Below are 55,134 nucleotides of genomic sequence, written 5' to 3'. Positions count from 1 at the left end.
GCACCGGATTCTGATTCCGGCATTCCGAGGTTCGAATCCTCGTACCCCAGCCAATTTCAAAAGACGCTCGCTTCAGAGGAGCGCTTGTTGAAGTCTCTCCAGGCTGTGATTAAGTCTGACTTCAGCACAAGATAGCCAAAATAAAATTGGGGTATCGCCAAGCGGTAAGGCACCGGATTCTGATTCCGGCATTCCGAGGTTCGAATCCTCGTACCCCAGCCAATAAATAGCAAAAAGCTCGCTTCGGCGAGCTTTTTGCGTTCTGGTATTTCGGCGATACCGGCGGAACTTCCCGACCCGGCCGCATCTACGGCAGCCGGGCCGCTCAACGTTACAACCCCAACGCGTATTTCAACGCCTGACGCTTCAGTCCGCCAGCGCGCTCGGCCGCCATCAGCCCAATATTTCTCAGTATCCGCACCGGTGGCAAATCGTTGCTAAATCCGGCGTAAAACAGATCCATCCCCGACTGCATAATAAAGTTGTCCGCCTGACGGCGCGTCTGGTAGCGCTTGAGCACCGGTAGGCTGGCCCACTCTTCGCCGTGGGCTTTTGCCCTGGCCAGGACATCCAGCAGCGCATCGACATCGCGATAGCCCAGATTGACCCCCTGCCCCGCCAGCGGATGAATGGTGTGCGCAGCATCGCCCACCAGCGCCAGCCCAGGTTTGACATACTGCAATGCATGGCGACGGGTCAACGGAAACGCGCCCGCGCTTAGCGGCGTCATCTCTCCCAGCCGCGCCGGGAAGTGGTGATTAATTTCCTGCTGTAGCTGAGCCATGCTCATGCCCTGCAGCTGGCGAATCCTCGCCGGCGTGTCGTACCACACCAGCGAAGCCCAATGATCGAACAGCGGTAAAAACGCCCGTGGCCCCGCAGGGGTAAACTGCTGCCAGGTACTATCGCGGGGATCCTCCGCGCACTGCACGCTGATCAACATACAGGATTGTTGGTACTGCCAGGCATGGATACCGATTCCTGCTAGCTGCCGCACCTGTGAACTGGCGCCGTCCGCGCCCACCAACAGCCGCGCATCAAGCTGGCTGCCATCGGTCAGCGTGACCGAAGCGTTCGTCTCTGCGCGACGCATCTCCTGAAGCGATGTGCCCACCCGCAGGGAGATGTTCTCGTGGGTCTCCAGCGCCTGCCATAGGGCACGCTGCAGGACGTTATTCTCTACCATATAGCCCAGTTCCGGCAGCTTCAGCTCCGCGGCGTTAAACACCACATGCGCGCTTTCCCACTCCCAGGTCTCGAGCTGGCGATAGGCATGGGCGCGCATGGACCGCACGCTATCCCAGACGCCCAGGCCTCTCAGCAGCCCTACCGATGAGGCGCCGATCGCCGAAATACGCACGTCAGGCGTGGAAGAAGCGTCAAAAGCCGGCGGCGCGTTTTTTTCAATGACCGTCACCGTAAAACCCTGCTGCGCCAGGCCTAGCGCCAGGGCGCCGCCGACCATCCCGCCGCCAACGATAACGACATCTGTTGCATGAATTGTCATGGCTATTATCCTTAAACCCGAATCTCCTCAGTTTACCGGATTTTTATTCGGCTTGCGGTGATTACGGTCGTACTGGTCAGGGCGCGGTCAAAGCATTACAATACGCGCCCTGCAATCCTGGCTTTATATCCGTCACCCTTCACATTGCAGAGCAACATCCGGTGAAGACGCTGACTTTGGGTATACCTAATTAAGCATGAGCAAGTCGATGACAAAAAAACTCCATATTAAAACCTGGGGCTGTCAGATGAACGAATACGATTCATCAAAGATGGCCGATCTGCTGGATGCCACCCACGGGTATCAACTCACCGAAGTGGCGGAAGAAGCGGATGTGCTGCTGCTCAATACCTGCTCAATCCGTGAGAAGGCTCAGGAAAAAGTTTTCCATCAGCTAGGACGCTGGAAGCTGTTAAAAGAGAAGAACCCCAACCTGATCATTGGCGTTGGCGGCTGCGTGGCTTCTCAGGAAGGCGATCATATTCGCCAGCGCGCCCACTATGTCGATATTATTTTTGGGCCGCAGACCCTGCACCGTCTGCCGGAAATGATCAACTCGGTACGAGGCAACCGCAGCCCGGTCGTCGATATCAGCTTCCCGGAAATCGAAAAGTTCGACCGCCTGCCGGAACCGCGCGCCGAAGGCCCAAGCGCCTTTGTTTCCATCATGGAAGGCTGCAATAAGTACTGCACCTACTGCGTGGTGCCTTACACCCGCGGTGAGGAAGTGAGCCGCCCAAGCGACGATATCCTGTTTGAAATCGCCCAGCTTGCGGCTCAGGGCGTACGTGAAGTCAACCTGCTCGGGCAGAACGTGAACGCCTGGCGCGGGGAAAACTACGACGGCACCACCGGTAGCTTTGCCGATCTCCTGCGTCTGGTTGCGGCGATCGACGGTATCGACCGGATCCGCTTTACCACCAGTCACCCCATCGAGTTCACCGACGATATCATCGAGGTTTACCGCGATACGCCGGAGCTGGTCAGCTTCCTGCACCTGCCGGTACAGAGCGGTTCCGACCGCGTGCTGAACCTGATGGGCAGAACCCATACGGCGCTGGAATATAAAGCGATTATCCGTAAACTGCGCGCGGCGCGTCCGGATATTCAGATCAGCTCCGACTTCATCGTTGGCTTCCCTGGCGAAACCACCCAGGATTTCGAGCAGACCATGAAGCTGATTGCCGATGTGAATTTCGACATGAGCTACAGCTTCATCTTCTCCGCGCGTCCGGGAACGCCGGCGGCCGATATGGTCGACGATGTACAGGAAGAGGATAAGAAGCAGCGTCTGTATATTCTGCAGGAGCGCATCAACCAGCAGGCGATGGCCTGGAGCCGCCGTATGCTCGGCACCGTGCAGCGCATTCTGGTGGAAGGTACCTCACGCAAGAGCATCATGGAGCTGTCTGGCCGCACCGAGAATAACCGCGTGGTGAACTTCGAAGGCTCGCCTGAGATGATCGGTAAGTTTGTTGATGTCGAGATCACCGACGTCTGGACAAACTCCCTGCGCGGTAAAGTGGTGCGCACAGAGGACGAAATGGGTCTGCGTATCGCGGAAACCCCGGAGTCGGTGATTGCCCGTACCCGTAAAGAAAACGATTTGGGCGTCGGTATCTACCAGCCATAATCCGTTCAGGCCTGCCGCTCCGGCAGGCCTTGTATTTCCTCTCCTGAACCCAATATCTACAGCGATGCTTGCGCCATATTCCGATGACGTGAATAATTTCCTGACCGGCTACCCTCCGGCTATCAATGTATAAGAGGAACAGTTTGAATACAGACACTCGCGAAATCACCCTTGAGCCCGCGGACAACGCCCGTCTGCTGAGCCTGTGCGGCCCGTTTGATGACAACATTAAACAGCTGGAACGCCGTCTCGGCATCGAGATTAACCGTCGTGACAACCACTTTAAACTGACCGGCCGGCCGATTTGCGTCACCGCAGCGGCGGATATCCTGCGCAGTCTGTACGTTGATACCGCGCCGATGCGCGGCGAAATTCAGGATATTGAACCGGAACAAATTCATCTGGCGATCAAAGAAGCCCGCGTGCTGGAGCAGAGCGCCGAAAGCGTGCCGGATTACGGCAAGGCCGTGAATATCAAAACCAAGCGTGGCGTGATTAAGCCGCGTACGCCGAATCAGGCGCAGTACATCGCCAATATTCTTGACCATGATATTACCTTCGGCGTCGGCCCTGCCGGGACCGGGAAAACCTACCTGGCGGTCGCCGCAGCGGTAGACGCGCTGGAGCGCCAGGAGATCCGCCGTATTCTTCTGACCCGTCCGGCGGTTGAGGCCGGCGAAAAACTGGGCTTCCTGCCCGGCGATCTGAGCCAGAAAGTGGACCCGTACCTGCGGCCGCTGTACGACGCGCTGTTTGAGATGCTCGGCTTCGAGAAAGTTGAAAAGCTGATTGAGCGCAACGTGATTGAAGTCGCGCCGCTAGCCTATATGCGCGGCCGTACGCTGAACGATGCTTTCATCATTCTTGATGAAAGCCAGAACACCACCATCGAACAGATGAAAATGTTCCTGACTCGTATCGGCTTTAACTCTAAGGCGGTCATTACCGGCGACGTCACGCAGATTGACCTGCCGCGCAGCACCAAATCGGGCCTGCGCCACGCAATTGAAGTGCTGGCAGAAGTCGATGAGATTAGCTTCAACTTCTTCCATAGCGAAGACGTGGTGCGCCATCCGGTGGTTGCCCGTATCGTTAACGCCTATGAAGCCTGGGAAGAAGCAGACCAGAAACGTAAAGCAGAGCTGGCCGCCGAGCGCAAACGCGAAGCCCAGGAACAGGAGCATAAATGAGTCAGGTCATTCTCGATTTACAGCTGGCTTGCGAAGATAACAGCGGAATGCCGGATGAAGCCCTGTTTCAGCGCTGGGTCGATAGCGTTATTCCGCAGTTCCAGGAGGAGTCGGAACTCACGATTCGGCTGGTTGATGAAGCGGAAAGCCACGAGCTGAACCTGACCTATCGTGGGAAAGATAAACCGACTAACGTGCTCTCTTTCCCCTTCGAAGCGCCACCCGGCATCGAAATGCCGCTGCTTGGCGATCTGGTCATCTGTCGTCAGGTGGTCGAGCAGGAAGCGCAAGAGCAAGGTAAACCGCTGGAGGCGCACTGGGCGCATATGGTCGTCCACGGTAGCCTGCATCTTTTGGGCTATGACCATATTATTGATGAAGAAGCGGAAGAGATGGAATCCCTCGAAACGGAGATAATGCTTGCTCTGGGCTATGAGGATCCGTACATTGCCGAGAAGGAATAACCTGTTGCCGGCTTTGCCGGCGACTGGCCGCTATGCCGGGCGCTGAGTATACGCGTGACGAGCGACTATTTAACCAACATGAGAACCCATACGACGCCATGAGCGACGACAATTCACACAGTAGCGACACAGTAAACAGCAAAAAGGGATTCTTCTCCCTGTTACTCAGCCAGCTTTTTCACGGGGAACCGAAAAACCGTGATGAACTGCTGGCGCTGATCCGTGATTCCGGGCAAAACGACCTTATCGACGAAGATACGCGCGATATGCTCGAAGGGGTAATGGATATCGCCGACCAGCGCGTCCGCGACATCATGATCCCCCGCTCGCAGATGATTACCCTGAAACGCAACCAGACGCTGGACGAGTGCCTCGATGTGATCATCGAATCCGCCCACTCGCGTTTCCCGGTGATCAGCGAAGACAAAGATCACATCGAAGGGATTCTGATGGCCAAAGATCTGCTGCCGTTTATGCGCAGCGATGCTGAAGCCTTCAGCATGGAAAAAGTGTTGCGCCCGGCGGTTGTCGTGCCCGAAAGCAAGCGGGTTGACCGCATGCTGAAGGAGTTCCGCTCCCAGCGTTATCATATGGCTATCGTTATCGATGAGTTTGGCGGCGTCTCGGGTCTGGTGACCATTGAAGATATCCTTGAGCTGATCGTCGGTGAGATAGAAGACGAATATGACGAAGAAGAAGATATCGATTTCCGTCAGCTGAGCCGCCATACGTGGACGGTACGCGCGCTGGCCTCAATCGAAGACTTCAACGAAGCCTTCAGCACCCACTTCAGCGATGAAGAGGTTGATACCATCGGTGGTCTGGTGATGCAGGCCTTTGGCCATCTGCCCGCCCGCGGCGAGTCTATCGACATTGATGGTTACCAATTCAAGGTCGCAATGGCCGACAGCCGACGTATTATTCAGGTACACGTAAAGCTTCCTGATGATGCCCCGCAGCCGAAGCTGGAAGACTAATCCAACGGGACGATTAACCTAAATGGTATTTGCCTCTCTCATTGAACGCCAGGGCGTACGCCTGCTGCTGGCGCTTTTATTCGGAGCCAGCGGAACGCTGGCTTTTTCACCTTATGACATCTGGCCGGCGGCGATTATTTCGTTAATCGGCCTGCAGGGCTTAACCCTCAACCGCCGTCCAGTGCAAAGCGCCGCGATCGGCTATTTCTGGGGCTTAGGGCTGTTCGGCTCCGGTATTAACTGGGTCTACGTGAGTATCGCGCAGTTCGGCGGTATGCCCGGGCCGGTCAACGTTTTCCTGGTCGTTCTGCTGGCCGCCTATCTCTCTCTGTACACCGGATTATTTGCCGGTATTCTTTCGCGCCTGTGGCCAAAAACCAGCTGGGTACGCGTTGCCATCGCCGCCCCGGTGATATGGCAGGTTACCGAGTTTCTGCGCGGCTGGGTGCTGACCGGCTTTCCGTGGTTACAGTTTGGCTACAGCCAGATCGACGGTCCGCTCAAAGGGCTGGCGCCCGTTATGGGCGTCGAGGCGATTAACTTCCTGCTGATGATCGTCAGCGGTTTGCTGATACTGGCTATCGTGCAGCGCAGCTGGAAGCCGCTGGTCGCTGCCGTCGTGCTGTTCGCCCTGCCCTTCCCGCTGCGCTATATTCAGTGGTATCAGCTGCTGCCGGAGCGCGCGACCACGGTTTCGCTGGTACAGGGAGATATCCCCCAGGCGATGAAATGGGACCAGGATCAGCTACTCAATACCCTGAAAACCTATCTGGATCTCACCCAGCCGCATATGGGCAAATCGCAGCTGATCGTCTGGCCGGAGTCGGCGATACCGGATCTGGAAATTAATCAGCAGCGCTTCCTCAGTATGATGGATGACCTGATGCGGTCGAAAAACAGCTCGCTGATTACCGGCATCGTCGACGCGCGCCTGAACGCACGTAATCGCTACGATACTTACAACACCATTATTACGCTGGGCAAAGATAACCCGTACAGCTACGACTCAAAGAATCGCTACAACAAGAACCATCTGGTGCCGTTTGGCGAGTTCGTGCCGCTGGAATCGATTCTGCGTCCGCTGGCGCCATTCTTTGATCTGCCAATGTCCTCTTTCAGCCGCGGTCCGTACGTACAGCCGCAGCTGGTGGCGCATAACATGCGACTGACGGCGGCTATCTGCTACGAGATCATCCTTGGCGAGCAGGTGCGGGATAACTTCCGCCCGGACACGGATTTTCTGCTAACCATCTCTAACGACGCGTGGTTCGGTAAATCTATCGGCCCGTGGCAGCATTTCCAGATGGCGCGTATGCGCGCGCTGGAGCTGGCCCGTCCGCTACTGCGTAGCACCAATAACGGCATTACCGCGGTCATCGGCCCGCGCGGTGAAATTCAGGCAATGATCCCGCAGTTCACCCGCGCCGTGTTAACCAGCAAAGTGACCCCAACGACAGGACTGACGCCGTACGCTCGTACGGGAAACTGGCCGCTGTGGGCGTTAACTATTCTGTTCGGTTTTGGCGCCCTGCTGATGAGTCTGCGCCAGCGCCGTCAATAATTCCTCCTTTCTCTTCTACCGCGGCGGCTTTCGTCGCCGCGATCATCTCTTCCTTTCGTTGCATATTGGCACGGCCATTGCTTAATAAATTCCCGTAGCAACGCGATCCTGAGGGGTACAACCCGGTTGCACCACCACAGATCATCAGGCAGCGCTATTTTGGTGCAATGGGGGATTTTTGCCTTTAAATGGTGCGGTGCGCCTCGCAAAAACCAACAATATAGCAGCAAAATCTTTACATTAAGCCAAACTAAATGCTAACAAACACATACAAATGCTGCACGCAAAGACGGCAGCCATAAAAAGCACACACATTCACAATGGGTATCAATAGCGTTTAACGACGCTGAGGATAAGGAGTCGGATATGCAATTACGTAAACTGGCCGCAGCGATGCTGGTCATGGGACTGACCGCCGGCGCGGCGCAGGCAGAAGACGCAGCAGCAACCACCGGCCAGAGCACTCTGGATAAAATTGCCAAAAACGGCGTCATCGTCGTTGGTCACCGTGAATCATCCGTTCCATTTTCTTACTATGACAACAAGCAGCAGGTCGTAGGCTACTCCCAGGACTACTCAAATGCGATCGTTGATGCCATCAAGAAAAAGCTGAACAAACCGGATCTGCAGGTGAAGCTGATCCCGGTTACGTCTCAAAACCGTATCCCGCTGCTGCAAAACGGTACCTATGATTTCGAATGCGGTTCCACCACCAACAACCTTGAACGTCAGAAACAGGCGGCCTTCTCCGACACCATTTTCGTTGTCGGTACCCGTCTGCTGGTGAAAAAAGGCGGCGCGATTAAGGACTTTCCGGACCTGAAGGATAAAGCCGTCGTCGTCACCTCCGGAACTACCTCCGAAATTCTGCTGCATAAGCTGAATGACGAGAAAAAAATGAACATGCGCATTATCAGTGCTAAAGATCACGGCGACTCTTTCCGTACCCTGGAAAGCGGACGCGCGGTGGCCTTTATGATGGATGACGCGCTGCTGGCGGGCGAACGGGCGAAGGCGAAGAAGCCGGATAATTGGGAGATCGTCGGCACGGCGCAATCTCAGGAAGCTTACGGCTGTATGCTGCGTAAAGACGATCCGCAGTTCAAAACGCTGGTTGATGAGACGGTAGCCCAGGCGCAGACCTCCGGTGAAGCCGAAAAATGGTTCGACAAGTGGTTTAAAAATCCTATTCCGCCAAAAAACCTGAATATGAATTTTGAACTCTCTGACGAAATGAAAGCGCTGTTCAAATCACCTAACGACAAAGCTCTTAACTAATTAAAAAAACAAGGGGCAGGAACTCCTGCCCTCCCGATTGTTGCTACGGCGCGGACAGACTATACGGCGGCTGGTCGTTCCCCAGCGGCCGCGAATACCGAAACAGGCTGAGCAACAATCTTCGAGGGTAGCGCTGCTACCCTTTTTTTTCCAGGAGTCATGTATGTCAATAGACTGGAACTGGGGGATATTCCTGCAACAGGCCCCGTTCGGCAATACTACCTATTTAGGCTGGCTATGGAGTGGTTTTCAGGTCACCGTTACGCTGTCGGTCACGGCCTGGATTATCGCCTTCTTCGTAGGCTCGCTATTCGGTATTCTCCGTACCGTCCCTAATCGTCTACTCTCGACTATCGGTACCTGTTACGTTGAGCTGTTCCGTAACGTTCCGCTTATCGTGCAGTTTTTCACCTGGTATCTGGTGGTGCCTGAACTGCTGCCGGAAAATATCGGCATGTGGTTTAAGTCCGAGCTGGACCCTAATATTCAGTTTTTCGTTTCTTCGATGCTGTGTCTGGGATTATTTACCGCCGCTCGCGTCTGTGAACAGGTTCGTTCCGGCATCCAGTCCCTGCCGCGCGGCCAGAAAAATGCCGGGCTGGCGATGGGGCTGACGCTTCCGCAAACCTATCGTTACGTGCTGCTGCCCAACGCCTACCGCGTTATCGTGCCGCCAATGACCTCTGAAATGATGAACCTGGTGAAAAACTCGGCCATCGCTTCCACCATTGGACTTGTCGATATGGCCGCGCAGGCGGGTAAGCTGCTGGACTACTCGGCCCATGCCTGGGAATCGTTTACCGCCATCACCCTCGCCTACGTCTTTATCAACGCCGTCATCATGCTGATCATGTACGTGGTCGAACGTAAGGTCCGCCTGCCGGGCAATATGGGGGGTAAATAATGTACGATTTTGACTGGAGTTCTATTATCCCTTCCATGCCATACCTGCTGGCTGGACTGGTCATCACGTTAAAAATCACCGTGACCGCGATTGTTATCGGGATTGTCTGGGGGACGATTCTGGCCGTGATGCGCCTGTCGAGTTTCCTGCCGCTGGCGTGGTTTGCCAAAACTTACGTTAACGTCTTCCGTTCTATTCCGCTGGTAATGGTACTGCTGTGGTTTTATCTGATTGTCCCGGGTTTCCTGCAGAACGTGCTTGGCCTGTCGCCGAAAACCGATATCCGGCTGATTTCGGCGATGATCGCCTTTTCCATGTTTGAAGCGGCTTACTACTCGGAAATCATTCGTGCCGGTATTCAGAGTATCTCCCGCGGCCAGTCCAGCGCTGCGCTGGCGCTGGGCATGACCCACTGGCAATCTATGAAGCTGGTGATCCTGCCGCAGGCGTTTCGCGCCATGGTACCGCTGCTGCTGACTCAGGGCATCGTCCTGTTCCAGGATACCTCACTGGTTTATGTCCTGAGCCTGGCCGACTTTTTCCGCACCGCCTCGACGATTGGCGAACGTGACGGAACCCAGGTGGAGATGGTGCTGTTCGCAGGCGCCGTATATTTTGTTATTAGCCTCAGCGCATCGCTGTTGGTCAGCTGGTTGAAGAAAAGGACTGTGTAATGATTACCCTGAAAAATGTTTCAAAATGGTATGGTCACTTTCAGGTGCTGACCGATTGCTCCACGGAAGTGAAAAAAGGCGAAGTGGTGGTGGTCTGTGGGCCTTCGGGTTCGGGTAAATCAACGCTGATTAAAACCGTCAACGGCCTGGAGCCCATCCAGCAAGGTCAAATCATCGTCGACGGCACCACCGTCAACGATAAAAAGACCAATCTCGCCAAACTGCGCTCGCGGGTCGGGATGGTATTCCAGCATTTCGAGCTGTTCCCGCACTTATCGATTATTGATAACCTCACCCTGGCGCAGGTTAAGGTGCTCAATCGCGATAAAGCAGCTTCTCGAGCAAAAGGGCTAAAGCTGCTGGAACGCGTGGGGCTTTCCGCCCATGCTGAAAAATTCCCCGCTCAGCTCTCGGGCGGCCAACAGCAGCGCGTGGCCATCGCTCGCGCGCTGTGCATGGACCCCATCGCCATGCTGTTTGATGAACCCACTTCCGCGCTTGACCCTGAGATGATTAATGAAGTGCTGGACGTCATGGTTGAACTGGCGAATGAAGGGATGACCATGATGGTGGTTACCCATGAAATGGGCTTTGCTCGTAAGGTCGCCAACCGGGTCATCTTTATGGATGAAGGTAAAATAGTCGAAGACGCCGATAAAGAAGCGTTTTTTGCTAACCCGCAATCAGAACGCGCCAAGGACTTCCTCGCCAAAATTCTGCACTAACTTCTGCGGCGCGCACGATATCACCGTGCGCGCCCACAGCTCTTCCCCTTTCAATCACTTCATCTCAAGGCGTCAGCTTCACAACGTGAAGTAAATATTTCACAAAGAATTCAGGGGCCGGTGAATGGATAAACCGCCACGGCATCGTTAGCATACAGCCTCTCGTAATAATCCCCCCGGAGTATGAATTATTTAAAAATAATATTTCAATCGACTTGCTATACGTCGCTGGCTATTTCCGACCGCGCATAGCTATTAATAATAATCTCACTCAATGAAACAAACGGATATTGCTTCATGTGGACTAATACCAACAGCCTGGCCATTATTTTGTGTTTAAATCTGCTCACCTGTTTTACTGCCCGCGCGGGTATTGAGGCCGCAACGGTAAACCAGGTTGAACAGGATAAAGCCCGTGAAAGCGCATTAATGCCCCATCAGCAGCAATACCAATCCTCTCGTAGCCATGTAAAAACGCAAACTTTAATATTTCCCGAAGAAGCGACCTGCAGATATATCACGCAAGTTGATATTGCCTCCGAGGACAAAGCTAAAACCACCGCCCTCCTCGGAAAGATCGCCTCCCAGGCGATTGGCCATTGTTTAGGTGTGGAAGGAATTCGTCTGCTGACGACCGCTTTGCAAAATGAGCTGATAACGCAAGGGTATATCACTTCCCTGATCGATGTTCCTTCCCAGTCATTAGAAGGCGGCATTCTGAAGATAACGCTTGTTTATGGCAAAACGGGGCATATTGCTTTTGCGCCGAATAGCGCCACGACGAACCTGTGGACCTCGATGCCCACGCATACCGGTAAGATCCTGCGCCTTAGCGATCTTGAACAAGGGATGGCTAACCTGCAACGCCAGCCTGGCGCCAGCGCCCATATGAAACTGCGGCCGGGGGAACATATCGGCGAGAGCGATATTGAAATCGCCCGCGTAACGGATAAACAGTGGCAGGTTGGCGCCTGGCTTGATGATGCCGGTAGCCGCGCCAGCGGGCGCTATCAGGGCGGCGGCGCGCTGTACCTGTACGATTTATCCTCACTGAACGATATTCTGTCCATCTCGGCAGGCGGCGACGTTGAATTCAACCAGCACAACGACGGCAACCATAACGGCAACCTTTACTACTCCGTACCTTTTGGTTACTGGTCATTGAGCATGTACGGCTCCTACAGCCAGTACCGCCAGCTGTTTAAAGGAAGATGGTCAAGCATCGACTATAAAAGTAAAAACCGTTATTACAGCGCGACCCTTAGCCGCCTGCTTTCACACACCCGACAGCAAAAAACGACCGCCGATCTGCGCATAGCGAAAAGCAGTTCACACTACTTTTTAGGCGGCGATGAGCTTTACGTCATGCGCAAACAGAATCCGGTCTGGGAATTAACCCTGCGCCACCAGCGCTATTTTAACAATAAAATTGTCGACGCCAGCGTGGGTATTCAGCGCAGCCTGCCGTGGCTCAGGTCCGTGCCTACGCCAGAGGAAAAAGCCGGTTTATACAGCCGCCATTCGCGCGTCGTGCATGCCGATATTCAGGCATTAATGCAGTTTGCCGCAACCGGCGATAAATTTAGCTGGATGCCGCGTTTCCATGCCCAGTTCAGCCCGGATATATTATCTTCGGACAACCAGTTTAATATCGGCAATCGCTGGACGATTCGCGGTTTTGACGGCGAAAATACGCTATCGGCCAATCAGGGCTGGTACTGGCGTAACGACTTTAGCTGGAATATACCTACTGCCGACCGGCAGTTATATCTTGGCCTCGATTTCGGCAGAATCATCGGCAACGAGCGCGCGCAGCAAGGGAAAAGCCTTTCTGGCGCAGTCGGCGGGATCCGTGGAGAAATAGCATCAACGCAATATGACTTTTTTATCGGCACGCCTATCAGTAAACCTGATGACTTTCATAGCGATGCCATGAATATGGGCTTTTCATTACAGTGGAGGTATTAGTTTTCATCCGCGCATTACTGCTATTTACTGATTCATCTTTTTATATTTAAAGGAATAAATTACATGTTTAAATTCAAGGTTTCATATGTTGCGCTGGCGGCAGCGCTAAGCTCATCCGTTGTTTATGCCGACCCGTCAAGCTATACGCATAGGTCAGGGGCAAATGTTATTGATATTGAAGCGCCTAATGCCGCAGGCGTCTCGCATAACTTATATCGCGAATTCAACGTCGGCCCTAACGGCACTATTTTAAACAACAGCGCCAGCGACGTGAACCACAGCACTCACGGTAGTATCGCTAAGAATAATAATCTGACCAACGGCAGCGCTTCGGTAATTTTGAATGAAGTCACCTCCAATAAAATGAGTAACCTGCAGGGCTTTATCGAAGTTAACGGGCAAAAAGCCGATGTCGTGATCGCCAACCCCAACGGCATCACCTGCTCCGGGTGCAGTTTTATCAACACCAACAACGCAATACTTACCACAGGCCAGGTCAACCTGAGCGATACCGGCGCAATTGAGAGCTATACGGTCACGCAAGGGAAAATCACCATCGGTGATAAAGGTATGAACGCATCCACTAACTATGCCGCCCTGCTTGCGGATGCCATTGCGATTAACGGTACCGTGACCGCCGCCAGTGCAGCCGTCGGCGCGGGCAATTTTACGTATAATAACCAGACCGGGGAAATGAACTCCCTGGGTAAAACAGCAACTGTTATGCAGATGATCTTTCCAGAATACAGCATTGATATCAGCAACCTGGGCGGTATCAAGGCCAATAGTATTAGCATGGTGGGTAATACCTTAGGTCTTGGCGTGCGTAATAAAGGCACTATTACCGCAAATGCCGCGCTCGCCATGACCAGCTATGGTTCTCTGGTTAATGAAGGTTCCATCAACACGAACGGCCTTATGGCTAAAATGGCATCTTTGGGCGATATGAAAAATACAGGTACAATTAATAGTACTGCTTACGTTACGCAGCTCAGTAGTGTGGGCACCCTGACCAATGAAGGCACAATTGCCAGTAGTAAACAGATTGCCATCAGCGCGACCGGCGATCTTGTTAACGCCGGCACGATGAAGGGAACGCAATTGTTATCCGTAGCCAGCGGGGGCAATCTCACCACCCGTAAGGGCTCAAATACCGTTTCCGATGGTCAGTTAGCGGTTTCCGCCAACAATATTGACAACGCGGGTTCAATGCGCGGCAATATAACCTACGTCGAATTCAGCGGCGATAAACTCAAAGTCACCGGTGAGCTCCGGGGTCATTCCACTCTGACCGTACAATCTAAAAAGGATGACAAAGTCAATACAGGAGAAATATATAATTCAGGAAGTATTGTCGGCAATAATGTTACACTTGTCACTGACGGAATTCTGAACCAGGAGGGAACTCTTATTGGGCAAAATTCGCTGACGCTCAATACTAAAGTCATAGATAACACTAATTATATCTACGGTAATTCACTGAATGTAGAGAGTGATTATGTTCGCAACAGAGCAACAATCGATGGCTATAATAACACTATTAGCGCGGCCAACGGCATTCTTAATGAAGGGCAAATCTCTGCGGGCGGAGATTTGACTCTGAAGACGCTAAATCACGCTAATATCACCAACTATAATACCATCAAAGCCAATGGTTCTCTTACCATGACCACAGGGACTGTTAAAAATGGCGGCTACCGCTGCGGCTTTTTAAATCTGGCAACCTGCGGTAAAGGCTCTATTTCCGCTAACAAGCTGGTCCTTAACTCTTATCATAACTATGCCTCTGAAATGGGCGGGCAACAGCAGTATAAATATGCTGAAATAAATACTATTCGTTAAAAAATAAGCGATGCGCTGGTAACGGCGCATCGCCAATAATTAACCACAACAGGCCACGCCTTGCATCAGGCAAAGCCCATCCACCTTTAGCACGCGATCGCCATCGTCACCTCGTGCATCGAGCATCTTATTGCAAACTAATTGGGTCAATAGAATATGCGGTGATACCTGCGATGGGCTGCACGATAATCCGTAGCTGAGTGAAAAAATGTGTAGCAAACCAGTTGAGATAAAAAAGATGAACGACGTATTCTTAAAACGGAAGCCAATATATAACTTATATTGGCTAAAAAATTTACAATTAATCATTTTTAATCGGGCCCGATGCAATAATTATGCACCAGACCCGAGCGATCAGGGCTCGAACGGGCGACGCTGGAACTGATCGTGCCCGCATTTTGGACAACGCGGCAGCACGTCCGGCGTATAAACCGGCAGATGATAATGACACTTCTCACAAACCAGATTGCCGAGTCCAACCACTTCGCCGCTGTGATAAACGCCGTGGTGGCTGAGATCCTGGAAGACTTCGCGCCACTCAAGCTGGGTTTTGTCAGTGATATCCGCCAGCTCCTGCCACAGACTCTCCTTAATCACGCGCATAAAGACGCTATCGGTGAGCTCCTCCTGGCTCTCTTCATAGCTGAGCGCAAACTCTTCCAGATCGCGTCTGACGGCGCGAATGACGTTGTCGATTTCACTCTGCGTTAACTCGCCGGACTGGCTAATTCTTACCCTGGCCTGCTCCACCAGCGCATCGATATCGCGTTCTCCATTGCGTAACCGCTCGCTGAGCGTCGACACCAGCTCTCGGTAAAACTGAGCTACCTTGTTCATCTTTTCGCCTCCGGTGTGGTTAACTTCTTCTAATGATAGACGTTATCTGCGCATAGCTCTGCCCGTCATGCCACAGAGTCGCGAAATATTCTCTGGCGCTTTCCTCGCGGTAAGTGTGTGAAAGGCTGTTTTGACGTTGGCGTTTGGGCTATGCTATGCCGATCTGAAATAACACATCCATTGGCTACATTTTGTAGCTGTATTGAAAACAGGACCACTGGCTGCCATGCAAGAGCAATACCGCCCGGAAGAGATAGAATCAAAAGTCCAGCAACACTGGGACGAGAAGCGTACCTTTGAAGTTACCGAAGACGAGAGTAAAGAGAAGTATTACTGCCTGTCGATGCTTCCCTATCCTTCTGGTCGACTACACATGGGCCACGTGCGCAACTACACCATTGGCGACGTGATTTCCCGTTACCAGCGCATGTTAGGCAAGAACGTACTGCAGCCTATCGGCTGGGATGCGTTTGGCCTGCCTGCGGAAGGCGCGGCGGTGAAAAACAACACAGCTCCGGCACCGTGGACCTACGACAATATCGCCTACATGAAGAATCAGCTGAAAAAGCTGGGCTTTGGCTATGACTGGAGCCGCGAAGTGGCGACCTGCACCCCGGAATACTACCGCTGGGAGCAGAAGTTCTTCACCGAGCTGTATAAAAAAGGCCTGGTCTACAAAAAAACCTCCGCGGTGAACTGGTGCCCGAACGACCAGACCGTTCTGGCGAACGAGCAGGTTATCGACGGCTGCTGCTGGCGCTGCGATACCAAAGTTGAGCGTAAAGAGATCCCGCAGTGGTTTATTAAAATCACCGCCTACGCTGACGAGCTGCTGAACGATCTGGATAACCTGGATCACTGGCCGGATACCGTGAAGACCATGCAGCGTAACTGGATTGGCCGCTCCGAAGGCGTCGAAATCTCCTTTGATGTTAACGACTACGCCGACAAGCTGACCGTCTACACCACCCGCCCGGACACCTTTATGGGCTGTACCTATCTGGCCGTGGCGGCGGGTCACCCGCTGGCGCAGCAGGCAGCAGCCAATAACCCCGCGCTGGCGACGTTTATCGACGAATGCCGCAATACCAAAGTTGCCGAAGCCGAAATGGCAACTATGGAGAAAAAAGGCGTCGATACCGGTTATAAAGCGATTCATCCACTGACCGGTGAAGCGATCCCGGTCTGGGCGGCAAACTTTGTCCTGATGGAGTACGGCACCGGCGCGGTAATGGCCGTTCCGGGTCACGATCAGCGCGACTACGAGTTTGCCAGTAAATACGGTCTGAAGATCAAGCCGGTCATTCTGGCCGCCGACGGTTCCGAACCGGATCTCTCCGAACAGGCGCTGACCGAAAAAGGCGTGCTGTTCAACTCTGGCGAATTCGATGGTCTGGATCACGAAGCTGGCTTTAACGCCATCGCCGATAAGCTGGCTTCACTTGGCGTCGGCGAACGTAAAGTGAACTACCGCCTGCGCGACTGGGGCGTTTCCCGTCAGCGCTACTGGGGCGCGCCGATTCCAATGGTGACGCTGGAAGACGGTACCGTAATGCCGACTCCGGAAGATCAGCTGCCGGTAATTCTGCCGGAAGATGTGGTCATGGACGGCATCACCAGCCCCATTAAAGCCGATCCTGAGTGGGCGAAAACCACCGTAAACGGCCAGCCGGCGCTGCGTGAAACCGATACCTTTGATACCTTCATGGAATCCTCCTGGTACTACGCGCGCTATACCTGCCCGCAGTACGACCAGGGCATGCTGGACCCGGAAGCGGCGAACTACTGGCTGCCGGTGGATATTTATATCGGCGGTATCGAACACGCCATCATGCACCTGCTGTACTTCCGCTTCTTCCACAAGCTGATGCGCGACGCGGGCATGGTTAACTCTGACGAACCGGCAAAACAGCTGCTTTGCCAGGGCATGGTGCTGGCGGATGCCTTCTACTACGTTGGCGCGAACGGCGAGCGTAACTGGGTCTCTCCGGTTGATGCGATCGTTGAGCGCGATGAGAAAGGCCGCATTGCGAAGGCGAGAGATGCTGAAGGCCATGAGCTGGTCTATACCGGCATGAGCAAGATGTCCAAGTCGAAAAACAACGGCATCGACCCGCAGGTCATGGTTCAACGTTACGGCGCCGACACCGTGCGTCTGTTTATGATGTTCGCCTCGCCGGCTGACATGACGCTGGAGTGGCAGGAGTCCGGCGTGGAAGGGGCCAACCGCTTCCTGAAACGCGTCTGGAAACTGGTTTACGAGCATACCATGCAGGGTGAAGTTGCCGCGCTGGACGTTGCCAGCCTCAGCGAAGATCAAAAAGCGCTGCGCCGCGACGTACACAAAACGATCGCTAAAGTGACCGATGATATCGGCCGCCGTCAGACCTTCAATACCGCGATCGCGGCGATTATGGAGCTGATGAACAAGCTGGCGAAAGCGCCGCAGGAAAGCGAACAGGATCGCGCGCTGATGCGTGAGGCTCTGCTGGCGGTCGTTCGCATGCTCAACCCGTTCACCCCGCACGCGAGCTTTACCCTGTGGCAGGAGCTGGGCGGCGAAGGCGATATTGACAACACGCCGTGGCCGGTTGCGGACGAAAGCGCTATGGTTGAAGACACCACGCTGGTTGTCGTCCAGGTAAATGGTAAAGTTCGTGGTAAAATTACCGTTGCGGTAGATGCAACCGAAGAGCAGGTGCGCGAGCGTGCGGCTCAGGAGCATCTGGTCGCGAAATATCTCGACGGTGTGACCGTGCGTAAAGTGATCTACGTTCCGGGTAAACTGCTCAATCTGGTCGTTGGCTAAGCGCGGGAGGAAGCGTGCGATATCTGGCAACATTGTTGTTAACTCTGGCGGTGTTAATCACCGCCGGTTGTGGCTGGCACCTGCGTAGTACTACGCAGGTTCCGACCGCAATGAAAACCATGATCTTCCAGTCGGGCGATCCAAATGGTCCATTAAGTCGCGCTGTCCGTAATCAGCTGCGCCTGAACGGCGTCGAGCTGGTTGATGCCAGTACGCTGCGCAAGGATATCCCTTCCCTGCGTCTGGAGTCATCGTCCATTCAGAAAGACACGGCATCTATTTTCCAGGATGGCCGTACTGCTGAATATCAGATGGTGATGACGGTGAATGCCAGCGTCCTGATCCCTGGTCATGATATCTATCCCATCACGACCAAAGTCTACCGTTCGTTCTTCGATAACCCGCAGGCGGCGTTAGCGAAAGATGCCGAGCAGGACATGATCATTCAGGAAATGTACGACAAAGCAGCCGAACAGCTGATCCGTAAGCTGCCGAGCGTACACGTTGCGGATGTCGAAGCCACCAAAGAGGATGAGAAGCCGGTGAACGCCGCTTCCACCTCCGGCAATCGCGTCTCCACCACGCTGGGTAACTGATGATTCGGTTGTACCCGGAACAGCTCCGCGCGCAGCTCACTGAAGGGCTGCGCGCGGCCTATCTGCTGCTTGGCAACGACCCGCTGCTGTTGCAGGAAAGCCAGGACGCCATCCGCGAAGCCGCTGCCGCCCAGGGCTCTATCGAACACCATACCGCCAGCATTGATGCCAGCACCGACTGGTCTGCCCTTTTCTCCCTCAGTCAGGCGATGAGCCTGTTTGCCAGCCGCCAGACGCTGCTGCTGATCCTGCCGGAGAACGGCCCCAATGCGGCAATCAACGAACAGCTCGCCACGCTTGTCAGCATGCTGCATGACGATCTTCTGCTGATCGTGCGCGGCAATAAGCTGACGAAAGCCCAGGAGAACGCCGCGTGGATCGCCGCTCTTGCCAGCCGTGCCGTTCAGGTTAGCTGTCAGACGCCGGAATATGCCCAGCTGCCGCGCTGGCTTGCCGCGCGCGCAAAGCAGCATCATCTGCAGCTTGATGACGCAGCCAGCCAGCTACTGTGCTACTGCTATGAAGGCAATCTGCTGGCGCTGGCGCAGGCTCTGGAGCGCCTGTCGCTACTATGGCCGGACGGTAAACTGACCCTGCCGCGCGTTGAGCAGGCTGTCAACGACGCCGCGCATTTCACGCCTTATCATTGGGTTGATGCGCTGCTGGCGGGTAAAAGCAAACGCGTCCTGCACGTTTTGCAACAGCTGCGGCTGGAAGGCAGTGAACCGGCTATCCTGCTGCGCACCCTACAGCGTGAACTGCTGCTGCTGGTCAACCTGAAGCGGCAATCAGCCCATACGCCGCTGCGTACCCTGTTTGACAAGCATCGGGTGTGGCAAAACCGACGCCAGCTGGTCAGCGACGCGCTGGCCCGCCTGAGCGCCGACCAGCTGCGCCAGGCCGTCACGTTGTTGACCCGCGCCGAGCTCACCTTTAAGCAGGATTACGGGCACTCCGTCTGGCCCGAGCTGGAAAGTCTCTCTTTGTTGCTCTGCCATAAAGCGCTGGCAGACGTTTTTATTGATGGTTGATATGACTCAGTTACAGGCGATGTACGGCGGCACCTTCGATCCGGTGCATTACGGTCACCTCAAACCGGTGGAAATTCTGGCCAACCAAATCGGCCTCAATCGCGTTACCATTGTGCCTAACAACGTGCCGCCGCATCGCCCGCAGCCCGAAGCGACCAGCGACCAGCGACGGCATATGCTGGAACTGGCTATCGCCGATAAGCCGCTGTTTATCCTCGACGATCGTGAACTTAGGCGCGACACGCCGTCCTATTCTGCGCAGACCCTGCGCGAGTGGCGCCAGGAGCAGGGTCCGGGACGGCCGCTGGCGTTTATCATAGGCCAGGATTCGCTGCTGACTTTTACCTCCTGGCACGACTATGCCAGCATCCTTGATAACGTTCATTTGATCGTCTGCCGACGCCCCGGCTACCCGCTGACGATGGCGTGCGAGCAGGATCAGCAGTGGCTGGACAAGTATCTCACCCATGACGTCGAGCGGCTGCATAGCGCCCCGGCAGGCGTTATCTACCTGGCCGAAACGCCGTGGTTTGATATCTCAGCAACCCTTATTCGCCAGCGTCTGGAAGCAGGCGAGTCCTGCGCGGACATGATGCCGGAAAGCGTGCTTGAGTATATCCACCAGCAAAAGCTTTACTGCTAGCCTGGCAGCCAGGACGGTCTCAGAGACGCCTTTCGAGAGGGTCATCATGAAATTATGGTTAGTTCGGCATGGTGAAACCGAGGCCAACGTCGCAGGCCTCTACAGCGGGCATGCCCCCACTGCGTTAACGAAACGTGGAATCAGACAGGCCCAAACGCTCGGACAGCGTCTGCATGCCGTTCCGTTTGAGCGCGTGTTTTGTAGTGAGCTTGAGCGCACCCAGCGCACGGCCAGCCTGCTGCTGGGGGAACGGAGCATCCCCCGTCATACCTTCGCTGAGCTCAATGAAATGTTCTTCGGCGACTGGGAAATGCGCCACCATCGCGATTTGCAGCAGGAAGATGCTGAAAACTACGCCGCCTGGTGCGCCGACTGGCAGCATGCGGCGCCTACCAACGGAGAGGGCTTTCAGGCCTTTTCCGAGCGCGTTTGCCGCTTTACTGCCACCCTCTCTCAGTGTCAGGAACTTAATCATCTGCTGATCGTCGGTCACCAGGGGGTTCTGAGCCTGTTAATCGCTCATCTTCTGCACATGCCGGCTTCGGCGATGTGGCACTTTCCCATCGAGCATGGTGCGTGGAGCCTGATCGATCTCCAGCCTGAATTCACCACTCTGCGGGTGCTAAATAGCCGGGCCGTTTGGCTGGCGGAAGAAGAATTGCGCGCAGACCATTGACAGTGCAAAGCAGGCTGCTATTCTCCGCAGCCAGGCTGTATCCGCCATTTGAACTTTGCAGAAATTGTTTTACAAAAATGGCGATGCAATCATCGGCGATGGATGGGATGATAGCCGCCTTCACCGCCCGTTTATCGACATTTATCCCGACTTTGCCAACAGTTCGGGTATACTGTCAGGCTGTTTATTGTTTTTCACTCTTCACACACCCAGGGGGAACTCTTGCAGGGTAAAGCACTCCAGGATTTTGTTATCGACAAAATTGATGACCTGAAAGGTCAGGACATCGTTGCCATTGACGTTCATGGCAAATCCAGCATTACAGATTGCATGGTCATCTGCACAGGTACTTCCACGCGCCATGTTATGTCCATCGCTGACCACGTCGTGCAGGAGTCTCGCGCCGCCGGGATGCTGCCGCTGGGCGTTGAAGGCGAAGCCGCCGCGGACTGGATCGTGGTCGATCTCGGCGACGTTATGGTTCACGTCATGCAGGAAGAGAGCCGTCGTCTGTACGAGCTGGAAAAACTCTGGAGTTAACGCGTGAAGCTGCACCTGGTAGCCGTTGGCACCAAAATGCCGGACTGGGTTCAGACCGGCTTTAGTGAATATCTGCGCCGTTTTCCAAAGGATATGCCGTTCGAACTGGTGGAAATCCCCGCCGGTAAACGCGGCAAAAACGCCGACATCAAACGCATTCTTGAAAAAGAGGGCGAAATGATGCTGGCGGCAGCAGGCAAAAACCGCATAGTCACCCTGGATATTCCGGGGAAACCGTGGGATACGCCGCAGCTGGCGCGCGAACTGGAACGCTGGAAACAGGATGGCCGCGACGTCAGCCTGCTTATCGGCGGCCCGGAAGGCCTTTCACCCGCCTGCAAAGCGGCGGCGGAACAAAGTTGGTCGCTCTCAACGCTCACCCTACCTCACCCGCTGGTTCGCGTACTGGTGGCCGAGAGTCTGTATCGGGCGTGGAGCATTACCACCAACCACCCTTACCACCGTGAGTAATGATGACCAGGGTAGACTAAGCAGCGAATGAAATTACAGAATTCTTTCCGCGACTATTCGGCTGAATCCTCGCTGTTCGTGCGCCGGGCGCTGGTCGCTTTTTTGGGGATTTTGCTGCTTACCGGCGTACTGATCGCCAACCTTTATAACGTGCAGATTGTGCGTTATACCGACTATCAAACGCGTTCAAACGAAAACCGCATTAAACTGGTCCCGATTCCGCCGAGCCGCGGCATTATCTACGATCGCAACGGCACGCCGCTGGCGCTTAACCGCACGATTTACCAGCTGGAGATGATGCCGGAGAAGGTCGACAACGTTCAGCAAACGCTGGATGCGCTGCGCGACGTTATCGATCTCACCGATGACGATGTGGCGAACTTTAAAAAAGAGCGCGCCCGCTCGCATCGTTTTACCTCCATTCCGGTCAAAGTTAACCTCAGCGAAGTGCAGGTTGCCCGTTTCGCGGTCAACCAGTACCGCTTTCCCGGGGTGGAAGTTAAGGGCTACAAGCGCCGCTACTATCCCTATAACTCCGCCCTGACCCACGTTATCGGCTATGTCTCTAAAATTAACGATAAAGACGTCGATCGCCTGGATAAAGAGGGCAAGCTGGCTAATTACGCCTCCACGCACGATATCGGCAAGCTGGGGATCGAACGCTACTACGAAGATGTCCTGCACGGGCAAACCGGCTATGAAGAGGTTGAAGTGAACAACCGCGGCCGCGTGATTCGTCAGCTCAAAGAGGTGCCCCCGCAGGCCGGGCGCGATATCTATTTAACGCTCGACCTTAAGCTCCAGCAGTATATTGAAACCCTGCTCGCCGGCAGCCGCGCGGCGGTCGTCGTCACGGACCCGCGAACCGGCGCTATCCTCGCGCTGGTTTCGACGCCAAGCTACGACCCTAATCTGTTCGTTGACGGTATTTCCAGCAAGGATTACTCCGGACTCCTCAACGATCCTAATACGCCGCTGGTCAACCGCGCGACCCAGGGCGTTTACCCGCCGGCTTCGACGGTTAAGCCATACGTTGCGGTCTCAGCGCTCAGCGCCGGGGTCATAACCCGCAACACCAGCCTGTTTGACCCCGGCTGGTGGCAGCTTCCCGGCTCGGAAAAACGCTACCGTGACTGGAAAAAGTGGGGCCACGGCCATCTGAATGTCACCAAAGCGCTGGAAGAGTCCGCCGATACCTACTTCTATCAGGTTGCCTATGATATGGGCATCGACCGCCTGTCTGAGTGGATGGGTAAATTTGGCTACGGCCACTATACCGGCGTTGACCTGGCGGAAGAGCGCTCCGGTAATATGCCGACTCGCGAATGGAAGCTCAAGCGCTTCAAGAAACCGTGGTACCAGGGCGATACCATTCCAGTCGGGATCGGTCAGGGCTACTGGACCGCAACGCCTATTCAGATGAACAAGGCGCTGATGATCCTGATTAACGACGGAGTAGTTAAAGTACCGCATCTGCTGCAAAGCACGGTGGAAGACGGTAAACCGGTTCCCTGGGTTCAGCCGCATGAACCGCCGGTCGGAGACATTCACTCTGGTTTTTGGGAAATCGCTAAAGACGGGATGTATGGCGTAGCCAACCGAGGCAACGGTACCGCGCATAAATACTTTGCCAGCGCACCGTATAAAATCGCGGCCAAGTCGGGTACCGCCCAGGTCTTTGGCCTGAAAGCCAATGAGACCTATAACGCACACAGAATCGCCGAACGCCTGCGTGACCATAAACTGATGACGGCGTTTGCCCCTTACAACAACCCCCAGGTTGCCGTAGCCATTATTCTTGAGAACGGCGGCGCAGGTCCGGCAGTCGGTACCATTATGCGTCAGATTCTCGATCATATAATGCTGGGCGATAACAACACCAATCTGCCGACTGAAAATCCGGCGGTAACGGCTGGGGAGGATCAATAATGACTGATAATCCGAACAAAAAATCGCTATGGGATAAAATCCACCTCGATCCCACCATGCTGCTTATCCTGCTGGCGCTGCTGACCTACAGCGCGCTGGTTATCTGGAGCGCCAGCGGTCAGGATATGGGCATGATGGAGCGTAAAATCGGCCAGATCGCTATGGGGATTGTTATTATGATCGTCATGGCGCAAATCCCGCCGCGGGTCTATGAAGGCTGGGCGCCCTATCTCTATATTTTCTGTATTATTCTGCTGGTGGCGGTTGATGCCTTCGGCGCCATTTCCAAAGGGGCGCAGCGCTGGCTGGATCTCGGCATCGTTCGCTTCCAGCCGTCGGAAATCGCTAAAATAGCCGTACCGCTGATGGTGGCGCGCTTTATCAACCGCGACGTGTGTCCGCCATCGCTGAAAAATACCGCCATTGCGCTGGTGCTGATTTTCCTGCCCACGCTGCTGGTCGCCGCGCAGCCTGACCTCGGAACCTCGATTCTGGTCGCCCTGTCCGGTCTGTTTGTCCTGTTTCTCTCTGGCCTGAGCTGGCGTCTGATTGGTATTGCGGTGGTGCTGGTCGCCGCCTTTATTCCAATCCTCTGGTTCTTCCTGATGCATGACTATCAGCGCCAGCGCGTAATGATGCTGCTCGACCCGGAAACCGATCCGCTCGGCGCGGGTTACCACATTATTCAGTCAAAGATCGCTATCGGTTCCGGCGGGTTGCGCGGTAAAGGCTGGCTGCACGGTACCCAGTCGCAGCTGGAGTTTCTGCCAGAACGCCATACCGACTTTATCTTTGCGGTACTGGCGGAAGAACTGGGGCTGATTGGCGTACTGATCCTGCTGGCGCTGTATATACTGCTTATCATGCGCGGACTCTGGATCGCCGCCCAGGCGCAAACCACCTTTGGCCGAGTGATGGCCGGTGGTTTAATGTTGATTTTATTCGTTTATGTCTTCGTAAATATTGGTATGGTAAGTGGTATTTTACCGGTGGTGGGGGTACCTTTGCCGCTGGTCAGCTACGGGGGCTCTGCCCTAATCGTATTGATGGCCGGGTTTGGTATCGTCATGTCGATCCATACTCACAGAAAAATGTTGTCGAAAAGCGTGTAAGGGGTTCGCGATGCGTAAGCAATGGCTGGGGATCTGCATAGCAGCAGGGCTGCTGGCGGCATGTTCGGGTGAAGACGTTCAACAGAAAACGGTCAGCACTCCACAGCCGGCCGTTTGCAATGGCCCAACGGTGGAGATTAGCGGCGCCGATCCGCAGTACGAAACGCCTAACGCCACGGCGAATCAGGATTATGAACGCGACGGCAAAAGCTACAAAATCGTTCAGGATCCGTCCAACTTTACCCAGGCCGGTTTCGCCGCTATCTATGACGCCGAGCCCAACAGCAATCTGACCGCATCGGGAGAAGCGTTCGATCCTACGCAGCTCACCGCAGCCCATCCTACGCTGCCGATCCCAAGCTACGCGCGGATCACCAACCTGGCGAACGGCCGCATGATCGTCGTCCGCATCAACGATCGCGGGCCTTACGGTAACGATCGCGTGATCTCACTGTCGCGCGCCTCAGCCGATCGTCTGAATACATCAAATAATACCAAAGTACGTATCGACCCTATCATCGTCGCACCGGACGGCTCGCTTTCCGGGCCGGGCATGGCATGTACGACGGTGGCCAAACAGACCTACGCCCTGCCGGCGCGCCCGAATCTTGACGGCGACGGCAGCGCGGCGATGGGGCAACCCGCGCCAACTGACGTGCACGCCATCAGCAACGCAACGCTGAAGCCGGAGGATAGCACCGGCGCACCGGTCAACAGCGGCGGTTTTCTCGGCGCGCCGACGCCGCTGAATAACGGTGTGCTGGAAGGCAGCGAGCCCGTGGTGCAAACCGCGCCGGTTACCGCGCCGGGTTCTGTTCAGGGAAGCGTAGCGCCCGCCGCCGTCGCGACCGCAGCAGTGACGCCAGCCGCAGCGGCAAGCGCCAACGGCGATTTCGTCGTACAGGTCGGCGCCGTCAGCGACCAGTCCCGTGCGCAACAGTACCAGCAGCGTCTGAGTCAGCAATTTTCCGTTCCGGGCCGCGTCATGCAAAACGGCGCGGTATGGCGTATTCAGCTTGGCCCATTCAGCAGCAAAGCGGAGGCCAGCACGATCCAACAGCGCCTGCAAAGCGAAGCTCAGCTGCAATCATTTATAACTCGCGCCAACTAAAGGCATTGGTCCAGCCGCCCGGTTCATTGCGTATGACAAAGTCATTAACAAAGTCGTATGCAATGTCGGATGCTGGTTCGTAGTGCATTTGTTATAGTAAGGCACTTTTTTTAACTCCATCACGGATGCCGTTGTTCAGACCATGAAGACCTCTTTTACCGCTCGTTTACTCGTTACGGCGCTCTCCGTGGCAGCGCTGTCCTCCGCTGCCCGCGCCGATGACCTGAATATCAAAACTATGATCCCAGGCGCCCCGCAGATTGACGCCGAATCCTGGATTCTTATCGATTACAACTCAGGCAAAGTGCTGGCGGAAAACAACGCTGACTCCCGTCGCGACCCGGCAAGCCTGACTAAAATGATGACCAGCTATGTCATTGGTCAGGCCATGAAAGCGGGCAAATTTAAAGAGTCCGACCTGGTCACCGTAGGCAACGACGCGTGGGCAACCGGTAATCCGGTGTTCAAAGGTTCTTCGCTGATGTTCCTCAAACCGGGTATGCAGGTGCCGGTATCCCAGCTGATCCGCGGTATCAACCTGCAGTCGGGCAACGATGCCTGCGTGGCGATGGCCGACTACGTCGCCGGTAGCCAGGACGCCTTCGTCAGCCTGATGAACAACTACGTTAACGCGCTGGGCCTGAAGAACACCCATTTCCAGACCGTTCACGGCCTGGATGCCGATGGTCAGTTCAGCTCAGCGCGCGACATGGCGCTGATTGGCCAGGCGCTGATTCGCGATGTTCCAAACGAATACACCATCTACAAAGAGAAAGAGTTTACCTTCAACGGTATTCGTCAGCTCAACCGCAACGGCCTGCTGTGGGATAACAGCCTCAACGTCGACGGCATTAAAACCGGCCACACGGATAAAGCGGGCTACAACCTCGTGGCATCGGCAACTGAAGGCCAGATGCGCCTCATCTCCGCCGTGATGGGCGGTCGTACCTATAAAGGACGCGAGTCCGAAAGCAAAAAGCTGCTGACCTGGGGCTTTCGCTTCTTTGAAACCGTTAACCCGATTAAAGCCGGTAAAGAATTCGCCTCTGAACCTGCCTGGTTCGGCGATAGCGATCGCGCCTCTCTCGGCGTGGATAAAGACGTTTATCTGACGATTCCTCGCGGTCGGATGAAAGATCTGAAAGCCAGCTACGTGCTGAATAATGCCGAGCTGCACGCGCCGCTGCAGAAAAACCAGGTTGTGGGCACCATTAACTTCCAGCTTGATGGCAAAACCATCGATCAGCGTCCGCTGGTGGTCCTGCAGGAAATCCCGGAAGGCAATTTCTTCGGTAAAATCATTGATTACATTAAATTAATGTTCCATCACTGGTTTGGTTAAAAACCGAACGCTTGAAAGTGTGATTTACATCCCCATATACTAGATATCCTGATAACTCCCACACGTCGTGGGAGTTATTATTTTTTGTTGTAACACCGGAGCTGACATGAAAACCAAACTTAACGAACTGCTTGAATTCCCTACCCCATTTACTTACAAAGTAATGGGACAGGCGTTGCCGGAGCTGGTTGACCAGGTGGTTGAAGTGGTACAGCGCCATGCACCAGGTGATTACTCTCCGACGGTAAAACCCAGCAGCAAAGGCAACTACCACTCTGTCTCTATTACCATCAATGCAACCCATATTGAGCAGGTAGAAACCCTCTACGAAGAGCTGGGCAATATTGAAATCGTTCGGATGGTGCTGTAAATCTCTTCCCCTGACCCGGCGTCCACGCCGGGTCATTCTCGCTTTCTCGCTGTGATATACTTCCCCACTCAAATCATTCTCTCTCTGCGGAGACGTTGTTTTGCAGCACAATAAAATTCTCATCCGCCAGCTCGGCCTGCAACCTTACGAACCTGTCTCGCAGGCAATGCACGAGTTTACCGACACCCGCGACGAGACTACGCTGGATGAAATCTGGCTGGTAGAGCACCATCCCGTATTCACTCAGGGGCAGGCAGGCAAAGCCGAACATGTTCTCGTTCCCGGCGAAATCCCGGTGATTCAGAGCGATCGCGGGGGGCAGGTCACCTATCACGGTCCCGGCCAGCAGGTGATGTACGTTCTGCTGAACCTGAAACGCCGTAAGCTGGGGGTGCGCGAGCTGGTCACGCTTCTGGAGCAAACCGTCGTGAACACCCTGGCGGAATATGACATCGAATCACACCCGCGCGCCGATGCTCCCGGCGTCTACGTGGGCGATCGGAAAATCTGCTCTCTGGGTCTGCGCATTCGTAGAGGTTGCTCATTCCACGGCCTGGCGCTAAATATCAACATGGATCTGTCGCCGTTCCTGAGAATTAACCCCTGCGGCTATGCCGGAATGGAGATGACGCAGATGCGTCAGTGGCAGCCAGATGCCCAGCCGGAAAACGTATCGCCACGTCTGGTCGCTCATCTGCTGGCGCTCCTGAACGATCCGCCCTCGGAATACATTTTATCCCGTTAGCCATCACGTCCCGTTGCCGCGGGACGTCTCGTTTTTCCTCGGGCCGGATTAAGCCTTTTATTTGCAATCTATCATCACTAATAAAATAAATGTGACCGCTATAATGGTGCTAATTATCACTAGCGGAAATAAAGAGTGGACGACAATAACTCTCAGGCAGAATCAGGCGATCGGCTTGACGATCGCCACGGTCGGCAGATGTTTCGCATTCTGCGTACGATAGACCTCAATTTACTCACTATTTTTGAAGCGGTTTACGTCCATAAAGGCATCGTTAACGCGGCAAAGGTACTCAATATCACGCCGTCGGCGATAAGCCAGTCAATCAACAAGCTGCGCGCGCTCTTCCCTGACCCGCTATTTATTCGTAAGGGACAGGGCGTGACCCCCACGGCCTACGCTACGCATCTGCATAAGCATATTAGTCAGGGGATGGAGGCGTTTCTCAACGCGCTGGATCTCACCGGCAATACGCAGCGGGAGCGGGTGATAACGATTGCCACTTCCCCGGCTATTGGCGCGTTAATCATGCCGGTTATCACCCAAAAACTGCGGGCCGTCTTTCCCCAGATACTGCTGCACAATATCGCTATCAACGACGCAGTCAGTCAGCTAAACCAGCGTCAGGTGGACCTGCTTATCGACAGCTATCCCCACAGCGGGCAGACGATTACGCACCATGTGCTTTACCAGGACAGCGTGCACATCTTCTGCCGGGCAGGACATCCGGCTCTCGCCTTGCCTGCAACCGCAGATAATCTTAGTCAATATGAATTCGCTCTGCTGCAGCCAGAGGGGCAGCGCTACACCACCATCCTGCGTCGCCTGCAGGAACACCTCGGCGAACGCCGCTGCGGTTTTAGTAGCTACAATCTGTTAACTCAGGCGGCGCTGGTCAGCGAAAGCGATATGCTGGGGCTGATAACTTCCGGGATGTTTTCTCTGGTTGACAGAATATGGCCTTTGAAAATGATCGACTTCGCCCCTCTGCGCGAAGAAAAAATTGATATTGCGTTGCACTATAACAAGCTCAGCGCGCAGGAACCCTTGTTGAAAGAGATCGTCGGGACAATTCGTCAGGCTTTCTAGTCGATAAGGCACGTGTGGGAAAAGCATAAAAGAACAACTATTTTACAATTTGCCCGGCAAGCAGGCTGCTTTATGCCCCGTATCAATGATATACTGCCTGCGTTTAATTCAAAAATAGTTGATAAATGCAACATTTACTTGAATTGATTCGCTTTCCTTCGTCACTCGCAACTGGAACACGCACGCTATGAGTAAACCCATTGTGATGGAACGCGGTGTTAAATACCGCGATGCCGATAAAATGGCCCTTATCCCGGTGAAAAACGTGGCAACTGAGCGTGAAGCTCTGCTCAGAAAACCGGAATGGATGAAAATCAAACTTCCGGCTGACTCGTCCCGTATCCAGGGGATCAAGGCAGCGATGCGTAAGAACGGCCTGCACTCCGTGTGCGAAGAAGCCTCTTGCCCTAACCTCGCGGAATGTTTTAACCACGGAACGGCGACCTTTATGATCCTGGGCGCCATCTGTACCCGCCGTTGCCCATTCTGCGATGTTGCCCACGGACGCCCGATAACGCCGGACGCCAACGAGCCGCAAAAGCTGGCGCAAACCATCGCCGATATGGCGCTGCGCTATGTGGTTGTAACCTCCGTGGACCGCGACGATCTGCGCGATGGCGGCGCTCAGCATTTTGCCGACTGCATCAGCGCGATTCGTGAAAAAAGCCCGACGATCAAAATTGAAACTCTGGTGCCGGACTTCCGCGGCCGTATGGATCGTGCGCTGGAGATCCTCCAGGCCACGCCGCCGGACGTGTTTAACCATAACCTGGAAAACGTTCCGCGCCTCTATCGTCAGGTTCGCCCTGGCGCCGACTACAACTGGTCCCTGAAGCTGCTGGAGCGCTTTAAAGAAGCGCACCCGGAGATCCCGACGAAATCGGGACTGATGGTGGGTTTAGGCGAAACGAATGCTGAAATCATTGAAGTCATGCGCGATCTGCGCCGCCACGGCGTGACGATGCTGACTTTAGGCCAGTATCTGCAGCCGAGCCGCCACCACCTGCCGGTACAGCGCTACGTGAGCCCGGATGAATTCGAAGAGATGAAAGCCGAAGCGATGGCAATGGGCTTTACCCACGCCGCCTGCGGACCCTTTGTTCGTTCGTCCTATCATGCCGACCTGCAGGCCAAAGGTATGGAAGTGAAGTAATTCCTGTTGCGACCGCGGCGTTATATTTGTAGCGCAGCGGTCTTTCCTGCCACTCATTTTGCTCGCCAATAATAAAACCCAACGCGGTAACAGTTAGTTGCATCTTTTTAAGCAAAATCCGTGCAGATGACAAAAAGAGGCCGCAGCGCTATCGCTGCGGCCTCTTTGCCGACGCGGTTTCCCCGTCGGTAGCGAGCCTCCTTCAGCGGGAAACTCGTCGCGAATTACTCTTTATGAGAGAGCTTCTGCGCCGGAGCCTCTTCGGCACTGGTCTTTTTCGCACTATCATCGTCATCGCTCATGGCTTTTTTGAAGCCTTTGATAGCCGAGCCCAGGTCTCCACCCAGCGTGCGTAACTTTTTGGTACCAAACACCAGGATAATCAGCGCTGCGACTACCAGCAGTTTGGTAATACTAATCTCACCCATAGCTAACCTTCTTCTCTAATACAAGCTGCGAATACGCCATCATACACGCATACAATTAACGGCTATTTGACGCGCGGACACAATAGCAATCTGTAACAAGGTGAATCAAGCCTTGTTTAAAAAAACGTCATAATAATTGCGGTGGCGCAAAGCGACGATTCTGCAGCACCGGCAGGCGCTCTCTTACCTGCTGAATATAATCGGTTGAAAGCTCCGCGAAAATCAGCTGCGGCTGCTCCCCTGCCCCGGCAATCGTCGTTCCTAAAGGATCGACAATTCGACTCTGACCAATATTACGCGTTCCGCACTCCCCCGCAGCGACAATATAGCAGGTGGTATCCAGCGCCCGTGCCGCCAGCAGAGTCGCCCAGTGATGCTCTTTCAGCGGCCCTTTTACCCACGCGGCGGGCAGGACAATAAGCTGCGCGCCGCTGAGCGCTAAGGATAGCGCCAGCTCAGGAAAGCGTAAATCGTAACAGGTCATTAACCCGACTCGCATCCCGTCGACCTCAATGAGCGGCGGAATTTGCTGACCGGCATCGACCAGCCGGGATTCCTGAATATTGAAAGCATCATACAAATGCAGTTTCTGATATTGCGCAATAATTTTCCCGTGACGTAACGCCACCAGCGTATTCGTTGCCCGCCCTTCTGCAGACGGCACGTGCAGGGTCAGCACCGTCGTCAAGGGACTGTTTTCGCTTTCCGCCAGCAGAAGCTGTAAAAAACCGCCGTCCAGCTGCTGGGCGGACTTGACTGATAAATCCGCATCGGCGTCGTTTCGCGCCAGCAACGCCTCGGGTAGCACCAGAAGCGTTGCTCCGCGCTCCCCTGCCTGACGCATCATGCTCACGCAGGTCTGAGCATTGACCGTCCAGTCCGGCGTTACGGCAAATTGTCCGGCAGCAACAAGCATCTTTTCTCTCCCGTCAGGTAATTCATAGCCAGCAAGGTATTTCGCGCGCTACACTCGAAGTTTAGTCGCAATCAATAAGCAGAGAACAATCGTGTTGCAACTCCTTTTGGCTGTATTTCTTGGCGGCGGCACCGGCAGCGTTTTGCGCTGGTGGCTGGGTATGAAGTTTAACCCCATGCACCATGCTATCCCCATTGGTACTCTCACCGCTAACCTGCTAGGGGCATTTATTATCGGGGCCGGTCTGGCCTGGTTTAATCGCCTGACGGACGTCGATCCGATGTGGAAGCTACTCATCACTACCGGCTTTTGCGGCGGGTTGACCACCTTCTCCACATTTTCCGCTGAAGTGGTGTTTTTGCTGCAGCAGGGGCGCGTTAGCTGGGCGCTGCTGAACGTTTTCGTCAATCTGTTAGGTTCATTTGCCATGACGGCCGCTGCGTTCTGGCTGTTTTCGCAAGCCGCCAGCCGCTAGACGCAGGCAAAAAAAAACCCGCTGAGAGCGGGTTTTTATATTCTGCTGACGCGTTGCTTAGATAGGCATTACGTTTGCAGCAGAAGGGCCTTTGGCACCGTTAGTGATTTCGAACTCTACGCGCTGACCTTCAGCCAGAGTTTTGAAACCGTTGGACTGGATTGCAGAGAAATGTACGAATACATCTTTGCTGCCATCTTCCGGAGTAATGAAACCGAATCCTTTGGACTCATTAAACCACTTAACGTTACCTTTAATCTTAGACATCAAAATTACCTTTATATGAAAAAATCGACACTAATACTGTGTCGGGTATCAGTACACCAATTGTGGTACCTTTTGTCCAGCGCAACTTTGCTAAAAAGTGATAAAAGTCTCTATCTTTTTGGGCAGGGTTCACATTAGTCTTTGTTTTTCCTCAAGACAGCCTGCTTATCTCTTTTATTGCTATGGAAAATCGCCTCAAAACTGAATGCGTGCCCATGCGAAGTAAACGTTTCCGTTGTTATAGGTGCCGGGAATATAGGTCATCTGGAAGGTGGCCGGGCCGTAGCCGATGGAAGCCAAAGGCAGCACTACCGGGATCGGGATATATTTCCAGTTGTCACGCGCCGTGACACCGAGCGTATAGCCTAAGCCAAGATGGAAATTATCATCTGCCAAAGGTCGCCAGGTCTTCTCCCAGCCATAGCCGCCGATGGGCTCCCACTTATTATAAGAATCCTTAAAAGCCATCAGATAGATGCCATGCCAGTTCCCTTTATCATCCCAGCGTGAAACGCCAAAACCGGCACCCCAGGGGCGCTCGTTGTACCTGTCGGTTTTCTCCTTGTCATAGGCAAAACGCGCATGCCAGGTCACCGCAGGGATATAAAGATCGTAGTGCTCAGGCTCATTCCAGGTCTGCGCAACGTTATCAGTCAGCGTGTTGTAACCATCGCGAAGCGTCGAGCTGAACGAAGCGTTAGCAGAAGTAGACGACAGCAGCAGACCCAGGCACCCAAGAAAAAAACCTATAAATCGACGATGCATTAACACTTTTCTCTTACCAGTATCATTTTTTGAGCGGGTTAAAATAGCAAGGATAAGCTTAATACTTCCTTAACGAAATTAGGCAAACTCTTGATTTGCCCGCTACAAAAAATCTGAAAAACTCTCCGCGCGGTTTTGCCGGTTACGCCAGTAAAGCCCAACCATCCAGGGATTCTCATCGATTTATTGATTTGCATCAGCGAGTTTTGCCCGTTTTTTAGGCACATTCCCTCACTAAATTTTTCCTTCGCTTTATTTATCAGTAGATTCTTTGGGTTAATGGTTTAGGGGTTTAAGAATGCTTACGCTAGTAGAGATCCTGATTGGGATTGTGGTCATTGTGGGCGTCGCCCGCTATATCATTAAAGGTTATTCCGCCACCGGAGTGCTGTTCGTCGGTGGCTTAGTATTACTCATCGCCAGCGCGCTAATGGGGCATAAGATTTTACCTGGCGACGCAAAGAGCACCGGCTACTCTGCTACCGATATCGTTGAGTATATTAAGATACTGCTCATGAGCCGCGGCGGCGACCTCGGCATGATGATCATGATGCTCTGCGGTTTCGCCACCTATATGACGCATATTGGCGCCAACGATATGGTCGTCAAACTGGCCTCAAAACCGCTGCGCTATATTAACTCCCCTTATCTACTTATGATCGCTGCTTATTTCGTGGCCTGCCTGATGTCGCTGGCTGTTTCCTCAGCCACCGGCCTGGGCGTCCTGCTGATGGCCACGCTGTTCCCGGTCATGGTCAACGTTGGTATCAGCCGCGGCGCCGCCGCCGCAATCTGCGCCTCCCCGGCGGCGATTATTCTCTCCCCGACTTCCGGCGACGTCGTGCTGGCCGCCAAAGCCGCCGAAATGCCGCTGATTGACTTTGCCTTTAAAACCACGCTGCCTATCTCTATCGTGGCGATTATCAGCATGGCGATTGCTCACTTCTTCTGGCAGCGCTATCTGGATAAGAAGGAAAACGTCGCGCATGAAATGCTTGATGTGAACGAGATCACCACCACCGCCCCTTCTTTCTACGCCATCCTGCCGTTTACGCCGATAATCGGGGTGCTGATTTTTGATGGCAAATGGGGTCCGGAGCTGCACATCATTACCATCCTCGTACTCTGCATGCTGCTGGCGGCAGTTCTGGAATTCTGCCGCGGCTTTAATACTAAAAATGTGTTTAATGGGCTGGAAGCGGCATATCGCGGGATGGCCGACGCCTTTGCCGGTGTGGTGATGCTGCTGGTCGCCGCTGGCGTCTTTGCGCAGGGGCTGAGCACCATTGGCTTTATTAACGGCCTGATCTCCATTGCAACTTCTTTCGGCTCCGCCAGTATTATTCTGATGCTGGTACTGGTCATTCTGACCATGCTGGCGGCGATGACCACAGGCTCTGGTAATGCCCCCTTCTATGCTTTCGTTGAGATGATCCCGAAGCTGGCGCACTCGTCCGGCATTAACCCGGCTTATCTTTCGATCCCGATGCTGCAGGCGTCTAACCTTGGCCGAACCATTTCTCCGGTCTCCGGCGTCGTGGTCGCCGTGGCCGGTATGGCAAAAATTTCGCCGTTCGAAGTGGTGAAACGCACCTCTGTCCCGGTACTGGTTGGTTTATTAGTGGTTATTATCGCCACCGAAGTCCTCGTTCCCGGTAGCGCAATCCGCTAACGCTGAAACCGTGTGAAAAGGCGCCTGCTGGCGCCTTTTTTATGCTTTAATAACTCAAAGTTATTAATGACCATTCGTCATCAGGAATAAAAATGTTCAGGAAGGATTTCGTCGCTCTCGCTCTTTTGCTAAGCGCTTCTCAGGTCAGCGCCGATCCGCTGATCGCAACGCAATACGGCGATTTCGATCGCTACGTGCTGGCCCTCTCCTGGCAAACGGGGTTTTGCCAGAGTATGCAGGACCGAAACCGCAGCGAGCCGGAAGAGTGCCGCCTGCAGCAGGAACCAGACAACAAAGCCGATTTTCTCACCGTTCACGGCTTGTGGCCAGGCCTGCCCAAATCTATCGCCGCGCGCGGAGTGGACGAACGCCGCTGGATGCGTTTTGGCTGCGCGACCCGCCCTGTTCCCAATATGCCTGAAGCGAAAGCCGGGCAAAAATGTCGGGCGGCTGAAACCGGCCTTTCGCTGGAAATGGCGAATAAGCTTAACGGCGTGATGCCGGGATCCGGCGGCAATTCATGTCTTGAGCGTTATGAATACGCCAAGCACGGGGTTTGTTTTGGTTTCGATCCTGACAGTTATTTCGGCACCATGGTGCGCCTGAACGGCGAGATTAAACAAAGCCCCCTTGGTCGTTTCCTGGCCAGACACTATGGGCAGACCGTTAGCCGGGATGATTTCAACGCCGCGGTCGCAGAGGCCTATGGAAATCAGAACGTTAAGGCTTTCAAGTTAACCTGTAACGGCAATCCCGCCTATCTGACCGAGATGCAAATTTCCATCAAAGCGGCGGCCATCAACGCGCCTCTCTCGGTAAATTCATTCTTACCTCAGCCTCATCCCGGGAACTGCGGTAAACAATTTCTGCTGGATAAAGCCGGCTAAGTTTCATACGGTTTAACTATTGTTCGTTGATGAATGTGCGTTTAATCACTTCAAACCATCCGCAAGTCTCAGTATGATGAGAGAACATTAACCCTTGCCATTTTCGGTGAGGGTTTTCTTTTACGGACAGGTTCCTGGATAACATGGAGTATGAGATGACCAGACCCGCAATCATCATTAATGAACTGGATGCAGAACGCATCGACAGGCTGCTGGAACAACCGGCATTCGCTAACTCGCCGGTAGCGGGCGCACTGAACGACGAGCTTGACCGCGCGCAGATGCTGGCTCCGGAAGCCATGCCGCATGATGTTGTCAGCATGAATAGCCAGGTGAGATTCCGCGATTTAACCACCGGCGAAGAGCGCATCCGCACGCTGGTTTTCCCGGCTCAGGTGACCGATAGCGCCACCCAGCTCTCGGTTATGGCGCCGGTTGGCGCAGCGTTGCTGGGGCTCAAGGTCGGCAGCGCCATTCACTGGGAGTTGCCCGGCGGCACCTCAACGCATCTTGAAGTGCTGGAACTGCTATACCAGCCGGAGGCCGCAGGCGATTTTCACCGTTAATCTCCCCGCTGCCTGAAGCGTTTCGCGCTTTATCCAGAGGATGTCGCTACATCCTCTTTCTGCACCTTCTCCTCTACGCCTCTCTTTTGACAAACTTTTACGCCACCCTCTAACCGATCTGACAATTTTGCGACCTGAATGGCACAATATTTTCCTATAATGTGTTGATATAAAAGCAGACGAACAAGGAGGAATGCATATGTATAAAACAATCATTATGCCCGTTGATGTCTTTGAAATGGAGTTAAGCGATAAAGCCGTTCGCCATGCGGAGTTTTTAGCCCAGCAGGACGGGGTTATCCATCTTCTCCACGTACTGCCCGGTTCATCAAGCTTTACCATGAGCCGGTTTACCGCCGATCTGCGCCGCTTTGAAGAGCATTTGCAGCATGAAGCAGAAACGCGCCTGAAAACAATGGCCGGGCATTTCAGCATTGACCCGTCGCGAATCAAAATGCACGTTCGCTTTGGCAACGTGCGCGATATGGTCAATGAACTGGCCAATGAAATTAAAGCCGACGTAGTGGTGATAGGCTCGCGTAATCCGTCTATCAGCACGCATCTGCTCGGCTCCAATGCCTCAAGCGTGATCCGCCATGCGCATATTCCGGTGATGGTGGTGAGATAGCGTCAGAGAGCTAAAAAAAGAGGCTACCCAGGGGTAGCCTCTTTGCTGTGCAGGTTCGGTCTTACTTTATTATGAATTATGCCGTTTTAGTGCGGATCAGATAATCAAACGCGCTCAGAGACGCTTTTGCACCTTCGCCGGTAGCGATAATAATCTGCTTGTACGGTACGGTTGTGCAGTCCCCCGCCGCGAAGACGCCCTTCACGTTAGTTTCACATTTCGCATCAATGATGATTTCACCCATGCGGTTGCGCTCAATCGCTCCTTCCAGCCAGTTGGTATTCGGCAGCAGGCCAATCTGTACGAAGATCCCCGCCAGCGCGACGTGATGCTCATCGCCGCTCACGCGGTCACGATACTGCAGGCCGGTCACTTTACTGCCGTCGCCCACCACTTCTGTGGTCTGGGCATTGAGGATAATATCGACGTTCTTCAGGCTGCGGACTTTATCCTGCAGAACCTGGTCGGCCTTCATTTCCGGCGCGAATTCAAGCAGCGTTACATGTTCAACAACGCCTGCCAGGTCGATGGCCGCTTCCACACCGGAGTTACCGCCGCCGATAACCGCCACGCGCTTACCTTTAAACAGCGGGCCGTCGCAGTGCGGACAGTAGGTTACGCCCTTCGTGCGATACTGATCTTCACCTGGAACGTTCATGTTACGCCATTTCGCACCGGTGGCAATGATAACGCTACGCGCTTTCAGCACCGCGCCGGAGGCGGTTTCAATCTGGTGCAATCCGCCTTCAACCGTCGCAGGAATCAGCCTGGAAGCGCTTTGAGAATCAATAACATCAACATCGTATTCGCTGACGTGCGCTTTTAATGCGCCAGCCAGTTTCTGACCTTCGGTCTTCGGTACCGAAATATAGTTTTCGATATCAACAGTATCCAGCACCTGGCCGCCGAAGCGTTCACCCATCAGACCGGTACGAATGCCTTTACGCGCTGAGTAAACGGCAGCCGCTGCGCCTGACGGGCCTGAGCCGACGATTAAGACATCATAGGATTCACGTTTATTCAGCTCTTCCGCCGCACGTTTTTCCGCACCGGTATCCACTTTGGCCACAATTTCAGTCAGCGTCATGCGACCCTGGCCAAACTCTTTACCGTTCATGAATACCGCCGGTACGCCCATCACGTTGCGTTCGGTGATTTCATTCTGATAAGTGCCGCCGTCAATCGCCGTGTGCTTGATACGCGGGTTCAGTACCGCCATCAGGTTCAACGCCTGAACCACATCCGGGCAGTTATGACATGAAAGTGAATAGTAGGTTTCAAATTCAAAATCACCGTCGATATTGCGGATCTGCTCCAGCAGGCTCTGGGCTTCTTTTGACGGATGGCCGCCGGTCCACAGCAGAGCCAGAACTAAAGAGGTGAATTCATGTCCCAGCGGAGAGCCGGCAAAGCGCGGCCCCTGGCTGGAGCCTGGGTTGGTAATGAGGAATGACGGCTTACGCACCGCCAGGCCGTTATCTTCTTTGAAGGTGACTTTATCTGACAGTTCAGCAATTTCAGCCAGCAGTTCCCTGATTTCTGCCGATTTAGCGCCGTCATCCAGCGTGGCAATCAGCTCAACAGGTTTGGTCAGCTTCTCAAGATAGGCCTTGAGCTGGGTTTTCATGTTGGTGTCGAGCATTTTTATCTCCTGGGCTTAAAACATCATCATGCAAGCGGCCTCGTTCAGGCAGCCTGAATGCGCTTGCATCATGGTGTTGGAATAAAACGGGCGCAGATGCGCCCAGATATTACTACGCAATTTCCTCAGCATTTCACGCAAGAGCAAGGCGGCTAGCCTGAGAATCCCCGGAAGCTTACCTCAGTAAGTGACCGGGGTGAGCAGGCGACGCCAACGCAGCAATTGCGTGAAAGGAGACGGAAATTTAGATTTTGCCGACCAGGTCCAGAGACGGAGCCAGAGTCGCTTCACCTTCTTTCCATTTAGCCGGGCAAACTTCGCCTGGGTGAGAAGCTACGTACTGAGCTGCTTTGATTTTACGCAGCAGGTCAGACGCGTCGCGGCCGATACCTTCAGCGGTAACTTCGATAGCCTGGATGATACCCTGCGGGTCAACAACGAAGGTTGCACGATCTGCCAGACCTTCATCTTCACGCATGTTGTCGAAGTTACGGGTCAGGGCGCCAGTCGGGTCGCCAATCATCGCATATTTGATTTTAGCGATGGTTTCAGAGCTGCTGTGCCACGCTTTGTGGGTGAAGTGGGTGTCGGTAGAGACGGAGTAAACGTCTACGCCCAGCTTCTGCAGTTCTTCATAATGATCTGCCACGTCGCCCAGTTCAGTCGGGCAAACGAAGGTGAAGTCAGCCGGGTAGAAGAAGAAGACGCTCCAGCGGCCTTCAGTATCTTTCTCGGTTACTTCGATGAATTCACCGTTTTTGAATGCCTGGTTTTTAAAAGGTTTGATTTTGGTATTAATTAAGGACATCTATACTTCCTCCGTGTTTTCGTTGAGGTCTAAGTTAACGAATTTTTCCTGACTCGACCAATGCGTTTGCATTATCGAATCAATAAGCGTTATCTAACAACCGGAACAAGACAACTTTGTGAACCTGTCAACGCGATGGCAAACTTCTGTCGCGTTTCGCATTATATGCGCTGAAAAGTAAAAAGGCCGCCCTCGCAGGCGGCCCCGTTACCTGAAACACCCGCAGGTAGGTTCAGCGCCAGTAGCTGGCAATGTGTTGCGCTCTACACCTTAATGTAACAGCTCAGGGATTACATCACCCACAGAACGAAAGGGCAATCCGCCCGGCCGCAGGTCTTACCTATGGCTGTAATAGGTTTTACCGCTACACTTACTCTTCTCTTTGATTTTACAAGGCATAATTATGTTAAAACGACTGTTTTTTCTGAGCTTATTACCTTTTTACTGCTCTGCAGAGGAGCTTCCCGCCCCCGTAAAAGCGATAGAAAAACAGGGAATTACCATTATTAAACCCTTCGAGGCGCCCGGAGGGATGAAAGGCTGGTTAGGGAAGTATCAGGATATGGGCGTCGCCATCTACCTCACGCCGGACGGCAAACACGCCATCTCGGGCTATATGTACGACGAAAGCGGTACTAATCTTAGCGAACAACTCTTCCAGCAAGAGCTCTATACCCCCGCGGGCCAGGAGATGTGGAAAAAGCTGGAAAGCGCTCGCTGGCTGCTTGACGGTAACGAAAACGCGCCGACGATTCTGTACGTTTTTGCCGATCCCTTCTGCCCCTACTGCCAACAGTTCTGGCAACAGGCTCGTCCGTGGGTAGAATCAGGGAAAGTTCAGCTGCGCACCCTGCTGGTTGGCGTCATAAAACCGGAAAGTCCCGCAGCCGCGGCGGCCATCCTGGCCAGCAAAGACCCGGCGAAAACCTGGCATCACTATGAGCAGTCTGGTGGCAAAGCAGCGCTAAATATTCCCACCAGTATTCAGCCAGAGCAAATGAAGATACTTAATTTCAACCAACAGCTGATGGACGAACTCGGCGCCAGCGTCACCCCTGCTATTTATTACATGAATAAAGAAAATATGCTGCAACAAGCGATCGGGCTTCCAGATAAAGAAAAACTACAGATTATGATGGGGGCAAGATAAGCATTTATAAACTAACTCCTCCGCCGGGTTTAGCAGTACACAAAAGGATCTGGCGGAATGCGCCGCTGTAGTATATATTTAGATAAACTTAATAAGGCATTAGCAATTAATAATAAAAAATGAATAATCACGTAATGTATATAATGCAGACATATAATAACCTCTTTTTCTACTCGCCAGCTTAACAGGACGTTGAAAATGGCTAATCTTTACGATCTCAAGAAGTTCGATCTGAACCTACTCGTTATTTTCGAATGTATTTACCAGCATTTAAGTATCAGTAAGGCTGCAGAAACGCTATTTATTACGCCGTCTGCGGTAAGCCAGTCGCTTCAGCGGCTACGCAACCAGCTCAACGATCCGCTATTCGTGCGTTCAGGTAAAGGGATTACCCCAACTACCGTCGGCGTTAATTTGCATCACCACCTGGAAAATAACCTTAATCAGTTAGAACAAACCATCAATCTCACCAATCGTTCTGAATTAAGGAAACGCCTCGTTGTCTATGCGCCGCAGCTTTTTATAACGCCCAAAACCACCAGCCTGATTCATATGTTATTAGATGATTCAAATCTGCAGGTTGAACATCATGATCTGCTCGCTTCAGGTGAATCGATAGAGAGTTTGTTATCCTACCGGAAGGCCGATCTGATATTTAGCACCACGGCGCTGTCATCACGAGCGACCGTCTGTAAACGCATCCAGGAGCTGGACATTTCATTAGTGTGTAATGAAAACCATCCGCGACTGGCGTCGCTAACGACGACAAAAGCCATAATGCAGGAGCGTTTCACCTATTATATTTGTAACGATCAGGGTACAAAATCCTTTCAGAGTCAAACTGCGGGTATGCTTTCTGACAGAAAAATCTCTTTCAGCAGCGATTCATACATAGCCATTCTTAATGTTATTCAACAAACGGATATAATTGGTTTCGTTCCGACATGTATTTTAGAGCACATTAGCTTTCAGAATAAATTCAGGATCATTGAGACTCCCTTCAAAATTCCATCTATCAATATTTATATGATTTACAACCGGGTGAATCTTGACGACCCCAACTTCGCAAATTTTATCGAAGAGTGTGAAAGAAATAATATTATTGAATAGTTAAAGTGATTTCATTGAATTGGTGAATGATAACTAATCTCTTGATTAAGAAACGAATATGATATAAGTACACAGTCTCTTTGGCATTAAAGGAATAATGGCTGTGTCTTTTATTAAAATTCCATTACCAGAATCTGTTCTGCAAGCCAGTCAGCAAAGAATAGAGTGGGTTATGGAAAACTTCTCCCGCGTTTGCGTCTCTTTTTCTGGCGGTAAAGATTCAACAACCATGCTGCATCTCACGGCGCAGCATGCCCGCCAGGCAGGTAAAAAGATTTGCGTCCTGTTTATTGACTGGGAAGCGCAGTTCTCCTGCACCATTGCTCATTGCGAAAAGATGCGCGAGGAGTATCGCGACGTTATTGAGCAATTTTTCTGGGTGGCGCTACCTCTCACCACCCAGAACTCGCTAACCCAGTTCACGCCGGAGTGGCAGTGCTGGGAACCCGGCGCGCCCTGGGTGCGCCAGCCGCCGGAGGATGCCATCACCGATCCCGACTATTTCCCGTTTTATCAACCCGGAATGAGTTTTGAAACCTTCGTCCGCGAATTCGCCGATTGGTTCTCGCAAAATCGTCCGGCCGCGGTAATGGTCGGCATCCGCGCCGATGAATCGCTTAACCGGTTTATCACCATCTCCTCGCAGCGCAAACTGCGCTTTGCCGACGACAAACCCTGGACCACGTCGGCGCCGGGCGGACACGCCTGGTATATCTATCCCATCTATGACTGGAAAACCGCCGATATCTGGACCTGGTTCGGCAAAAGCGGTCTTTCCTATAACCCGCTCTATAACCTGATGTATCAGGCGGGGGTACCGCTGCGTTATATGCGCATCTGCGAACCCTTTGGCCCGGAGCAGCGCCAGGGTCTGTGGCTCTACCACGTCCTGGAGCCTGAACGCTGGGCCGCCATGTGCCAGCGCGTCAGCGGCGTTCACTGCGGCGGGGTTTACGCCGGTCACGACAATCAGTTCTACGGCCATCGAAAGCTGGATAAACCCGAACATCATACGTGGAAAAGCTACGCCCTGTTTTTACTCGACAGCATGCCGGAGAAAACGGCGGAGCATTACCGCAATAAAATCGCCGTCTATCTCCACTGGTATCAAAAAAAGGGCATGCTGGATATTCCGGACACCCAGCCGGCGGATATTGGCTCCAAAGACGTCCCGTCCTGGCGGCGCATCTGTAAAGTGCTGTTAAACAATGATTACTGGTGCCGCCAGCTCTCTTTCAGCCCAACCAAAGCGACTCAATATAAACGCTATCGCGAGCGGATGAATAAAAAGCGCCAGCAATGGGGAATACTATGCAACGACAATTAATCCAGGAAATAGAACGCTATCTGCAATCGCTGGAAAATGAAGAAGAAAAGATTACTGCGCTTAACGCCTTTCGCCAGATTCTGCATGAATATAGCCCCTTCAAATCCCAACCGGTTGATTGCGTACTGTGGGTAAAACAGGAAGCCGTTTCGCCTAATGATTACAACCCAAATAACCTTGCGCCACCGGAAAAACGCCTGTTGTTCACCTCGCTGGAGACGGATGGCTTCACCCAGCCTATCGTGGTGCTGAAACAGGGGCGGGAGCGCTATTCGATTGTCGATGGTTTTCATCGTCATGAACTGGCCAACGGCAAGGCGGCGCTGAAAAAACGGCTGAAAGGCTATCTCCCCGTCACCTGTCTGGAAAGGAGCAGCGCCAGGCGTGATTCACTGATGGCCGCCACCATCCGCCATAACCGGGCGCGCGGGCGTCACCAGATTCATGCGATGTCGGAAATCGTTCAGGAACTGGCGCGTCTCGGCTGGACCGATGAGAAAATCGGCAAAGAGTTAGGGATGGACGCCGACGAAGTATTACGTCTGAAGCAAATCAACGGTCTGGTGGAGATGTTCGGCGACCGTCAATTTTCTCAGGCGTGGACCGTTAAATAACTACAGACGGCACAGGCGTTCCGCAGCAGCCAGCAGCGTGGCTGGCTGTTTGGCGAAACACAGGCGTATCAGCTTATGCGGGAACGGATTGGCACAAAACACCGACAGCGGGATCGCCGCGACGCCGATCTCGGTGGTGAGCCAGCGGCAGAAGTTGACATCATCCAGATCGGAGACTGCGCTGTAGTCCGCCAGCAGGAAGTAAGTCCCTTCGCAGGGCAAAATTTCCAGACGGCTGGAACGCAGCGCATCAATAAACAGGTCCCGACGCTCGCGGTAAAACGTCGGCAGCTGGCGATAATGCTCCGGCTCGCTGCGCAGCATATCGGCGATCGCCAGCTGAGCGGGGGTGTTGACGGCGAAGGTCAGATACTGATGCACTTTACGCAGCTCGGCGCTGATAGCGGCAGGCGCCACGCAGTAGCCCACCTTCCAGCCGGTCATATGAAACGTTTTACCGAATGAAGAGACCGCCACCGCGCGCTCGCGCAGCTGCGGATGCGCCAGCACGCTGGCATGCCCTTCGGCAGCAAAGCAGATATGTTCATAAACTTCATCACTAAGTACGTAGATTTCGCGATCGGCAATCGCCTGCCACAGCGCGGCAAAATCTTCACGCTGCCACACCGTCGCTGACGGGTTGTGCGGCGTATTGAGAATAACCAGACGAGTTTTGTCGCTGAGGGTAGCGGCGAACTGCTGCCAGTCAACGCGAAAATAAGGCGGCTGTAGAGCAATGCGCTTCAGCACGCCGCCCGACAGCTCAACCGCCGGGGCGTAGCTATCGTAGCTGGGGTCAAAGCAAATGACTTCGTCGCCGGAACGGACCAGCGCGGTAATCGCCGCATACAGCGCTTCCGTCGCCCCGGCGGTGACGGTTACGTCGCTATTGGCATCGGGGCGATAGCCGTACAGCTCTTCGGTTTTATTGACAATCGCTTCGCGTAGCGCGGCGACGCCGGTCATCGGCGCGTACTGATTGGCCCCCTGCGCGACGTGATACGCCAGACGCTCCTGCAGATAGCGCGGGCCATCGAAATCCGGAAAACCCTGCGACAGATTAATCGCCTGATGCTGCTGGGCCAGGGCGCTCATCTGGCTAAAGATAGTGGTGCCCAGTGAAGGGAGTTTACTCTCAGGAATCAGTGGCTTATTGCTCATTCTTTTTGTACCGTCTGTGATGCTGTTGTTGAAGCCACTATAACACGATGTTAATATTTGGCAATCAAGACGCTTAGACGTCTAAATGATAATGTTATTTCGCTTAGGCTTTAATAACAGCTCTCAACACAACGCCACCGTCAGCACGACCCACCGCTCACTCTGGAGAACTCATGATCCGCGCTATCGTGACCGATATTGAAGGCACCACCAGCGACATACGCTTCGTCCACAACGTCCTGTTCCCGTACGCCCGCGAACGTCTGGCTGGTTTTGTGACCGCTCAGCAGTTTGGCGAGCCGGTCAAGACCATTCTCGATAACCTGCGCCAGGAGATCGCCCAGCCGGCGGCTGGCGCCGAACAGCTTATTGCTACCCTGTTCACGTTTATGGATGAAGACCGCAAATCCACCGCCCTCAAGGCGCTCCAGGGGATTATCTGGCGCGAAGGCTACGTCAACGGCGACTTCACCGGCCATCTCTATCCGGACGTTTTGCCGGCACTGGAAAAATGGAAGTCACAGGGTATTGATTTATATGTATATTCCTCAGGCTCTGTCGCTGCGCAGAAATTGTTATTTGGCTACAGCGATGAAGGTGATATTACTCATCTGTTCAACGGCTATTTTGACACCCTGGTAGGGGCCAAGCGTGAAGTACAGTCCTACCGCAATATTGCTGAACAACTGGGGCAGCCTCCTGCCGCCATCCTGTTTTTGTCCGATATCCATCAGGAGCTGGATGCCGCTGAAGAGGCCGGTTTCCGTACCCTGCAGCTGGTACGCGGCGACCGCGACCCGGCCAGCCATCATCCGCAGGTTCAGCGTTTCGACGATATTCACCCGGAGCAGATCCCAGCATGAGCGCATTAACCATATTTTCCGTAAACGACCCGCAAAACTCTCTCTGGCACAGTACTAACGCCGAAGAGATCCAGCAGCAGCTCAACGCTAAAGGCGTGCGTTTTGAGCGCTGGCAGGCCGACCGCGATTTAGGCGCGGCGCCAACGTCTGAAACGGTCATTGCCGCCTATCAGCACGCGATTGATAAGCTGGTTGCAGAAAAGGGCTATCAGAGCTGGGATGTGATTAGCCTGCGCGCCGATAATCCGCAGAAAGAGGCGCTGCGGGAGAAGTTTCTCAATGAGCATACCCACGGAGAAGACGAAGTGCGTTTCTTCGTCGAGGGCGCCGGTCTGTTTTGCCTGCATATTGGCGACGAGGTGTTCCAGGTTCTGTGTGAAAAGAACGACCTGATTTCGGTCCCGGCGCACACGCCGCACTGGTTTGATATGGGCTCGGAACCCAACTTCACCGCCATCCGTATCTTCGATAATCCGGAAGGCTGGATTGCCCGGTTTACCGGCGACGATATTGCCAGCGCCTACCCGCGGCTGGCGTAACGCGCCCTATCCGGGCTACCGATCTGCAGACAACTGTGAACATGTAGCCCGGGCAGGCGCCCTGCGCCGCCCCCGGGAGCAGAACGCAGCGTGGCTGATTTTCCCGGAGGCGATGCTGCGCATCTGTTCGGGCTATCCGCCCGCGGAGGGCTTTGATTCCGTAAGCCGGGTATTACCGGGCGCCTAACCCTCAATAAACCTCGGCGGATCGAAAGCGGTTACCGGCGGCAGCGCGTCCCGCCACGGTTCGATCTCCACCCAGCAGCTTTGAGCGCTACAGCCCTGCCCCAGGCGCGAGCTGCCGCGATCCTCGGTTAACACGTTGGGATTGCCGTGCTTATCCAGCGAGCCTTTTTCATTCGGGTCCAGCGGATCGTACCAGGCCCCGGTCGACATCTGCACCACTCCCGGCAAAATCTGCTCGCTGAGATGGACGCCGGCGAGAATCGCTCCGCGCGCGTTAAAGACCTTGACCACGCTGCCTTCGCTGATGTCCCGCGCCTGTGCATCCTGCGGATGCATCCACAGCGGCTCGCGTCCCTGAATTTTCGTCGCCCGGCTGACGCTTCCGTGATCGTACTGGCTGTGCAGGCGGGTACGCGGCTGGCTGGAGAGCAGATGCAGCGGCCAGCGCGCAGCTTCCTGCCGCCGCCAGGCCGCTTCCTGCTCATCCCACCACGGATGGCCCGGGCACTCGCGATAGCCAAAGCCGGCAATGGTTTCTGAAAAGAGCTCAATCTTGCCGGAAGGCGTAGAGAGCGGATAGCGCTGCGGGTCGGCGCGAAAATCCGCCAGAAAAACCTGCGGTTGCTCAGGCGCGCTGTACTCCAGCACTCCCTGCTGCCAGAACGCCTCAAATGACGGCAGCGTAATCCCCTCTTCCTGCGCGCGCGGTCGCGAGGCTTCGTAAATCTCCCGCAGCCACTGCCCGGCATCGCGCCCCTCGCTAAAACGTTCGCCGCAGCCCAGCCGTTCGGCAAGATCGCAAAAGATGGCGTAATCATCACGCGCGTCGCCCACCGGCGGGATCTGTGCGCTCATGGCGATCATAAAACCGTCGTGACCGCCGCTGCCAATATCTTCCCGCTCCAGCGACGTGGTGACCGGCAGGACGATATCGGAAAATTTAGCCTGCGCGGTCCAGTACTGTTCGTGCACCACCACCGTTTCTGGTCGCCGCCAGGCTTCGCACAGGCGGTTAATATCCTGATGATGATGAAACGCGTTGCCGCCGGCCCAGTAGACGAGGCGGATGTCGGGATAGCGCAGATGCTGGCCGTCAAACTCGTATGCTTCGCCCGGATGCAGCAGCATATCGGAGAGGCGCGCCACCGGAATCACCTGGTTCACCGCGTTCTCCCCGGCGGGAAGGCGCGGCCCGGAAAAGGCCTTACGCCCCGCCCCCGCCAGATTGGTGCAGGCATAGCCAAATCCCAGCCCGCCGCCCGGCGTACCGATTTGCCCCAGCAGCGCGGTGAGCGCCACCGTCGCCCAGTAGGCCTGCTCGCCCTGGCGCGCCCGCTGAATCGACCAGGAGATATTGACCATCGTACGCTGGCTGGCCATCTCACGCGCCAGCGCGACAATCCGCTGCGCGTCAATACCGGTTATCGCCGCCGCCCACTCCGGCGTTTTTGCGACGCCATCGCTCTCCCCCATCAGGTAGGCGCGATAAGGTGCGAAACCCACGGTATGGCTGGCGATAAAACCGCTGTCGTAGAGGGATTCATTAATCAGCACGTAGCACAGCGCCAGCAGCAGCGCGGTATCGGTTCCGGGACGGACGGCGAGCCACTCGGCGCTCTCCACGGCGCTCAGATCGTTGCGCACCGGACTAATATTGATAAAGCGTGTCCCCTGCGCCTGCATCTTTTCCAGCCAGTATTTCAGCATATGGTCGTTGGCGCCGCCGCCGTTGACCTGCGCATTACGCAGCGGCAGGCCGCCGAATGCGACGAACAGCTGGCACTCCCGCGCCAGCTCGGAAAAATGGGTATGCTGACGGTGCAGCGGGCTCAGCGGCCCGAGAATATGCGGCAGGATACGCTCCCCCGCCGCGCTGCTGTAGGTATTAGTGCTGGCGGTATAACCGCCAAAGCATTTGAGGAAACGGTGCAGCTGGCTTTGCGCGTGGTGAAAACGGCCGGCGCTGGCCCAGCCATAGGAACCGCCGAAAATCGCCTCATTGCCGCAGCGCGCTTTGACCGACTGCAGCTCGCGGGCCAGCAGATCGAGCGCCACTTCCCAGCTCACCTCAACAAACGGCTCTTTACCGCGCCCGTCGCGGGAAGCCGGGCCATTTTGCAGGTAGCCGGCGCGCACCGCCGGACGGCGAATGCGCGTCTTGCTGGTGACCGCATCGGGGAGCGACTGACCAATGCGCGAGGGATTTTTATCCCAGGGCACCGGCGTCACCGCCTCAATTTTGCCGTCACCGGCCTGTACTCGCCAGGTTCCCCAGTGCATTACGGTCAGATTATGTTGTTTTCTCATGCGGTTTTTTCTCACCTGCTAACGGCCGCTATAATAAAGCGTGCGAATCCTGGGAATAAAATACGTATCACCATACAATCTGCTGCTGAGAAAGGATTTTCCACGCAGAATAGTTCTACGCTATTCCGGGATGCGATATATTACAGCGACAGAATAATTTTAATTAAGCAGCAATCTTTATTTGAATAAATAAGAGTTGCAAGCAAATTAAGCCCACAAAATAAAAAGGGATTAAACTGCATCATGAAATATTTTCAGGTTGCAGATGACAAATTTACGTTTTCCTCAGGCAAATCTGCGATATAACATTGTTGATATAACTTAGACATATTTTGTATTTGAGGTTGTGTAGTTGTTGTTGTCATGCTACTGCTCCGCACAACCACCTCCATTACAGGACCATAATAAGAATGTCGCAGAAAAAGAAATTATTGCCCATCGCGCTGGGCCTGCTCTCGCTTGCCTCCTTTAACGCTCTGGCAGCAGAGGCTTTATCGCTTCAGGGAAAAACCATCGGTATTGCCGTCGTCGGCACGCAGCACTTCTGGGATCGCGAAGCCTATAAAGGCGCCAGCGAAGAGGTTGAGAAACTGGGCGGTAAAGCGATCGGCGTCGACGGCGGACGCGATAACCAGGTTCATGCTAATAACCACGATATTTTACTGTCGCGTAAAGTTGATGCGGTAATTAGCATTCTGGGCGACAGTTCCGTTGAGCCTAAATTTAAAGCGCTGCGCGATGCCGGCATCCCGGTATTTACCGTTGACCATGTCTCAAAATACTCGGTCAATAACACCACCTCCGATAACTACACGCTGGGGTCAACCATTGGTCGCTATATGGCCGATGAACTGGGCGGCAAAGGCAACGTGGCGGTATTTAACGCATTCTCCAGTTCCCTGCGTATTTGCGGGATTCGTTACGACCAGTGGAAATATGTCCTTAAGGATTACCCGGATATTCATATTATTCAGCCAGAGCTGGCCGAACAGTTCGCCAACTCGCCGGAAGATGCGCGGAAGAAAACCCTCGAACTGCTGAGCCAGTATCCGAAAGGCAAACTCGATGCGATTCACGTTGCCTGCTGGGATCAGCCGGCTATCGGTATTGTCCAGGCGCTGGAAGAGACCGGCCGCGATAAAGACGTCAAGGTTACCGCTATTGATGCTGGCCCGGAGACGCTGGAGATCATGGCCGAGCCGGGTAGCCCGCTTGTCGCCAACGTCGCCCAGCAGCCGCACCTGATCGGCCAGACTTCAGCCGATAACGTCGCTCGCTACTTCGAAAAACAGAAGCTGCCGCTGCAAACCTTTATCCCGGTGGTCCCGGTGAAAGGCCCGCAGGAGGCGAAAGCGGTCTACAAACAGCTGGGATATGGCGAACTGCAGTGATCACTCAATCCTCCGGCGGGGCGAATCCCGCCGCTGGTCTGGCGATGAACCAGATCGGCAAAAGCTTTGCCAACGTGACTGCATTAAATGCGGTCACGCTGCTTCTGAATCCCGGTGAAATTCACGGTCTGATTGGCGAAAACGGCGCGGGAAAATCGACGCTGATAAAAATCCTCGCCGGGGTCTACCAGGCCGATAGCGGCAGCGCCACCCTTGACGGCGCGCCGCTGCCGCTTGGCAATCCAGCGGCGATTGAAGCGCTGGGTATCCGCGTCATTCACCAGGAGCTCAACCTGATCCCCCACTTTACGGTGGCGGAATCGGTGTTTCTCGGCCAGGAGTACCGCACCCGCTGGGGCGCGCTGGACCGGCGGCGGATGAATGCCGCCACCGAAGCGTTTTTCCGCGACAGCTGGCAGCTGGACATCAATCCCCGCCGCCTGATTCGCGACCTCAGCCTCGCCGAACGCAAGCTGGTGCAGATCGCCAGGGCGCTGATTGACGGCGCGGCAAAGCTGGTGGTCTTTGATGAACCCACCGCGCCGCTGGAAGCGCAGGAGGCCAGCCTGGTTTCCTCAGCGATTTTGCGCCTGCGGGAGCAGGGGATCGGCATTCTCTATATTTCCCACTACCTCAACGAGATCGCCGCCCTCTGCGATCGCGGCACGGTACTGCGTAACGGCGAGGTCGTTGGCTATCCCGACCGGGCGCTGCTGCAGGACACCGACGCGCTGATTAAAATGATGGTCGGTCGCGACATCGAACAGCTCTATACCCCGCGCCAGAGCAGCGCTCAACGGGTAGATGCCGCCGCGCCGGTTCTTTCGGTTCGCCATCTCAGCGACGGCGTCCATCTGAATGATATTACCTTTGATATTCAGCCGGGCGAGATCGTCGGCGTCGCCGGCCTGCTGGGCGCCGGGCGCGACGTACTGGTCGATCTGCTTTATGGGCTGCGCCGCGCGCGCAGCGGCACAATAAGCATCGACGGCCAGCCGAAGCGGCTGCGCACGCCGTATCAGGCCACCCGTGCGGGGATGGCGCTGGTGCCGCGCGACCGCCGCCATCAGGGGCTGATTCTCCCCTTCTCCACCGCCGACAATATCAATCTGGCCTCGCTAGCGGAGACCGCCACTTTCGGCTGGGAGCATCGCGGCCGGGCGCTGGCAAAAGCGCGCAGCTGGATTGAGCAGCTCTCCATCCGCCCTGGCCGTCCGGAGCTGCCGGTGCGCTTTATGAGCGGCGGCAACCAGCAAAAGGCGATACTTGCCCGCTGGCTCGGCACCGATGCGCGGCTTTTTATTCTTGATGAACCCACTCTCGGGGTGGATATCGGCGCGCGCAGCGATATTTATCAGCGCACCCGCGAGCTGGCGGATCGCGGTCGCGGCGTGCTGGTCTCATCCAGCGATGCGCCGGAGCTGCTCGGCCTTTGCGACCGCATCCTGGTGATGTGGCGCGGCGAGCTGGTGGCCAATCTCCCGACCCGGGGGCTGACGCTGGACGCGCTGCTGGTGACGATTAACGGTGGACAGGAACAACAGGTATGAGTGCAGATATTCAGCGCCGCCCCCTTCCGGGCATCACGACGCTTATCGAAAAATTCCCCCTGATTCTCTTTTTTGCGCTGCTGGTCTGGCTCAGCCTGCAGTCGCCTTTCTTTTTAAGCTGGCAGAATATCAGCATGATGCTGGTGCAGAGCGTGCCGCTGGCGATCCTCTGTTTCGGCCTGGTCTGCGTGATTGCCGTCGGCGGCGATGACGTGGTTTCCGGCGGTATCGATCTGTCGCTGCCCGCCATCGCGGTGCTCGGCGTCGCGTTACTCAGCCTCGGTATGGCGGAGTGGAACACCCCTTACCTGGCGCTGATTCTGCTGCTGGTCGCCGTGAGCCTGGCCTGCGGCGCGGTCAACGCCGTGCTGGTGCTGGCGGCAGGCCTGCCGCCGCTGCTGGCGACCCTGTCGACCTCGGTAGCCTTCACCGGCCTGACCGACCTGCTGACCGGCCAGCGACGCATCGCGGTAAGCGATCCGCTGATGGTGGCCTTTCGCGATAACGCTCTCTTTGGCATTCCCTGGCCGCTTCTCTATCTGCTGGCGGTCTTCGCGCTGTTTCAGCTTTTGCTCCACCACTCCCGCTTCGGCCAGCATTTACAGGCGGTGGGCGGTAACCGCGATATGGCGCAGATGAGCGGGCTCAACGTTCGCCGTTTAACCCTTCTCGTCTGGCTGCTGGCGGGCCTCGCCGCCGGTCTGGCGATTTTACCGCTGCTCAGCCAGGGCTCAGGCAGCTCGAGCGGCACGGCGACGCCGCTGCTGCTGGAAACCGTCCTTGCCACTTTTATCGGCGCGGCGTTCTCGCGGCGTCGCGTGGTCACCATCTGGGGAGCGCTGCTCGGCGCGGTGCTGGTCAACGCGCTCTCTAACGGGCTCGGCCTGCTGGGAGTAAATATTTTCTGGATGGGCGCGATCAAAGGCGGCCTGATCCTCGTGGTGCTGGCGGCGTCAGCGGTCAGACATAAAGGAGGCAACTGATGAGCCAGATGACGCTCAAGACCCCCGCTACGGGACAAACCGGCAGCAGCCCGCTGGCGTGGCTATCACGGGCAGGGTTCGGCATCATTACCCTGCTGGCGATTGCCCTGTTCGGCTGGGCGAACCCGGTATTTCTGACCTTCGACAACTGGGCCAATTTGCTGCAGGGCAGCGCGATTCTGCTGATCGTGGCGATGGCGATGACCCTTATCGTTAGCGCCGGAGCGATTGACCTCTCCGTCGGCGTGGCGCTGGATTTCGGCGCCGCCTTTGCGCTGGTGGCGCTGAAAACCTGGCACCTGCCGTGGCAGGCGGCGGTGGGCTGCGCGCTGCTCGGCGGGGTGATTATCGGCCTGCTGAACGCCTTCCTGATCCTTGTCTGCCAGATTCGCCCGTTCCTCGCCACCCTCGGCACCTGGTTTATCGCCAGCAGCGCCGAGCGCATCTATACCGACGGCGGCGGCTCTATCTCCTACCGCCGGATGGCGCCGGAGTATCACGATCTGGCCGTCGGCACCGTCGCCGGAATTCCGACGCCGGTGGTGATAGTTCTGGCGCTGTGGTTGGCGGCCTGGCTGCTGACCGAACGCACGCTGTTCGGCAAGTACGTGCGCGCTATCGGTCAGAACGGCGAAGCGGCGCGTATCGCCGGGATCCGCGACCGCCGGACCATGCTGTGGGTGCTGGTAGCGGCCTCCGCGCTGTGCGCCGTCGGCGGCGTCATTCTCTCCGCCAACCTGCGCCAGTTTACGCCGCTGGCCGGCCAGGCCTACCTGATGGATGCCATCGCTGCGGTCTTTATCGGCACCGCCTTTAACCGGCTGGGCCGGGTCAGCATTGCCGGCACCCTCGGCGGCGTGCTGTTCCTCGCCATTATTGATAACGGCCTGAACCTGATGGGGCTGAACTACCTGGTGAAAGATGCGCTGGTTGGCGTAATCCTGGTGGTGGCGCTGGCCCTCTCCTTCTGGCAGGCGCGTTTGCGCCAGACCCACCGTTAAGCGGAGCACCTATGGCAGCTTTTGACGCCGTCTTTGTCGGCCTGACTATTCTGGATATCGCCGGTCGCCCGGTGATCGACATCCCGCCGCGTGGCGGGGTGGCCTTTATCGAACAAATTCGTCTGAACCCCGCCGGAACCGCCGCCGGAGCCAATATTAATGCCGCTAAGCTGGGCATTCGTACCGCTGCGGTGGCCTGCCTCGGCGAAGATGAAAAGGCCGATTTTATACTCGCCAGCTATGCACGGCTGGGAATCGACTGTTCGCTGGTCCAGCGTACCGCGCAGCAGGAAACGTCGGCGACGATCCTCCCTATCCGCCCCAACGGCGAGCGCCCGGCGCTACACTGCCGGGGCGCTTCCGATACGCTTTTTATCCACGAAGAGGAGTTTGCTGCCGTCCTCGACTGCCGCTTCCTGCACCACGGCGGCACCGGCCTGCTGGCGGCGATGGATCGGGGGCAGAGCGCCCTTCTGCTGCAAGCGGCGAAGGCTCGCGGCGTCACCACCAGCTTCGATTTGATTGCCCCCAATGAACATACCCTGGAACTGCTGCGCCCGCTGCTGCCGTCGGTGGACTACTTTATGCCCTCCCTTGAAGAAGCGGCGTATCTCTCCGGGGAGACCCAGCCGGAAGCGATCGCCCGCTTCTTTTTTGCCCTTGGCGTCGGGACCTGTATTTTGAAGGACGGCGAGAACGGTTCCTGGCTGCTGACCCGCAA

General features: G+C 54.8%; 52 protein-coding genes and 1 tRNA gene (1 of these 53 running past the window's edge). 43 read left to right on the top strand and 10 right to left on the bottom strand.

Annotated elements, in window-relative coordinates:
- Positions 1-147 precede the first annotated feature (147 nt).
- Positions 148-222, top strand: a tRNA-Gln gene (locus ABLV75_RS00985).
- A gap of 109 nt (positions 223-331) precedes the next feature.
- Here ABLV75_RS00985 and ubiF read toward each other — a convergent pair.
- Complete coding sequence (gene ubiF, locus ABLV75_RS00980; protein ID WP_348854867.1) at positions 332-1,507, bottom strand: 3-demethoxyubiquinol 3-hydroxylase; 1,176 nt, start codon at positions 1,505-1,507, stop codon at positions 332-334.
- 208 nt (positions 1,508-1,715) lie between these two features.
- On the opposite strand from ubiF, the gene miaB reads away from it, so the two are divergent.
- From miaB to ABLV75_RS00925, 11 genes are all read left to right on the top strand, one after another.
- Entirely contained in the window at positions 1,716-3,140 is a 1,425-nt protein-coding gene (gene miaB / locus ABLV75_RS00975) for a tRNA (N6-isopentenyl adenosine(37)-C2)-methylthiotransferase MiaB (protein WP_004100208.1), read from the top strand.
- 143 nt (positions 3,141-3,283) lie between these two features.
- On the top strand, positions 3,284-4,330 hold the full coding sequence (locus tag ABLV75_RS00970; protein ID WP_004100205.1) for a PhoH family protein: 1,047 nt from the start codon (positions 3,284-3,286) through the stop codon (positions 4,328-4,330).
- Positions 4,327-4,794, top strand: coding sequence for an rRNA maturation RNase YbeY (ybeY, locus tag ABLV75_RS00965; protein WP_004100202.1), 468 nt, complete (start codon positions 4,327-4,329; stop codon positions 4,792-4,794). Before ABLV75_RS00970 ends, ybeY begins: the two co-directional genes overlap by 4 nt.
- Before the next feature lie 98 nt (positions 4,795-4,892).
- The gene (gene corC, locus ABLV75_RS00960) at positions 4,893-5,771 is read left to right on the top strand and encodes a CNNM family magnesium/cobalt transport protein CorC (RefSeq protein ID WP_017146349.1); all 879 of its coding nucleotides are present in this window, start codon (positions 4,893-4,895) and stop codon (positions 5,769-5,771) included.
- Positions 5,772-5,793: 22 nt separating this feature from the next.
- Complete coding sequence (lnt, locus tag ABLV75_RS00955; protein WP_004100198.1) at positions 5,794-7,332, top strand: apolipoprotein N-acyltransferase; 1,539 nt, start codon at positions 5,794-5,796, stop codon at positions 7,330-7,332.
- A gap of 366 nt (positions 7,333-7,698) precedes the next feature.
- Positions 7,699-8,610 carry an amino acid ABC transporter substrate-binding protein gene (locus ABLV75_RS00950; protein ID WP_004100196.1) on the top strand — a complete coding sequence of 304 codons (912 nt, stop codon included), beginning with the start codon at positions 7,699-7,701 and terminating at the stop codon, positions 8,608-8,610.
- Positions 8,611-8,773: 163 nt separating this feature from the next.
- Positions 8,774-9,514, top strand: coding sequence for an amino acid ABC transporter permease (locus tag ABLV75_RS00945; protein WP_004100194.1), 741 nt, complete (start codon positions 8,774-8,776; stop codon positions 9,512-9,514).
- Entirely contained in the window at positions 9,514-10,188 is a 675-nt protein-coding gene (gene gltK / locus ABLV75_RS00940) for a glutamate/aspartate ABC transporter permease GltK (protein WP_004100190.1), read from the top strand. Before ABLV75_RS00945 ends, gltK begins: the two co-directional genes overlap by 1 nt.
- On the top strand, positions 10,188-10,913 hold the full coding sequence (locus ABLV75_RS00935) for an amino acid ABC transporter ATP-binding protein (RefSeq protein ID WP_004100186.1): 726 nt from the start codon (positions 10,188-10,190) through the stop codon (positions 10,911-10,913). The genes gltK and ABLV75_RS00935 overlap by 1 nt, the downstream gene beginning before the upstream one ends.
- A 297-nt stretch (positions 10,914-11,210) precedes the next feature.
- The gene (locus tag ABLV75_RS00930) at positions 11,211-12,881 is read left to right on the top strand and encodes a ShlB/FhaC/HecB family hemolysin secretion/activation protein (protein ID WP_004100184.1); all 1,671 of its coding nucleotides are present in this window, start codon (positions 11,211-11,213) and stop codon (positions 12,879-12,881) included.
- 63 nt (positions 12,882-12,944) lie between these two features.
- Positions 12,945-14,723 carry a filamentous hemagglutinin N-terminal domain-containing protein gene (locus ABLV75_RS00925; protein ID WP_004100182.1) on the top strand — a complete coding sequence of 593 codons (1,779 nt, stop codon included), beginning with the start codon at positions 12,945-12,947 and terminating at the stop codon, positions 14,721-14,723.
- A gap of 354 nt (positions 14,724-15,077) precedes the next feature.
- On the opposite strand, the gene ABLV75_RS00920 is transcribed toward ABLV75_RS00925, so the two are convergent.
- Positions 15,078-15,560 carry a zinc ribbon-containing protein gene (locus ABLV75_RS00920; protein WP_004100180.1) on the bottom strand — a complete coding sequence of 161 codons (483 nt, stop codon included), beginning with the start codon at positions 15,558-15,560 and terminating at the stop codon, positions 15,078-15,080.
- A gap of 226 nt (positions 15,561-15,786) precedes the next feature.
- Between ABLV75_RS00920 and leuS the strand changes: the two genes are divergently transcribed.
- From leuS to lipA, 15 genes are all read left to right on the top strand, one after another.
- Entirely contained in the window at positions 15,787-18,369 is a 2,583-nt protein-coding gene (leuS, locus tag ABLV75_RS00915; protein WP_004100172.1) for a leucine--tRNA ligase, read from the top strand.
- Positions 18,370-18,383: 14 nt separating this feature from the next.
- On the top strand, positions 18,384-18,965 hold the full coding sequence (gene lptE, locus ABLV75_RS00910; protein ID WP_004100169.1) for an LPS assembly lipoprotein LptE: 582 nt from the start codon (positions 18,384-18,386) through the stop codon (positions 18,963-18,965).
- Positions 18,965-19,996 carry a DNA polymerase III subunit delta gene (holA, locus tag ABLV75_RS00905; RefSeq protein WP_004100167.1) on the top strand — a complete coding sequence of 344 codons (1,032 nt, stop codon included), beginning with the start codon at positions 18,965-18,967 and terminating at the stop codon, positions 19,994-19,996. Before lptE ends, holA begins: the two co-directional genes overlap by 1 nt.
- Complete coding sequence (gene nadD, locus ABLV75_RS00900) at positions 19,989-20,639, top strand: nicotinate-nucleotide adenylyltransferase (protein WP_004100166.1); 651 nt, start codon at positions 19,989-19,991, stop codon at positions 20,637-20,639. Before holA ends, nadD begins: the two co-directional genes overlap by 8 nt.
- Before the next feature lie 46 nt (positions 20,640-20,685).
- Positions 20,686-21,315, top strand: coding sequence for an adenosylcobalamin/alpha-ribazole phosphatase (locus ABLV75_RS00895; RefSeq protein ID WP_004100164.1), 630 nt, complete (start codon positions 20,686-20,688; stop codon positions 21,313-21,315).
- Positions 21,316-21,537: 222 nt separating this feature from the next.
- The gene (gene rsfS, locus ABLV75_RS00890) at positions 21,538-21,855 is read left to right on the top strand and encodes a ribosome silencing factor (RefSeq protein ID WP_004100162.1); all 318 of its coding nucleotides are present in this window, start codon (positions 21,538-21,540) and stop codon (positions 21,853-21,855) included.
- Positions 21,856-21,858: 3 nt separating this feature from the next.
- Positions 21,859-22,326 (top strand): 23S rRNA (pseudouridine(1915)-N(3))-methyltransferase RlmH, encoded by a 468-nt coding sequence (gene rlmH, locus ABLV75_RS00885; RefSeq protein WP_004100160.1) that lies wholly within the window; start codon positions 21,859-21,861, stop codon positions 22,324-22,326.
- 27 nt (positions 22,327-22,353) lie between these two features.
- On the top strand, positions 22,354-24,255 hold the full coding sequence (gene mrdA, locus ABLV75_RS00880; RefSeq protein WP_004100158.1) for a peptidoglycan DD-transpeptidase MrdA: 1,902 nt from the start codon (positions 22,354-22,356) through the stop codon (positions 24,253-24,255).
- Positions 24,255-25,367 (top strand): peptidoglycan glycosyltransferase MrdB, encoded by a 1,113-nt coding sequence (gene mrdB / locus ABLV75_RS00875; protein ID WP_004100156.1) that lies wholly within the window; start codon positions 24,255-24,257, stop codon positions 25,365-25,367. The genes mrdA and mrdB overlap by 1 nt, the downstream gene beginning before the upstream one ends.
- A gap of 10 nt (positions 25,368-25,377) precedes the next feature.
- Positions 25,378-26,478, top strand: a complete 1,101-nt coding sequence (rlpA, locus tag ABLV75_RS00870) for an endolytic peptidoglycan transglycosylase RlpA (protein WP_004100155.1) — start codon at positions 25,378-25,380, stop codon at positions 26,476-26,478.
- A 142-nt stretch (positions 26,479-26,620) separates the two neighbouring features.
- Positions 26,621-27,820, top strand: a complete 1,200-nt coding sequence (gene dacA / locus ABLV75_RS00865) for a D-alanyl-D-alanine carboxypeptidase DacA (protein ID WP_004100154.1) — start codon at positions 26,621-26,623, stop codon at positions 27,818-27,820.
- Positions 27,821-27,926: 106 nt separating this feature from the next.
- On the top strand, positions 27,927-28,190 hold the full coding sequence (ybeD, locus tag ABLV75_RS00860) for a DUF493 family protein YbeD (protein WP_004100153.1): 264 nt from the start codon (positions 27,927-27,929) through the stop codon (positions 28,188-28,190).
- Between the two features lie 100 nt (positions 28,191-28,290).
- A complete protein-coding gene (gene lipB / locus ABLV75_RS00855; protein WP_004100152.1) occupies positions 28,291-28,935 on the top strand; it encodes a lipoyl(octanoyl) transferase LipB in 645 nt (214 codons plus the stop codon).
- Positions 28,936-29,070: 135 nt separating this feature from the next.
- Positions 29,071-30,024: a YbeF family transcriptional regulator gene (locus ABLV75_RS00850; RefSeq protein ID WP_004100151.1), complete on the top strand. Its 954-nt coding sequence runs from the start codon at positions 29,071-29,073 to the stop codon at positions 30,022-30,024.
- Between the two features lie 187 nt (positions 30,025-30,211).
- Positions 30,212-31,177, top strand: a complete 966-nt coding sequence (lipA, locus tag ABLV75_RS00845; protein WP_004100150.1) for a lipoyl synthase — start codon at positions 30,212-30,214, stop codon at positions 31,175-31,177.
- Between the two features lie 224 nt (positions 31,178-31,401).
- On the opposite strand, the gene tatE is transcribed toward lipA, so the two are convergent.
- Complete coding sequence (tatE, locus tag ABLV75_RS00840; RefSeq protein ID WP_004100149.1) at positions 31,402-31,605, bottom strand: twin-arginine translocase subunit TatE; 204 nt, start codon at positions 31,603-31,605, stop codon at positions 31,402-31,404.
- A 127-nt stretch (positions 31,606-31,732) separates the two neighbouring features.
- Positions 31,733-32,521 (bottom strand): deaminated glutathione amidase, encoded by a 789-nt coding sequence (locus tag ABLV75_RS00835; RefSeq protein WP_004100148.1) that lies wholly within the window; start codon positions 32,519-32,521, stop codon positions 31,733-31,735.
- A 91-nt stretch (positions 32,522-32,612) separates the two neighbouring features.
- On the opposite strand from ABLV75_RS00835, the gene crcB reads away from it, so the two are divergent.
- The gene (gene crcB, locus ABLV75_RS00830; RefSeq protein ID WP_004100147.1) at positions 32,613-32,996 is read left to right on the top strand and encodes a fluoride efflux transporter CrcB; all 384 of its coding nucleotides are present in this window, start codon (positions 32,613-32,615) and stop codon (positions 32,994-32,996) included.
- A 57-nt stretch (positions 32,997-33,053) separates the two neighbouring features.
- Here crcB and cspE read toward each other — a convergent pair whose 3' ends face one another.
- A complete protein-coding gene (gene cspE / locus ABLV75_RS00825; protein WP_004100146.1) occupies positions 33,054-33,263 on the bottom strand; it encodes a transcription antiterminator/RNA stability regulator CspE in 210 nt (69 codons plus the stop codon).
- Positions 33,264-33,458: 195 nt separating this feature from the next.
- Positions 33,459-34,034 (bottom strand): lipid IV(A) palmitoyltransferase PagP, encoded by a 576-nt coding sequence (gene pagP, locus ABLV75_RS00820; protein WP_160887563.1) that lies wholly within the window; start codon positions 34,032-34,034, stop codon positions 33,459-33,461.
- 292 nt (positions 34,035-34,326) lie between these two features.
- On the opposite strand from pagP, the gene dcuC reads away from it, so the two are divergent.
- The 4 genes from dcuC (at position 34,327) to uspG (ending at position 37,781) form a co-directional block, all read left to right on the top strand.
- Complete coding sequence (dcuC, locus tag ABLV75_RS00815; RefSeq protein ID WP_004100144.1) at positions 34,327-35,700, top strand: anaerobic C4-dicarboxylate transporter DcuC; 1,374 nt, start codon at positions 34,327-34,329, stop codon at positions 35,698-35,700.
- 92 nt (positions 35,701-35,792) lie between these two features.
- Positions 35,793-36,587 carry a ribonuclease I gene (gene rna, locus ABLV75_RS00810; RefSeq protein WP_004100143.1) on the top strand — a complete coding sequence of 265 codons (795 nt, stop codon included), beginning with the start codon at positions 35,793-35,795 and terminating at the stop codon, positions 36,585-36,587.
- A 155-nt stretch (positions 36,588-36,742) separates the two neighbouring features.
- Complete coding sequence (gene rnk / locus ABLV75_RS00805; RefSeq protein WP_004100142.1) at positions 36,743-37,153, top strand: nucleoside diphosphate kinase regulator; 411 nt, start codon at positions 36,743-36,745, stop codon at positions 37,151-37,153.
- Between the two features lie 199 nt (positions 37,154-37,352).
- Positions 37,353-37,781: a universal stress protein UspG gene (uspG, locus tag ABLV75_RS00800; RefSeq protein WP_004100140.1), complete on the top strand. Its 429-nt coding sequence runs from the start codon at positions 37,353-37,355 to the stop codon at positions 37,779-37,781.
- Positions 37,782-37,857: 76 nt separating this feature from the next.
- On the opposite strand, the gene ahpF is transcribed toward uspG, so the two are convergent.
- Positions 37,858-39,423: an alkyl hydroperoxide reductase subunit F gene (gene ahpF / locus ABLV75_RS00795; protein WP_004100138.1), complete on the bottom strand. Its 1,566-nt coding sequence runs from the start codon at positions 39,421-39,423 to the stop codon at positions 37,858-37,860.
- Positions 39,424-39,667: 244 nt separating this feature from the next.
- On the bottom strand, positions 39,668-40,231 hold the full coding sequence (gene ahpC / locus ABLV75_RS00790; protein ID WP_002894394.1) for an alkyl hydroperoxide reductase subunit C: 564 nt from the start codon (positions 40,229-40,231) through the stop codon (positions 39,668-39,670).
- 403 nt (positions 40,232-40,634) lie between these two features.
- On the opposite strand from ahpC, the gene dsbG reads away from it, so the two are divergent.
- The 4 genes from dsbG to ABLV75_RS00770 all read left to right on the top strand — a co-directional run bounded on the left by dsbG (position 40,635) and on the right by ABLV75_RS00770 (position 44,432).
- Positions 40,635-41,381, top strand: coding sequence for a thiol:disulfide interchange protein DsbG (gene dsbG / locus ABLV75_RS00785; RefSeq protein ID WP_004100137.1), 747 nt, complete (start codon positions 40,635-40,637; stop codon positions 41,379-41,381).
- A 198-nt stretch (positions 41,382-41,579) separates the two neighbouring features.
- Positions 41,580-42,491, top strand: a complete 912-nt coding sequence (locus tag ABLV75_RS00780; RefSeq protein ID WP_004100136.1) for a LysR family transcriptional regulator — start codon at positions 41,580-41,582, stop codon at positions 42,489-42,491.
- A 103-nt stretch (positions 42,492-42,594) separates the two neighbouring features.
- Positions 42,595-43,818, top strand: a complete 1,224-nt coding sequence (locus ABLV75_RS00775; protein ID WP_032704826.1) for a phosphoadenosine phosphosulfate reductase — start codon at positions 42,595-42,597, stop codon at positions 43,816-43,818.
- Positions 43,803-44,432 (top strand): ParB/RepB/Spo0J family partition protein, encoded by a 630-nt coding sequence (locus ABLV75_RS00770; RefSeq protein WP_004100133.1) that lies wholly within the window; start codon positions 43,803-43,805, stop codon positions 44,430-44,432. The genes ABLV75_RS00775 and ABLV75_RS00770 overlap by 16 nt, the downstream gene beginning before the upstream one ends.
- Here the strand turns inward: ABLV75_RS00770 and ABLV75_RS00765 are convergent, their stop codons facing one another.
- The gene (locus ABLV75_RS00765) at positions 44,433-45,578 is read right to left on the bottom strand and encodes a pyridoxal phosphate-dependent aminotransferase (RefSeq protein WP_185939789.1); all 1,146 of its coding nucleotides are present in this window, start codon (positions 45,576-45,578) and stop codon (positions 44,433-44,435) included.
- A gap of 188 nt (positions 45,579-45,766) precedes the next feature.
- Here ABLV75_RS00765 and mtnC point away from each other — a divergent pair, with 188 nt between their 5' ends.
- Both mtnC and ABLV75_RS00755 read left to right on the top strand, forming a co-directional pair.
- Positions 45,767-46,456 (top strand): acireductone synthase, encoded by a 690-nt coding sequence (mtnC, locus tag ABLV75_RS00760; protein WP_004100131.1) that lies wholly within the window; start codon positions 45,767-45,769, stop codon positions 46,454-46,456.
- A complete protein-coding gene (locus ABLV75_RS00755) occupies positions 46,453-46,995 on the top strand; it encodes an acireductone dioxygenase (protein WP_004100130.1) in 543 nt (180 codons plus the stop codon). The genes mtnC and ABLV75_RS00755 overlap by 4 nt, the downstream gene beginning before the upstream one ends.
- 183 nt (positions 46,996-47,178) lie before the next feature.
- Here ABLV75_RS00755 and ABLV75_RS00750 read toward each other — a convergent pair whose 3' ends face one another.
- Complete coding sequence (locus ABLV75_RS00750) at positions 47,179-49,488, bottom strand: molybdopterin-dependent oxidoreductase (protein ID WP_004100128.1); 2,310 nt, start codon at positions 49,486-49,488, stop codon at positions 47,179-47,181.
- Between the two features lie 410 nt (positions 49,489-49,898).
- Here ABLV75_RS00750 and ABLV75_RS00745 point away from each other — a divergent pair, with 410 nt between their 5' ends.
- The 5 genes in view from ABLV75_RS00745 to ABLV75_RS00725 are tightly spaced (at most 44 nt apart) and all read left to right on the top strand, a layout consistent with a single transcriptional unit that may run on beyond the window.
- The gene (locus tag ABLV75_RS00745) at positions 49,899-50,879 is read left to right on the top strand and encodes a sugar ABC transporter substrate-binding protein (RefSeq protein WP_004100127.1); all 981 of its coding nucleotides are present in this window, start codon (positions 49,899-49,901) and stop codon (positions 50,877-50,879) included.
- A 44-nt stretch (positions 50,880-50,923) separates the two neighbouring features.
- A complete protein-coding gene (locus ABLV75_RS00740; RefSeq protein WP_024273908.1) occupies positions 50,924-52,429 on the top strand; it encodes a sugar ABC transporter ATP-binding protein in 1,506 nt (501 codons plus the stop codon).
- Positions 52,426-53,412, top strand: coding sequence for an ABC transporter permease (locus tag ABLV75_RS00735; RefSeq protein ID WP_004100123.1), 987 nt, complete (start codon positions 52,426-52,428; stop codon positions 53,410-53,412). Before ABLV75_RS00740 ends, ABLV75_RS00735 begins: the two co-directional genes overlap by 4 nt.
- Positions 53,412-54,413 carry an ABC transporter permease gene (locus ABLV75_RS00730; protein WP_004100121.1) on the top strand — a complete coding sequence of 334 codons (1,002 nt, stop codon included), beginning with the start codon at positions 53,412-53,414 and terminating at the stop codon, positions 54,411-54,413. Before ABLV75_RS00735 ends, ABLV75_RS00730 begins: the two co-directional genes overlap by 1 nt.
- 11 nt (positions 54,414-54,424) lie before the next feature.
- Positions 54,425-55,134, top strand: partial view of a sugar kinase gene (locus tag ABLV75_RS00725; RefSeq protein WP_004100119.1) — the 5' portion only. Its footprint extends 235 nt past the window's final position; the window shows 710 of its 945 coding nt (coding positions 1-710); its start codon is at positions 54,425-54,427; its stop codon lies beyond the right edge, outside the window.

Origin of the sequence: Klebsiella sp. CN_Kp066 (assembly GCF_040065135.1) — a bacterium.
In the GTDB taxonomy this organism is placed as follows: Bacteria; Pseudomonadota; Gammaproteobacteria; order Enterobacterales; family Enterobacteriaceae; genus Klebsiella; species Klebsiella oxytoca.
This window is presented reverse-complemented; position numbering and strand designations above follow the sequence as displayed.

Bases quoted from the DNA above. Each gene is read 5' to 3' on its own strand.
- ubiF (WP_348854867.1), bottom strand. From the start codon at position 1,507: ATGACAATTCATGCAACAGATGTCGTTATCGTTGGCGGCGGGATGGTC.
- miaB (WP_004100208.1), top strand. From the start codon at position 1,716: ATGACAAAAAAACTCCATATTAAAACCTGGGGCTGTCAGATGAACGAA.
- ybeY (WP_004100202.1), top strand. From the start codon at position 4,327: ATGAGTCAGGTCATTCTCGATTTACAGCTGGCTTGCGAAGATAACAGC.
- corC (WP_017146349.1), top strand. From the start codon at position 4,893: ATGAGCGACGACAATTCACACAGTAGCGACACAGTAAACAGCAAAAAG.
- lnt (WP_004100198.1), top strand. From the start codon at position 5,794: ATGGTATTTGCCTCTCTCATTGAACGCCAGGGCGTACGCCTGCTGCTG.
- ABLV75_RS00950 (WP_004100196.1), top strand. From the start codon at position 7,699: ATGCAATTACGTAAACTGGCCGCAGCGATGCTGGTCATGGGACTGACC.
- ABLV75_RS00945 (WP_004100194.1), top strand. From the start codon at position 8,774: ATGTCAATAGACTGGAACTGGGGGATATTCCTGCAACAGGCCCCGTTC.
- gltK (WP_004100190.1), top strand. From the start codon at position 9,514: ATGTACGATTTTGACTGGAGTTCTATTATCCCTTCCATGCCATACCTG.
- ABLV75_RS00935 (WP_004100186.1), top strand. From the start codon at position 10,188: ATGATTACCCTGAAAAATGTTTCAAAATGGTATGGTCACTTTCAGGTG.
- ABLV75_RS00930 (WP_004100184.1), top strand. From the start codon at position 11,211: ATGTGGACTAATACCAACAGCCTGGCCATTATTTTGTGTTTAAATCTG.
- ABLV75_RS00925 (WP_004100182.1), top strand. From the start codon at position 12,945: ATGTTTAAATTCAAGGTTTCATATGTTGCGCTGGCGGCAGCGCTAAGC.
- ABLV75_RS00920 (WP_004100180.1), bottom strand. From the start codon at position 15,560: ATGAACAAGGTAGCTCAGTTTTACCGAGAGCTGGTGTCGACGCTCAGC.
- leuS (WP_004100172.1), top strand. From the start codon at position 15,787: ATGCAAGAGCAATACCGCCCGGAAGAGATAGAATCAAAAGTCCAGCAA.
- holA (WP_004100167.1), top strand. From the start codon at position 18,965: ATGATTCGGTTGTACCCGGAACAGCTCCGCGCGCAGCTCACTGAAGGG.
- nadD (WP_004100166.1), top strand. From the start codon at position 19,989: ATGGTTGATATGACTCAGTTACAGGCGATGTACGGCGGCACCTTCGAT.
- ABLV75_RS00895 (WP_004100164.1), top strand. From the start codon at position 20,686: ATGAAATTATGGTTAGTTCGGCATGGTGAAACCGAGGCCAACGTCGCA.
- mrdA (WP_004100158.1), top strand. From the start codon at position 22,354: ATGAAATTACAGAATTCTTTCCGCGACTATTCGGCTGAATCCTCGCTG.
- mrdB (WP_004100156.1), top strand. From the start codon at position 24,255: ATGACTGATAATCCGAACAAAAAATCGCTATGGGATAAAATCCACCTC.
- rlpA (WP_004100155.1), top strand. From the start codon at position 25,378: ATGCGTAAGCAATGGCTGGGGATCTGCATAGCAGCAGGGCTGCTGGCG.
- dacA (WP_004100154.1), top strand. From the start codon at position 26,621: ATGAAGACCTCTTTTACCGCTCGTTTACTCGTTACGGCGCTCTCCGTG.
- ybeD (WP_004100153.1), top strand. From the start codon at position 27,927: ATGAAAACCAAACTTAACGAACTGCTTGAATTCCCTACCCCATTTACT.
- lipA (WP_004100150.1), top strand. From the start codon at position 30,212: ATGAGTAAACCCATTGTGATGGAACGCGGTGTTAAATACCGCGATGCC.
- tatE (WP_004100149.1), bottom strand. From the start codon at position 31,605: ATGGGTGAGATTAGTATTACCAAACTGCTGGTAGTCGCAGCGCTGATT.
- ABLV75_RS00835 (WP_004100148.1), bottom strand. From the start codon at position 32,521: ATGCTTGTTGCTGCCGGACAATTTGCCGTAACGCCGGACTGGACGGTC.
- cspE (WP_004100146.1), bottom strand. From the start codon at position 33,263: ATGTCTAAGATTAAAGGTAACGTTAAGTGGTTTAATGAGTCCAAAGGA.
- dcuC (WP_004100144.1), top strand. From the start codon at position 34,327: ATGCTTACGCTAGTAGAGATCCTGATTGGGATTGTGGTCATTGTGGGC.
- rna (WP_004100143.1), top strand. From the start codon at position 35,793: ATGTTCAGGAAGGATTTCGTCGCTCTCGCTCTTTTGCTAAGCGCTTCT.
- rnk (WP_004100142.1), top strand. From the start codon at position 36,743: ATGACCAGACCCGCAATCATCATTAATGAACTGGATGCAGAACGCATC.
- uspG (WP_004100140.1), top strand. From the start codon at position 37,353: ATGTATAAAACAATCATTATGCCCGTTGATGTCTTTGAAATGGAGTTA.
- ahpF (WP_004100138.1), bottom strand. From the start codon at position 39,423: ATGCTCGACACCAACATGAAAACCCAGCTCAAGGCCTATCTTGAGAAG.
- ahpC (WP_002894394.1), bottom strand. From the start codon at position 40,231: ATGTCCTTAATTAATACCAAAATCAAACCTTTTAAAAACCAGGCATTC.
- dsbG (WP_004100137.1), top strand. From the start codon at position 40,635: ATGTTAAAACGACTGTTTTTTCTGAGCTTATTACCTTTTTACTGCTCT.
- ABLV75_RS00780 (WP_004100136.1), top strand. From the start codon at position 41,580: ATGGCTAATCTTTACGATCTCAAGAAGTTCGATCTGAACCTACTCGTT.
- ABLV75_RS00770 (WP_004100133.1), top strand. From the start codon at position 43,803: ATGCAACGACAATTAATCCAGGAAATAGAACGCTATCTGCAATCGCTG.
- mtnC (WP_004100131.1), top strand. From the start codon at position 45,767: ATGATCCGCGCTATCGTGACCGATATTGAAGGCACCACCAGCGACATA.
- ABLV75_RS00755 (WP_004100130.1), top strand. From the start codon at position 46,453: ATGAGCGCATTAACCATATTTTCCGTAAACGACCCGCAAAACTCTCTC.
- ABLV75_RS00750 (WP_004100128.1), bottom strand. From the start codon at position 49,488: ATGAGAAAACAACATAATCTGACCGTAATGCACTGGGGAACCTGGCGA.
- ABLV75_RS00745 (WP_004100127.1), top strand. From the start codon at position 49,899: ATGTCGCAGAAAAAGAAATTATTGCCCATCGCGCTGGGCCTGCTCTCG.
- ABLV75_RS00740 (WP_024273908.1), top strand. From the start codon at position 50,924: ATGAACCAGATCGGCAAAAGCTTTGCCAACGTGACTGCATTAAATGCG.
- ABLV75_RS00735 (WP_004100123.1), top strand. From the start codon at position 52,426: ATGAGTGCAGATATTCAGCGCCGCCCCCTTCCGGGCATCACGACGCTT.
- ABLV75_RS00730 (WP_004100121.1), top strand. From the start codon at position 53,412: ATGAGCCAGATGACGCTCAAGACCCCCGCTACGGGACAAACCGGCAGC.